The 57,671-nt window shown below is 39.4% G+C and carries 50 protein-coding genes, 1 pseudogene and 1 riboswitch (2 of these 52 running past the window's edge); of the genes and pseudogenes, 13 read left to right on the top strand and 38 right to left on the bottom strand.

What is annotated here, in order from left to right; all coding sequences use genetic code 11:
• On the top strand, positions 1-586 hold the 3' portion of the coding sequence (locus tag RYX56_RS15710; RefSeq protein ID WP_317123000.1) for an IscS subfamily cysteine desulfurase. 560 nt of this gene lie to the left of the window's left edge; the window shows 586 of its 1,146 coding nt (coding positions 561-1,146); the start codon falls outside the window, past its left edge; it ends in the stop codon at positions 584-586.
• A gap of 29 nt (positions 587-615) precedes the next feature.
• On the opposite strand, the gene RYX56_RS15705 is transcribed toward RYX56_RS15710, so the two are convergent.
• The 4 genes from RYX56_RS15705 to RYX56_RS15690 form a co-directional block, all read right to left on the bottom strand.
• Positions 616-1,476 carry a polysaccharide deacetylase family protein gene (locus RYX56_RS15705; protein WP_317122999.1) on the bottom strand — a complete coding sequence of 287 codons (861 nt, stop codon included), beginning with the start codon at positions 1,474-1,476 and terminating at the stop codon, positions 616-618.
• 57 nt (positions 1,477-1,533) lie between these two features.
• Positions 1,534-1,872, bottom strand: coding sequence for a hypothetical protein (locus RYX56_RS15700; protein ID WP_317122998.1), 339 nt, complete (start codon positions 1,870-1,872; stop codon positions 1,534-1,536).
• 149 nt (positions 1,873-2,021) lie between these two features.
• Positions 2,022-3,401: a sodium-dependent transporter gene (locus RYX56_RS15695; protein ID WP_439108500.1), complete on the bottom strand. Its 1,380-nt coding sequence runs from the start codon at positions 3,399-3,401 to the stop codon at positions 2,022-2,024.
• 129 nt (positions 3,402-3,530) lie between these two features.
• On the bottom strand, positions 3,531-3,938 hold the full coding sequence (locus tag RYX56_RS15690) for a thiol-disulfide oxidoreductase DCC family protein (RefSeq protein WP_317122996.1): 408 nt from the start codon (positions 3,936-3,938) through the stop codon (positions 3,531-3,533).
• A gap of 163 nt (positions 3,939-4,101) precedes the next feature.
• On the opposite strand from RYX56_RS15690, the gene glcT reads away from it, so the two are divergent.
• The 3 genes from glcT to mreBH all read left to right on the top strand — a co-directional run bounded on the left by glcT (position 4,102) and on the right by mreBH (position 8,616).
• The gene (gene glcT / locus RYX56_RS15685; RefSeq protein ID WP_317122995.1) at positions 4,102-4,932 is read left to right on the top strand and encodes a glucose PTS transporter transcription antiterminator GlcT; all 831 of its coding nucleotides are present in this window, start codon (positions 4,102-4,104) and stop codon (positions 4,930-4,932) included.
• A 196-nt stretch (positions 4,933-5,128) separates the two neighbouring features.
• Positions 5,129-7,159, top strand: coding sequence for a glucose-specific PTS transporter subunit IIBC (gene ptsG / locus RYX56_RS15680; protein WP_317122994.1), 2,031 nt, complete (start codon positions 5,129-5,131; stop codon positions 7,157-7,159).
• A 449-nt stretch (positions 7,160-7,608) separates the two neighbouring features.
• Positions 7,609-8,616: a rod-share determining protein MreBH gene (mreBH, locus tag RYX56_RS15675; protein ID WP_317122993.1), complete on the top strand. Its 1,008-nt coding sequence runs from the start codon at positions 7,609-7,611 to the stop codon at positions 8,614-8,616.
• Between the two features lie 60 nt (positions 8,617-8,676).
• On the opposite strand, the gene rbsK is transcribed toward mreBH, so the two are convergent.
• Together rbsK and RYX56_RS15665 are read right to left on the bottom strand one after the other, a co-directional pair.
• A complete protein-coding gene (gene rbsK, locus RYX56_RS15670; protein ID WP_317122992.1) occupies positions 8,677-9,588 on the bottom strand; it encodes a ribokinase in 912 nt (303 codons plus the stop codon).
• A 19-nt stretch (positions 9,589-9,607) separates the two neighbouring features.
• Positions 9,608-9,850 carry a protein YuzH gene (locus RYX56_RS15665; protein ID WP_317122991.1) on the bottom strand — a complete coding sequence of 81 codons (243 nt, stop codon included), beginning with the start codon at positions 9,848-9,850 and terminating at the stop codon, positions 9,608-9,610.
• Positions 9,851-10,072: 222 nt separating this feature from the next.
• Here RYX56_RS15665 and RYX56_RS15660 point away from each other — a divergent pair, with 222 nt between their 5' ends.
• A complete protein-coding gene (locus RYX56_RS15660; RefSeq protein ID WP_317122990.1) occupies positions 10,073-10,372 on the top strand; it encodes an AarF/UbiB family protein in 300 nt (99 codons plus the stop codon).
• A gap of 219 nt (positions 10,373-10,591) precedes the next feature.
• On the opposite strand, the gene RYX56_RS15655 is transcribed toward RYX56_RS15660, so the two are convergent.
• Complete coding sequence (locus tag RYX56_RS15655) at positions 10,592-11,347, bottom strand: DUF3658 domain-containing protein (RefSeq protein ID WP_317122989.1); 756 nt, start codon at positions 11,345-11,347, stop codon at positions 10,592-10,594.
• A gap of 455 nt (positions 11,348-11,802) precedes the next feature.
• On the opposite strand from RYX56_RS15655, the gene RYX56_RS15650 reads away from it, so the two are divergent.
• Positions 11,803-14,217: a S8 family peptidase gene (locus RYX56_RS15650; protein WP_317122988.1), complete on the top strand. Its 2,415-nt coding sequence runs from the start codon at positions 11,803-11,805 to the stop codon at positions 14,215-14,217.
• Between the two features lie 42 nt (positions 14,218-14,259).
• On the opposite strand, the gene RYX56_RS15645 is transcribed toward RYX56_RS15650, so the two are convergent.
• The 16 genes and pseudogenes from RYX56_RS15645 to RYX56_RS15570 form a co-directional block, all read right to left on the bottom strand.
• Complete coding sequence (locus RYX56_RS15645) at positions 14,260-15,657, bottom strand: Glu/Leu/Phe/Val family dehydrogenase (RefSeq protein ID WP_317122987.1); 1,398 nt, start codon at positions 15,655-15,657, stop codon at positions 14,260-14,262.
• A gap of 122 nt (positions 15,658-15,779) precedes the next feature.
• Entirely contained in the window at positions 15,780-16,334 is a 555-nt protein-coding gene (gene thiT, locus RYX56_RS15640; protein ID WP_047973100.1) for an energy-coupled thiamine transporter ThiT, read from the bottom strand.
• A 63-nt stretch (positions 16,335-16,397) separates the two neighbouring features.
• Positions 16,398-16,501, bottom strand: a riboswitch (TPP riboswitch).
• Positions 16,502-16,531: 30 nt separating this feature from the next.
• Positions 16,532-17,170, bottom strand: coding sequence for an amidase family protein (locus tag RYX56_RS15635; protein ID WP_317122986.1), 639 nt, complete (start codon positions 17,168-17,170; stop codon positions 16,532-16,534).
• A gap of 34 nt (positions 17,171-17,204) precedes the next feature.
• Complete coding sequence (locus RYX56_RS15630; RefSeq protein ID WP_317122985.1) at positions 17,205-17,786, bottom strand: amidase family protein; 582 nt, start codon at positions 17,784-17,786, stop codon at positions 17,205-17,207.
• A gap of 117 nt (positions 17,787-17,903) precedes the next feature.
• On the bottom strand, positions 17,904-19,757 hold the full coding sequence (locus tag RYX56_RS15625; RefSeq protein ID WP_317122984.1) for a PTS fructose transporter subunit IIABC: 1,854 nt from the start codon (positions 19,755-19,757) through the stop codon (positions 17,904-17,906).
• A complete protein-coding gene (gene pfkB / locus RYX56_RS15620; protein ID WP_317122983.1) occupies positions 19,744-20,682 on the bottom strand; it encodes a 1-phosphofructokinase in 939 nt (312 codons plus the stop codon). Before pfkB ends, RYX56_RS15625 begins: the two co-directional genes overlap by 14 nt.
• A complete protein-coding gene (locus RYX56_RS15615) occupies positions 20,679-21,434 on the bottom strand; it encodes a DeoR/GlpR family DNA-binding transcription regulator (protein ID WP_317122982.1) in 756 nt (251 codons plus the stop codon). Before RYX56_RS15615 ends, pfkB begins: the two co-directional genes overlap by 4 nt.
• Before the next feature lie 107 nt (positions 21,435-21,541).
• Positions 21,542-21,901, bottom strand: a pseudogene (locus RYX56_RS15610) (diguanylate cyclase); the annotation flags it as partial.
• A 111-nt stretch (positions 21,902-22,012) separates the two neighbouring features.
• Positions 22,013-23,896: an ABC-F family ATP-binding cassette domain-containing protein gene (locus RYX56_RS15605; RefSeq protein WP_317122981.1), complete on the bottom strand. Its 1,884-nt coding sequence runs from the start codon at positions 23,894-23,896 to the stop codon at positions 22,013-22,015.
• Between the two features lie 127 nt (positions 23,897-24,023).
• Complete coding sequence (locus RYX56_RS15600; protein WP_317123074.1) at positions 24,024-25,106, bottom strand: nitric oxide synthase oxygenase; 1,083 nt, start codon at positions 25,104-25,106, stop codon at positions 24,024-24,026.
• A gap of 111 nt (positions 25,107-25,217) precedes the next feature.
• Positions 25,218-25,700 carry a glutathione peroxidase gene (locus RYX56_RS15595; RefSeq protein WP_317122980.1) on the bottom strand — a complete coding sequence of 161 codons (483 nt, stop codon included), beginning with the start codon at positions 25,698-25,700 and terminating at the stop codon, positions 25,218-25,220.
• A gap of 115 nt (positions 25,701-25,815) precedes the next feature.
• A complete protein-coding gene (gene treR, locus RYX56_RS15590; RefSeq protein ID WP_317122979.1) occupies positions 25,816-26,532 on the bottom strand; it encodes a trehalose operon repressor in 717 nt (238 codons plus the stop codon).
• Positions 26,533-26,555: 23 nt separating this feature from the next.
• On the bottom strand, positions 26,556-28,235 hold the full coding sequence (gene treC, locus RYX56_RS15585; protein WP_317122978.1) for an alpha,alpha-phosphotrehalase: 1,680 nt from the start codon (positions 28,233-28,235) through the stop codon (positions 26,556-26,558).
• 162 nt (positions 28,236-28,397) lie between these two features.
• Complete coding sequence (gene treP, locus RYX56_RS15580) at positions 28,398-29,810, bottom strand: PTS system trehalose-specific EIIBC component (protein ID WP_317122977.1); 1,413 nt, start codon at positions 29,808-29,810, stop codon at positions 28,398-28,400.
• 264 nt (positions 29,811-30,074) lie between these two features.
• A complete protein-coding gene (locus RYX56_RS15575; RefSeq protein WP_317122976.1) occupies positions 30,075-31,394 on the bottom strand; it encodes a polysaccharide biosynthesis protein in 1,320 nt (439 codons plus the stop codon).
• Positions 31,395-31,502: 108 nt separating this feature from the next.
• Entirely contained in the window at positions 31,503-32,927 is a 1,425-nt protein-coding gene (locus RYX56_RS15570) for an alanine/glycine:cation symporter family protein (protein ID WP_317122975.1), read from the bottom strand.
• A gap of 279 nt (positions 32,928-33,206) precedes the next feature.
• Between RYX56_RS15570 and RYX56_RS15565 the strand changes: the two genes are divergently transcribed.
• Positions 33,207-34,106, top strand: a complete 900-nt coding sequence (locus RYX56_RS15565) for an EamA family transporter (RefSeq protein WP_317122974.1) — start codon at positions 33,207-33,209, stop codon at positions 34,104-34,106.
• Between the two features lie 15 nt (positions 34,107-34,121).
• Here RYX56_RS15565 and RYX56_RS15560 read toward each other — a convergent pair whose 3' ends face one another.
• The 4 genes from RYX56_RS15560 to RYX56_RS15545 form a co-directional block, all read right to left on the bottom strand.
• Complete coding sequence (locus RYX56_RS15560; protein WP_317122973.1) at positions 34,122-34,682, bottom strand: glycerol-3-phosphate responsive antiterminator; 561 nt, start codon at positions 34,680-34,682, stop codon at positions 34,122-34,124.
• A gap of 191 nt (positions 34,683-34,873) precedes the next feature.
• Positions 34,874-36,382 carry a glycerol kinase GlpK gene (gene glpK, locus RYX56_RS15555; protein WP_317122972.1) on the bottom strand — a complete coding sequence of 503 codons (1,509 nt, stop codon included), beginning with the start codon at positions 36,380-36,382 and terminating at the stop codon, positions 34,874-34,876.
• Positions 36,383-36,403: 21 nt separating this feature from the next.
• Positions 36,404-37,237: an MIP/aquaporin family protein gene (locus RYX56_RS15550; protein WP_317122971.1), complete on the bottom strand. Its 834-nt coding sequence runs from the start codon at positions 37,235-37,237 to the stop codon at positions 36,404-36,406.
• Between the two features lie 288 nt (positions 37,238-37,525).
• Positions 37,526-38,215 (bottom strand): pseudouridine synthase, encoded by a 690-nt coding sequence (locus RYX56_RS15545; protein ID WP_317122970.1) that lies wholly within the window; start codon positions 38,213-38,215, stop codon positions 37,526-37,528.
• Positions 38,216-38,375: 160 nt separating this feature from the next.
• Here RYX56_RS15545 and adh point away from each other — a divergent pair, with 160 nt between their 5' ends.
• Positions 38,376-39,896, top strand: a complete 1,521-nt coding sequence (gene adh, locus RYX56_RS15540; RefSeq protein ID WP_317122969.1) for an aldehyde dehydrogenase — start codon at positions 38,376-38,378, stop codon at positions 39,894-39,896.
• 20 nt (positions 39,897-39,916) lie between these two features.
• Positions 39,917-40,273: a DUF779 domain-containing protein gene (locus RYX56_RS15535; protein ID WP_317122968.1), complete on the top strand. Its 357-nt coding sequence runs from the start codon at positions 39,917-39,919 to the stop codon at positions 40,271-40,273.
• 47 nt (positions 40,274-40,320) lie between these two features.
• On the opposite strand, the gene RYX56_RS15530 is transcribed toward RYX56_RS15535, so the two are convergent.
• The 5 genes from RYX56_RS15530 to RYX56_RS15510 form a co-directional block, all read right to left on the bottom strand.
• Entirely contained in the window at positions 40,321-41,628 is a 1,308-nt protein-coding gene (locus RYX56_RS15530) for an ATP-binding protein (RefSeq protein WP_317122967.1), read from the bottom strand.
• Between the two features lie 154 nt (positions 41,629-41,782).
• The gene (locus tag RYX56_RS15525) at positions 41,783-43,600 is read right to left on the bottom strand and encodes an ABC transporter ATP-binding protein (RefSeq protein ID WP_317122966.1); all 1,818 of its coding nucleotides are present in this window, start codon (positions 43,598-43,600) and stop codon (positions 41,783-41,785) included.
• Positions 43,593-45,320 carry an ABC transporter ATP-binding protein gene (locus RYX56_RS15520; protein WP_317122965.1) on the bottom strand — a complete coding sequence of 576 codons (1,728 nt, stop codon included), beginning with the start codon at positions 45,318-45,320 and terminating at the stop codon, positions 43,593-43,595. The genes RYX56_RS15525 and RYX56_RS15520 overlap by 8 nt, the downstream gene beginning before the upstream one ends.
• 140 nt (positions 45,321-45,460) lie before the next feature.
• Positions 45,461-46,651 carry a M14 family metallopeptidase gene (locus tag RYX56_RS15515; RefSeq protein WP_317122964.1) on the bottom strand — a complete coding sequence of 397 codons (1,191 nt, stop codon included), beginning with the start codon at positions 46,649-46,651 and terminating at the stop codon, positions 45,461-45,463.
• Positions 46,652-46,734: 83 nt separating this feature from the next.
• Complete coding sequence (locus tag RYX56_RS15510; RefSeq protein WP_317122963.1) at positions 46,735-47,343, bottom strand: TetR/AcrR family transcriptional regulator; 609 nt, start codon at positions 47,341-47,343, stop codon at positions 46,735-46,737.
• Between the two features lie 154 nt (positions 47,344-47,497).
• On the opposite strand from RYX56_RS15510, the gene kynU reads away from it, so the two are divergent.
• From kynU to RYX56_RS15490, 4 genes are read left to right on the top strand one after another with little or no spacing between them, the layout of a single operon-like run.
• Positions 47,498-48,775 carry a kynureninase gene (gene kynU, locus RYX56_RS15505; protein WP_317122962.1) on the top strand — a complete coding sequence of 426 codons (1,278 nt, stop codon included), beginning with the start codon at positions 47,498-47,500 and terminating at the stop codon, positions 48,773-48,775.
• Positions 48,775-49,425, top strand: a complete 651-nt coding sequence (gene kynB / locus RYX56_RS15500; RefSeq protein WP_317122961.1) for an arylformamidase — start codon at positions 48,775-48,777, stop codon at positions 49,423-49,425. The genes kynU and kynB overlap by 1 nt, the downstream gene beginning before the upstream one ends.
• Before the next feature lie 2 nt (positions 49,426-49,427).
• A complete protein-coding gene (gene kynA, locus RYX56_RS15495; protein ID WP_317122960.1) occupies positions 49,428-50,279 on the top strand; it encodes a tryptophan 2,3-dioxygenase in 852 nt (283 codons plus the stop codon).
• A gap of 29 nt (positions 50,280-50,308) precedes the next feature.
• Complete coding sequence (locus RYX56_RS15490; protein WP_317122959.1) at positions 50,309-51,652, top strand: sodium-dependent transporter; 1,344 nt, start codon at positions 50,309-50,311, stop codon at positions 51,650-51,652.
• 24 nt (positions 51,653-51,676) lie between these two features.
• Here the strand turns inward: RYX56_RS15490 and RYX56_RS15485 are convergent, their stop codons facing one another.
• From RYX56_RS15485 to RYX56_RS15460, 6 genes are all read right to left on the bottom strand, one after another.
• Complete coding sequence (locus RYX56_RS15485; protein WP_317122958.1) at positions 51,677-52,837, bottom strand: M20 family metallopeptidase; 1,161 nt, start codon at positions 52,835-52,837, stop codon at positions 51,677-51,679.
• 24 nt (positions 52,838-52,861) lie between these two features.
• Positions 52,862-54,382, bottom strand: coding sequence for a sodium:solute symporter family protein (locus tag RYX56_RS15480; protein WP_317122957.1), 1,521 nt, complete (start codon positions 54,380-54,382; stop codon positions 52,862-52,864).
• A 12-nt stretch (positions 54,383-54,394) separates the two neighbouring features.
• The gene (locus tag RYX56_RS15475) at positions 54,395-54,637 is read right to left on the bottom strand and encodes a DUF3311 domain-containing protein (RefSeq protein ID WP_047973703.1); all 243 of its coding nucleotides are present in this window, start codon (positions 54,635-54,637) and stop codon (positions 54,395-54,397) included.
• 38 nt (positions 54,638-54,675) lie between these two features.
• Positions 54,676-55,941, bottom strand: a complete 1,266-nt coding sequence (locus tag RYX56_RS15470) for a M20 family metallo-hydrolase (RefSeq protein ID WP_317122956.1) — start codon at positions 55,939-55,941, stop codon at positions 54,676-54,678.
• 276 nt (positions 55,942-56,217) lie between these two features.
• Positions 56,218-57,438 carry an MFS transporter gene (locus RYX56_RS15465; protein ID WP_317122955.1) on the bottom strand — a complete coding sequence of 407 codons (1,221 nt, stop codon included), beginning with the start codon at positions 57,436-57,438 and terminating at the stop codon, positions 56,218-56,220.
• Positions 57,439-57,452: 14 nt separating this feature from the next.
• Positions 57,453-57,671 carry the end of an HAD family hydrolase gene (locus RYX56_RS15460; protein ID WP_317122954.1) on the bottom strand. 669 nt of this gene lie beyond the right edge of the window, so 219 of the gene's 888 nt are visible here — the last part of the coding sequence; the start codon falls outside the window, past its right edge; the stop codon is at positions 57,453-57,455.

The raw sequence follows: 57,671 nt of genomic DNA, 5'->3' as shown, positions 1-57,671 counted from the left end.
CCTTGAGAATTTACCTGTTGATACGATCACCGTCTCTAGCCATAAAATCTACGGACCTAAAGGAATCGGTGCGGTCATTATGAATAAAGATACGCCATGGAAACCTGTCCATCCGCTCACTTCGCATCAAGAAGGTTTCCGTCATGGGACGATTGACTTACCAGGAATTGCTGCTTTTACTACGGCAGCTGTCCACATCCATGAGCGGATGGATAAACAATTAGATTCGTTTTGGACGTTACGAAAATATTTATTGAAGAAACTTAAGGATAGTGGTATTCACTTTACCGTCGATGGAGGGGAGGATGTTGAGACACAATTGCCGTCCATTTTAGCCGTTTCCATTGCGGGAATCGAAGGTCAGCTTATGATGCAAAGACTCGATCGTTATCATATCGCTATTTCAACAGGTTCAGCCTGCCAATCTGGGAAACAAGATCCCTCGCGGACAATGGTCGCTTTACAAAAAACCAAACAAGAGATTCATCGCTACTTCAGACTATCGTTTGGAAAAGATACAACCAAAGCACAACTTGATGAATTAGCGAAACGATTAGTAGAAATTGTCCAAACCGTGGCCGTTTAAAAATAAGGTGGGGGAATAATTCCCCCACCTTACTCAAGCTTTTCTCCATCTAACCGTACAAATTGATACCCCTGTTCCCGAAGCTTCGGCACCGCTGCTTTGACCCCAGCAGCTGTACCGCTTTCTGGCTGATTCATATGCAACAACGCGATCGACCCATTCTCTGAACCAAGTAACGCACTTTCTACTTGCTTAGCAGTATAGGTCGCACCCGCATCACCTAGGATATTAAAGTTGACCACTTCATAGCCTAGGGCATTGACCAACTCAACTGCTACTTCATCATAAAAAGCCGTACCAGAACGGAATAACGACATCTCTCTTCCTGTTAATTCCAATACTCGGTTATGATTGCCTAACACTTCTTCCTCTACTTCCTCAGGACTTTGGGTCGCCTCTATTCCCCAAGCTGTTCCTCCGTTCACCGAAAGAGGAACATGCTCTGTTCCATGATTTTCAATTTGAAACAATGGATTTTCGGCAAGCTCTAAAAATAGCTCATGGTATTCTACAATCCACCTTTGATTGATAAATAAAGTAGCAGGTATTTGCTCTTCCTCCAGAAACGAAATAAGCTCTTGATCATAGCCATTTCCATACGGCCCACCGCATGCATCAAACGTGAGGGCCAGCTTTTTCTCTTCTGTATCAATACGAGTCTTAACCCCATCGACATTCTCGCCCCACTGCTGAGCTTCACGATTGAACTCTTCTAGATCCGTACTTTCATCCACAGAAGGCATCTCACCTCCTGCAACATCCCCTTCTGAGGTTTCTCCATCTTCGGTCATGAGGTCTTCTTCTACCATTGGTTGTTCTTCACTTGTACATGCTTGAGTGAGTCCAACAAATACCATAGCTACAAGGATATACACCAGTCTTCTCAACATTCTTCAACTCCATCGCATAAGTAACCCCCTAAGCCATCAAACTTAGGGGGGACCGTGTTATTCATTTTGAGCAGATTGTTCGGGCTCTTTCTCTTCTTGAACTTCATACCAATCATCAAGTACTTTCGCGTCTAAGATTCGTGCTTCAACATAACTTAATTGTTTATCTGTAAACATTGGCTTCCAGTCCATTTCATTGTCATCCAATATACTAACAACCGTTAATAACTCTTGCCATGCTACGTATCGTTTATACCAAAAGAACTGAGGTTGTTCGGTCATATAAGGGTAAAGATCGTCAAATTCCGTGTGTTTACAATCAATTGTTCTCTCAAATTGTTGCTTTGCTTTTTCTAATCGTTCACTTAGATAAGCTTGAAATTTGTTATTCTCCATTCTGTCCCCTCCTCATGATGCCACCTAATGCATCTATCTATTTTTTTATTTTAACATGTTATACGCATTTGAAAAACATAAATGAATCAGAAAATTTAGCCATTTTAGAAAAAACAAAAAGAAACGGTCATAATAACCGTTCCTATGCTTTATTTAAATATACCAATCGCATCAATAAATATTATAATAATTGCAATCGGTGTAACGTATTTTAAAAGTACATACCACACGATGAATACTTTTGAGCCAACGGAAGATCCTTGCTTTAATTCTTCAAATAATGCCGTCTTAGATAATTTTAGCGGAATAAAGATAGAAATAAGGAACGCTCCAAAAGGCATCAGAATATTACTAGCTAAATAATCAGCCGCATCAAAGAACGTTCGGCCTAAAATGTTCACATCAGCCATCGCACCATAAGATAAGCAAGCTGGAATCCCTAGCACAAAGATAAGAAGACCTACTGCCCAGCTGACACGAGGGCGTTTTTTTATATCTTTTTTCACTCGAGTTGCCACAATAATCTCAAGCATTGAAAAGGCTGAAGTTAAAGCCGCAAATACAAACAAGATGAAAAAGGCAATCAAGAATAGTTCTCCAAAGACCATCTGTTCAAAAATGGCTGGCAAAACAACGAAGATAAGTGGTGGTCCTTCACTTGGCTCGAGACCAAACGTAAACACACCTGGAAAAATAATGAGACCTGACAAAAGAGCTACCAACACGTTCATAACCGCAATTGAAACTGCTGATACTGGAAGGCTCTGCGTTTTAGGAACATAAGAGCTATAGGTTACCATAACCGAAACCCCTAATGATAATGCAAAGAATGCCTGTCCTAATGCAAAGAGAACAGTATCAGAGCTTACATTTGCCATGTCAGGGAGTAATAAAAAGCGTATGCCATCCATCGCCCCTTCTAAAGTAAGAGAACGTATCGCAATAACAATTAACAAAATAAAGAGAGCTGGCATCATAATTTTACTTGCTCGCTCAATTCCTTTTTGAATCCCTTTTGAGACTACAACGATAGTTAGAACAATAAAGAGAAGTTGGGCTCCTAGTGTAGGAATTGGATTTGAAATAATTTCTCCAAACCGCTCTCCATATTGATCAACCGTTAATCCTGATAATTGCCCGGTTATCGCATGAAACAGATAAAGTAAACTCCAACCACCGACTACACTGTAGAAAGACAAAATAATAAAGCAAGTGATGACCCCAATCCAGCCGGTAATTTTCCAAGCTGACTTAGGTGCTAATTCCTTGTATGTCGATATCGCATCTTTTCCAGTGTGACGCCCAAGTATGAATTCACCGATCAGCAAAGGTAAGCCAATTAATACAGTAAATAACATAAATAATAAAAAGAATGCACCCCCACCACTTGTTCCTGCAACATAAGGGAACTTCCAAATTGCCCCAAGGCCGATTGCGGTCCCTGCAGTCGCATAGATAAATCCTAATTTCGACGACCATTGTTCTTGTTGTTTCAACCTTTTCAACTCCAATCTTTGCTGACTATTCATAGGTGGCTTGATCCTTCTTTATCACTTCAACGCGGCCACCTTTTAAATGAGTTAATAAATAATAACTTCCCTATAGTAGCAAAGCGTCGCTGCCAGAACAACCGGAAATTTCTTACCATTCGAACTATATTAAGAAAGAAAACGCTCTCTCTCATTCTTAGTAGGAATTCTACACACTTCTCGTTTCCCAAAAAGGCGATACCTTTGTTTGGCAAATTGACGATATAATCCATCACGCACAGGTTTAGGAAGCCATTTAATTACCTTTAGAAAATGCCATCTCTGTTGCAGATGGGGCACAATCTTTAAGGCAGCATCACTATATGTATAAGCATGCCCATCTTCTATTACAATAATAGAATCAACCGAATCCGCAATTTCATACTTTCGTTTCATTTGAGCTCCTACCTGGGACTGAAGAGATGCAAATTGATAATACTCTTCTTTTTCATTTCTTAATATAAAATTAACTGCTACATTGCATACATTACACACGCCATCGAACAAGACAACAGCTTTTTTATCTGTATCTTTCAAGACATAAACCTCCTATAGTGGTCAGTGATCTTCTATTCTTTTCTAATTTTTCACCTATTGCGAATCTCTCAATTCCTGTAAAGAAAGATTTCTTTTTATTGACCTTAACAATCAAAAAAAGCTATTATGATACCGTCTTACTCTTGACGAAAGGAGGACCCTCATGCTTACCGTTAAAAAAGTACTAAATAACAATGTGCTTATTGCAGAGCATCCAGACTATGCTGAAGTCATTTTGATTGGAAAAGGTCTTGGATTTGGTAAAAAGCCTGGTGAACCCGTTGCGGGCGATGTAGCTGAAAAGTTTTTTGTGTTAAAAGAAGAAAAAGAGCAAGAGCAGTACAAGCAATTACTTGACTATGTTGATGAAGCATTTATTGGTCTGATGGATGATGTTATTTCAATGATCGAAGAACGCTTTAAAGTACGCTTACATGAACACATTCATATTGCTTTGACGGACCATTTATTTTATGCACTCAAGCGTCTACATCAAGGTTTTGATATAAAGAACCCCTTCCTTCCTGAAACGGAGCTAGCATATCCAGATGAATTTGAAATGGCCTCTGATATTATAAAATACATGAACAAAGAACTTAACCTTGCAATCCCACAAGGAGAGATTGGTTTTGTAGCTCTTCACATCCATAGTGCGCTAACAAGGCGCCCACTTCAAGAGGTAAACCGCCATACACGCCTTATCGGAGAACTTGTACAGGTAATTGAAGGCTCCCTTGCGATTGAGATTGACCGTAAAGATGTTGATTACTTGCGCCTTGTCCGTCACCTTCATCATGCCATAGAACGTATTAACAATGAACAATATGATGACAATCAAGAAGCTTTAAAAAGTGTCTTGCAATCTGAATACCCTGTATGCTACAATCTGTCTTGGAAGCTGATTAAGATTATGCAACAATCACTTAAGAAAACGGTTCCAGATGCTGAGGCAGTTTATTTGACTCTTCATCTCCAACGTTTATCAAAACAATAATAATTTCATTAATGACGTTTCTTTTTAACGTGTTACTGGTTATGCAGGCATGAGAGGAAAAGAAAACGATCACATGAATTGAACGAGAAGTACGTCTTCTATCAATTGATGTGTTCGTTTTTTCCACTCATGTCTTTTTTGTTGTATAAATCACCTATTTCAGCTTTGAAACTATGAAAAATTGGAGGAATGTCACATGTTTAAACAGTCTTTTAGTGTCCTACAACGTGTAGGTAAAGCGTTAATGCTTCCGGTTGCATTACTTCCTGCTGCAGGTATTCTACTTGCATTAGGTAATGCCATACAAAACCCGGATCTAGTAGCAAGACTCCCTTTCTTAACAGCGGATTGGATTGTCTTACTAGCTAGTGTGATGGAAAGCGCTGGAGACATCGTCTTTGCTAACTTGGCATTATTATTTGCAGTCGGTGTAGCCATCGGTCTGTCAAATGGAGATGGGGTTGCAGGCCTAGCCGCTCTAATTGGTTACTTGATTATGAATGTAACGATGAGCGTCCTTGGTGGTTACGGAGAATGGACGCCAGAAATGATCGGAGCAGATCCTGGTATTTCTTCCGTATTAGGTATCCCAACTTTACAAACAGGTGTCTTCGGCGGAATTATAGCCGGGTTGCTCGCCACATACACCTATAAGAAATTCTTTAACATTGAGTTACCATCTTACCTAGGCTTCTTTGCAGGTAAGCGTTTTGTTCCAATTGCAACAGCATTTTTCGCACTATTTATCGGTGTTATTCTATATTGGATTTGGCCAACCATTCAAGTAGGGTTGAATAATCTATCGTACTTGATGGTAGAGTCCAATCAAACGTTATCGGCCTTTATTTTCGGGGTAATAGAACGTGCGTTAATTCCATTTGGTCTTCATCACATTTTCTATTCACCTTTCTGGTTTGAATTTGGACAATACACTAACGCAGCTGGTCAAGTTGTTCGTGGTGACCAAACGATCTTCTTTGCACAAATTCGTGACGGTGTAGAGCTTACAGCAGGTACATTTATGACGGGTAAATTCCCATTCATGATGTTCGGTCTTCCTGCAGCAGCATTGGCAATCTATCATTGTGCACGCCCTGAACAAAAGAAAGTTGTCGCAGGAATTATGGGTTCAGCGGCCCTAACATCATTCTTAACAGGGATTACTGAACCAATCGAGTTTAGTTTCTTGTTCGTAGCACCAGTACTTTTTGCTATTCATACAGTATTTGCCGGTCTATCCTTTATGACCATGCAAATTCTAGATGTTAAAATTGGAATGACCTTCTCTGGTGGGATTATTGACTTCTTCTTATTTGGAGTACTTCCCAACCGTACAGACTGGTGGCTCGTTATTCCTGTAGGTCTTGCTTTCTCACTTATCTATTACTTTGGATTCCGCTTTGCGATTAAGAAGTTCAATCTTATGACTCCTGGTCGTGAAGAAGTAACAGAAGATGAAAGTACAACAAGCGTTTCAGCTGGAGACCTTCCTTACAACGTTCTGAAGGCACTTGGCGGAAAAGAAAACTTAGTCAACTTAGATGCATGTATTACACGTCTTCGTGTCAGTGTAAAAGATGTGGCACATGTTGAAAAAGATACATTAAAGAAACTCGGCGCATCCGGTGTCATGCAGATGGGTAACAACGTTCAAGCGATCTTTGGTCCTCGTTCAGATCAAATCAAAACACAGATGCAAGACATCATTAGTGGACGTACACCGATCATCGAAGATACACCTGAGGAAGTAGAAGCTATCGCAGGAGATGTTGATTTTGCAATGCCAATCTCAGGTAAAGTTGTTCCTATCGCAGAAGTACCTGATCAAGTATTCTCACAAAAAATGATGGGTGATGGTTTTGCTATCGAGCCTACAGAGGGCATTGTCTACTCACCAATCACTGGTAAAGTCGTTACATTATTCCCAACCAAGCACGCTCTTGGACTTGTTACAAATGAAGGAAAAGAAGTGTTGATTCACGTTGGGCTAGATACAGTAAACTTAAAAGGTGAAGGATTTGAGGCTCTTGTAACTGAAGGAGATCAAATCAAACAAGGCCAAGAATTGCTTCGCTTTGACTTACGTTTTATTGAAAAAAATGCAACGTCTATTATCACACCAGTCGTATTTACAAATTTAACTGATCATGAATTCGTACAAGTTAAAGAGACTTCCACAATGACTCACGGTGATAAAAACATTGTAACGATTAAACAATCCAATTAATTTTAAAAAAAGATTTATTTTTAGGTTTTAATTGAAATAGTGCGGGGTAATTATTAAGTAGACAGGCGCTAAGACGTACGGATTGAGCACCGTACAACTCCCCCGCCTAGCCTAACAAGCAATGAGCATCACCCTCCCCCACCTTATGTGGAAAGACCTAGCCCAGGCTAGGTCTTTCTTGATTTTAATGACCTCTTAAAAATACAAAGCTAGGCTTTCAACCATACTTACCCTTTTCATCTCGATAAGCAGATAAACCTACATCCAAAGACCCTTCAAACCCCTTATATTAGCAAGGTTTGGAAGAATTAGCGCAAAATCTAAAACAAGTCCCATACATCTCTCATATTCTTACATAGAAGATAAGCGTTATGCCCCTTTGATTCTATTTAAATGCCTGTTACACTAGCTAACTATGAAGACTTTTAAATGAAAAGTTGGTGAATACTATGTGGTCGAATGCAGAAATTGGAATTGACTTAGGAACAGCAAACATACTTGTTTATAGCAAAGATAAAGGTATTGTATTGAACGAGCCTTCTGTAGTGGCATTAAACACCGAAACAGGTGATGTGCTTGCAGTAGGTGCTGAAGCAAAAAGCATGGTAGGTAAAACCCCTGCTAATGTTGTGGCGGTACGTCCGTTACGTGATGGTGTTATTGCAGACTTTGATGTGACAGCTAGTTTGTTAAAGGAAATTATGAAAAAGGCAAGTAAGCAACTGGGACTTTCTCTTAGAAAACCTAATGTAGTTGTTTGTGCCCCGTCTGGTTCAACTTCAGTTGAACGCAGAGCAATTTTAGACGCAGTGAGAAGCTGTGGAGCAAAAAATGTTCACATCATAGAAGAGCCTGTAGCAGCAGCAATTGGCGCCGACCTTCCCGTTAGTGAGCCTGTAGCAAACGTGGTAGTAGACATTGGTGGAGGTACAACTGAAGTTGCGATCATCTCATTTGGTGGCGTTGTTTCCTGTAATTCAGTTCGAATTGGTGGAGATAAACTTGATGAGGCGATCATTCAGCATGTACGTAAAAATTACAATGTCTTAATTGGTGAGCGGACTTCTGAACAAATTAAGATGGAAATTGGGTATGCTCCGATCGAACATGAAGAATTAACTATGGAAGTTCGTGGACGTGACTTAGTAAATGGTCTCCCTAAAACAATCACCCTACGTTCTCCTGAAATTCAACAAGCATTGAGCGAATCACTTCTACAAGTGTTAGAAGCGGTTCGTGCAACGCTTGAAGATTGTCCTCCTGAATTAAGTGGGGACATCGTTGATCGTGGCGTTATGATTACGGGTGGTGGTGCCTTACTCAACGGCATCCAAGAGTGGTTCTCAGAAGAGATCTCAGTACCTGTTCACTTAGCTCCAAATCCATTAGAATCTGTTGCTGTTGGGACTGGTCGTTCACTTAAATTTATCGACAAGTTACAAAAAGCAACAGTATAAGTTAATACCTTAAACGTAGCAAAAAAACGACTCATCCATGGATGAGTCGTTTTTCGTTATTTATCTGATTGGATTTCTCTTTATGAACTTCTCTACTTCTTCTTTTGTTGGAATCGATGACTGAGCTCCTTTACGAGTTATAGCGATCGCTGAAGCTGCTGTAGCAAAATGAAGTGCCTCATTTATTGTTTTAGCCTCCATTCTAGCAGCAACAAAAGCTCCAATAAATGTATCACCAGCAGCTGTTGTATCGACCACGTTAGTTACTAAGTATGCTGGGATATGAATGATTTCTTCTTTTGAGGCGTACATACATCCTCTCGTCCCTAAAGTCAAAAGAACATTGCTTACCCCTTTTGATAATAAATGGACAACTAAGTCTTCATCTGTCACATTGTCGGAATCCACTTCCGCTACAATTTTAGCCTCATGTTCGTTTACAACCAATACATCTATTAAAGGTAAAAGAGCACTAGGAATTTTTCTTGCCGGTGCTGGATTTAGTAGCACCTTCATCCCTTCGGCTGCTGCTAACTTAATCGCCGATTCTGTTATGCCCCATGGGATTTCATTTTGGACAATTAGCCATTCCCCTGACTGAAACACATCCTTGCTTTTCCATGTTACATATTGATTAGCACCTGTCGCTAATATGATGCGATTCTCACCATTTTCTTCTACTGTGATCATCGCAGTCCCTGATGTCCCCTGGACCACTTTTACATAGTTGACTCCAACTAGATTGACTCTCAATGAATTTATTAAGGCCTCTCCATATGGATCATTACCAACCGCTCCGACCATTTCTACAGTCGCGCCTAAGCGTGCTGCTGCAACAGCCTGATTCGCCCCCTTACCACCAGGATACCAAGAGAAGTCTGTTCCCCTAAGTGTTTCGCCAGCTTTCGGATAACGTTCAACCGTTACGACTAGGTCACTATTTATGCTACCTACTACAATTATATTAGCCATATGACCTCACTAACTCCTTTTATATTTCTGTATTTGAACGCCTATTTTGATATTCCTCATGTAGACCGAGTTCCTTATTGATCAGCCATTCCATCTCTTCTAAATCTTCTCTCAGCACGATTGGGTCATACTCTGACCACTGAATGACATAAACAAAATAATAAGATCCTATCTTGCTAAAAATAACTGGAGAATCAGGAAAATGATCAAAAAAAGCTTTTAACCGATTTCTCTTCATATACGAATAGCGTTCAAGCTTCAAATTATCACCTACTATCTCCAATAGAAGTTCTTTTACATGCACATTTATTATACAACTTGTATAATAAAATAAAAACGAAGGTGAGTTATCCATTATGAAGAATTTTTCCATCTATCGTATTTTCACCATCGTCTTTATGAGTAGTAAATTTTTTTCTTTCAAATTATGAACTTTCAACGTAAACATCGTAATAAGTGGGATCATGAAAAATGGAATAACCTGTTGCTCGCACAAGCACAGGAGTACAAACGAAAAGCATTAAGACTTGAAGGTCTTCTAATTAAACTAGGCCAGTTCTTAGCCACACGTGCCGATCTATTGCCGGAGATTTTTTTACAAGAATTAGCTGATTTAGTTGATCATGTCCCCCCCGTACCATGGAATGAAACCAAAAAGGTACTTGAACAAGAGTGGGGGCAACCTTATAAAAATATTTTAACAAGCTGTACCGAAGAGCCAATTGCACAAGCGTCATTGATAAGATCCAGATTGAATCACTCCCTTCTTCAAAAGATCAACTAGCCAAAAACTTACTCTCATTATTTTTAGAGCAGCTATTACGAGGAAGAAGAACTCCGCAAGCAACGCAGGATTGGAGGAGCTTTCATTAACTTACTTCGCCAATTTGAAAAAGCAGGCTATAAACTCCCTTTCCCGTTATCTTGGATTTTGAACTTCTGGAATCGCTATAGCAAGCGTCCGAATTAAAAGTAAAGAGAAGCGCCAACAAAGCGCTTCTCTTTATTTTCGTATCATGACTTTACTCATCATAGCATCTTCCATTTCCTCTACCCATTCAATGGTGTTCATCTCAACTAGCACCATTATTCTCCAAAGAAAAAATGGAAAAGGAAGGTGAGGCTCTCTCCCATATATCTCTCCTACTAATTTCGCTACAAGAGTTCCTCCATTTTCATCCATAAGCATTAAAAGTTTACTATCGTAATAAGAGTAATCAAGATGATCGTAAATAAAGTCAGCCCTTCGAATCCTAAGATCACTCTCTTCTTTTTTTAATTCGTTCCATGTTAGCTGAAGCTGCCTAATTGCATCACTAGATAATTCAATCGGCAGAAAATGCGCTTCAAGCCTTTCAGGAGGTAACTCTCGAACTAATAAAGGTCCTCTGACACGATTTAAAGAGAGGGATGTAGCTTGATTAACTGAATCGAGTTCATCTATCAAATACATCATCGCGATCTCATCAGCCGCTTCTTCGCCAACCCAAAAAGTTATTTCATGGCCTCTATTTACAGATTCTTGTATTTTTACAACTTGTTGTTGAAATTGCTTTAAAAGTGCTCCTCTTTCCTTTTTACCTGCTTTTATTCCAAATATCACCGATAACTCTTTCATTCGGTTTCTCTCATCTACTAAAGACCCTAGTTGGAGATAAGGCTCGAATACTAACACCTCACCAGAGAAGGGAATGATTGTCTCTTGGAACGCTTGCGTAAATGTAGCCTTAGCGGCATGTGAAAATAGAATATGTAGCATCTCTCTCTCCTTTCCCATGAATAAAAGCCTCTAATTACGACCAGAATATCATGCTCTTATCCCACTGCCAAATCTCTTTTCTTGAGCTTTCTTTTTAAATTTATTTCGATTTTTAAAATTTTTTCATTACGAAATAGATTTCATTCTTCTGAATAGTGAATATAGAACCCGGACTAAATACCCATTTACGATATTAGTATATTAATAATTATTGTAGAAAAAGAATGATCAGTAAGAAATTTACTGTTTTTTTCTTGCATGACTATTGACGCAGATGTCTTTGTTATCCTCTTATTCTTCATAAACAGGCACTAATACTCAATTTTGGTAAAGTATGAAGGAATATGTAACATTTAATAGAATATTGCCATTATAACGAAAATAGTCGTGTTTTTAGTGCGGATCCCACTAGAGCTCCATTATTTTCAACTTACTTAAAGGAGATGAGCTATTTTATGAAACGAACCTTCCAAACGTTCGTCATCTATACAATGGTGCTAGCACTTGCTCTTACCAGCTTTGGGACTGCGTCATTTGCGAATAATCAAAGAGACCTGTCTTTAGCAGAAGTAATGGGAGAAATTGATACAAAATCTTCTGCTCCTACTACTGTTATTGTTGAGTTAGAAGAAGAATCGATTGTTGAAGCAAAACAAAAAGGCAAGAATCAATCTAAGCAAAATTTAAAAGCTAAACGTGACCAAGTAAAAAACAACGTCTTGAAAGAAACATCTTCTAGCAAAATCGGACAAGAGTATGAGTACATATTCTCGGGGTTTGCTGTTGAGCTAAAAGGTAATGAAATTCCAAACCTCCTTACGATTCCGGGAGTAAAAGCCATTTATCCTGATGTTGAGTATACGACTACAACAGTTGATGAAGGGTTTATGATTGAAGAGGATGCTTACAGCCCTTCTATGCTCGATAGTGCACCTTTCATCGGTTCAGATGATGCATGGGATGCAGGCTTTACAGGCGAAGGCGTAACTGTTGCCGTTATTGATACAGGTGTGGATTATACTCACCCTGATCTAGCCCACGCATTTGGTGACTACAAAGGATGGGACTTTGTTGATAACAATAATGACCCTCAAGAAACACCACCAAATGACCCACGCGGTCGTCAAACGAACCACGGAACTCACGTAGCTGGTACTGTAGCAGCAAATGGTTTAATTAAGGGTGTCGCACCAGATGCCACACTTCTTGGTTACCGTGTACTAGGTCCTGGCGGAAGTGGTACAACTGAAAATGTCGTAGCTGGTATTGAACGTGCTGTTCAAGACGGCGCTGATGTTATGAATCTATCTTTAGGAAACACATTAAACAGTCCCGACTGGGCTACAAGCATTGCACTTGATTGGGCAATGGCTGAAGGTGTTGTTGCTGTTACATCAAACGGAAACAGCGGTCCAAACAATTGGACAGTTGGTTCACCTGGTACTTCTCGTGAAGCGATCTCTGTAGGAGCAACTCGCTTACCTTACGAAGTATATAGCGCAGATATTTCAACTGACTCTGATAAGACATATGAAAGTGCACAAGTGATGGGCTTTTCAACTACGGAAGAATTATTAGCACTAGATGGCGAAGAGTTTGAGTTTGTATATGCTGGACTTGGTGCTGCATCTGATTTTGAAGGTAAAGACCTCACTGGAAAAATCGCCCTAATGATCCGTGGTGAATATGCCTTTGTTGATAAAGCAGCAAATGCAAAAGCAGCTGGAGCTGTTGGAGCGATCATCTTTAATAATGTTGAAGGTGTACAACCAGAAGTTCCGGGCATGGCAGTTCCTACAATCATGTTAACAAACGCAGACGGGGAAGCTTTAAAAGCAGACCTTGAAGCTGGCTATAACACAGTAAGCTTTTCAATCGAATTTGATAAAATGGTTGATGAAACAGTAGCAGACTTCTCATCTCGTGGGCCTGTAATGGATACATGGATGATCAAGCCAGATGTATCTGCACCTGGGGTAAACATTACAAGCACAGTACCGACTCATCAAGCTGATAATCCGCATGGTTATGCTGCTCTTCAAGGTACAAGTATGGCCGCTCCTCACGTGGCAGGTGCAGCAGCACTTATTCTTGAAGCGAACCCTAACTGGGATGTAGATGCAGTCAAAGCTTCACTAATGAACACAGCTGAAAATCTATATGATGCAAATGGCGACCGCTACCCTCATAACACGCAAGGTGCGGGAAGTATCCGTGTACTTGATGCTATTGAAACTCAAACTCTTGTAACACCTGGAAGTCACTCTTTTGGGGTCTTCAACAAGACAAAAGGGAAACAAACAGAGCGTCAACATTTCACACTTAACAACCTATCTTCTGAACGTAAATCGTACTCATTCGATGTTCAATTTGATAAAGGTGTTGAAGGAATTAAGGTGAATACAAGCAATAATTTACGTGTACAGCCAGGTAAATCACAAAAAGTAAACTTCAATGTACAAGTAGACGCTAGTAAGCTAGCTCCTGGTTATTACCCAGGAACGATTATTATAAGTGAAGGTTCGAATTCATTTGAGGTTCCGACAATCTTATTCGTACAAGAACCGGATTACCCTCGTATTACATCTCTTGGTTACAATCTGAACCCTGCAACTGGTGATCTTGTAGGTTCTGCTTATGTACCAGGCGGTGCTGAAGAATTGGAATTCGAAGTGTACAATGAGAATTTAACAGCCTTTATTGGTCATGCTTTTACTGATACGAATATTGGTGCGGGCTACTATGATTTTACTTGGGACTTAACGATTGACGGGGGAACATTAGCTCCTGGCAATTATCGTCTCGTTGCTTGGTCAACAAAAGCTGGAAAAACAAATTATTCTTTCGGTGATGTATTCACAGTCCAATAAAACCAAAAGGCTCACTCCATCCTTAGGAGTGAGCCTTTCTATTTAAAACAACTTCCCGTGACGGTACAATAGCCCCGTAAGTCGTTCTAATGATAAGGTAAAACACGTATTTCTCATCGTTTGATCTACTGATGAAAAGTACGTATCATACACATTTTTGAGCGTTTCAATCATTTGTTTCGACATGTCTGCGATAATTTCTTCCTCTGTGAACAGCTCAGTCACTCGACTTTGCTTCCACTCTAAGTAGGAAACAATAACTCCACCAGCATTAGCTAATATATCTGGAATCACAACCGTTCCTTTACGCTCAAAATAATCATCCGCCTCAAGAGAGATTGGCGCATTGGCACCTTCTACTAACACACCCGCTTTAACCTCTTCCATATTGTCCTGGTGAATTTGATCTTCAATCGCTGCTAGAATTAAGACATCCGTATCAACCGTCAATACATCGGTAACAGGCTTTATTTCCGCTTCTACACCTGCTTGCTTTAATTGTTCACTATTTGAAGGGAGATCGCGTCCCTTCTTTGTATAGTCAACCAATTTCTCTATATCAAGACCCTCACTGTGGTACAAAGTTGTAAACCGATCTGATACAGCTACTACTTTGTGTTGGTATTTGGAATATGTGTAAGCCTCTAGTGCTGCTACACCACCCACATTACCAAAGCCTTGAACGGCCACTCGGATTGGCTTCCCATTCTCTGTTTGCTCTCTTAATGACTTCAATGTCTCCCATTGTTTATGGCGGTTAATATCGTTCCCATTCGCATGCAAACCTGCCCATTCATCAAGTAACCAAGAGTAGCTTAGAAAGGTTCCTCTACCTGTTGCTTCTCTTCTTCCACGCGCTCCACCATTTTCTACACTTTTTCCTGTAAATGAACCTAGATACTGCTCACCTGGATGAATCGTTTTAAATTCTCCGACCATCCAGTCAACAATCTTTTCATTCGTCCCTAAGTCAGGAGCTGGAATATCATGATTTGGACCGATATCACGTGAGAAGCGTTGCACATATTTCTTACTAATGAGGTTTAACTCTTTTTCTGTAAACTTTCTAGGATCAACATGCACCCCACCTTTAGCTCCTCCATAAGGAAGACGGTGTAAGGCATTTTTTAGGGTCATTAGAATCGCTAAATTCTCCACTTCTGCCTCATTTACAAACTCGCTAAACCGGATCCCACCTTTATAGAATCCGCTAATATTATTATGCTGTACCCGGTAAGCTGGAATCCGTACAATCCCATCTTTTTCAGTAGAGACACGTATGTAGCTTTTGATCACTTTATCAGTGGTCTTTAAGATCTCTTTTGCTGAGCCACACACAAACCTCCTTTTCTCATCATCCTCAATTCCTAAAAAGTCACTTCTTTCAGCTAAGCCACTCATTACCGATTCAATTAAAGCTTGTGTTTCTGTACGTTTCAATTGATCCCCTCCTAATGAACATTCTCCATTACTTATTCCCTATTTTACCGTTTGAAAACCCTTACTTATCAAACAAAGCCCCCTAACAACCTAGGAGGCTTTTGCATCTGCATATAGAATATTTAGGTTAAAGATCTTGTTTTAAAAAACTGTGGATACGATTTAGCCAAGAACAAAAGTAAAGCCATTGTAATCAGCATTTCAGGCACTAAATAAGATAAGTTATAAAAGAGTGAATAAATAGCTGGGTTCATACCCTCAGGAGCGTATTGGCCAAACCAGATTACCCCTGATGAAAAATGACTTAAAAATCTCAAAGAAGTTGCAAGCAATAAACCGACAACAATAACACTTGCTTTTGGAGCCAGTTGACCTTTTTTAGCAGCAAAGATTCCAGCCACTCCAAGGACCATATAAGCAAGTGGGTAATCAAGGACTAGCTGCACAATGTGAACGATCGTAGGACCTGTTACTAACCCTAGCAACCCAACTAATAGACCCGTCAAGATTCCCACCTTAAAACCACGGCGAAACGCAATTAAAAAGATTGGTACCATAACTAAAGAGATGGATCCTCCCATCGCCCATAACGCCCCAAATTTCACAAAACTTAAGACAAGTGCAAGACCTGCCATCACTGCTACTTCAATCATAATCGTTAAACGTTCACGATCCATCAAAAAATCCCCTTTCGTTCCACGAAGGGGATGTCATGTACACATAAGAGATCAAACGAGTTTTGATGTGCCACACCACTTCCCTACGCTAGTTCAAGCTAGATCAGGTTATAAGAGTTGAGGTTATCCTCTCTCAGTCAGCTACACTGACACCCCTAGTGGAAATCATTCATTTATACGTATAGTTTACCATAAACCTATTCTTTAATCGATAGTCGGGCTAAAAGAAAAGGTGGTCTCCTTGCTTTTGTCGCTTGTTCATATGCCTCAGCTATTTCTATAAGGAGAGGTTCACCCCAAGCTTTTGCTGTGAATGTGATCCCAACAGGCTCTCCTGCTTCTGTATAACCTGCAGGCACCGTTAGTGAAGGATAACCAGCTTTAGCTGGAATAGCAGCGCCAAGATTATTAGGGAAAACAAGAGCATCAAGCTCGTGATCTGTTAGCACGACATCAATTCCTGCTCTTTTCGAATAATAGTCATCCTCATATAAGGCGTTAAGATAATCCGTTTCAGTTAAGGAACCCGAGGTTAGCTCCGATAGCTCAAGCAAAGATTGCCCATAAGCTAAAGCCGTTTCTTTGTTTTCACGATTCCACATAATAATTTCTTTTAACGTCCTGTTAGCTACAGAAGCCTCAAGTCTAGCTAAGTATGCGTTTAAATTAGCTTTAAATTCATGAGTGAGAACATCATAGCTCCACTCACGAGAGGATGAAGGTATGCTTACATGATCAATAACCTTTGCCCCTGCCTCCTCTAGTTGTTTTAATGCCTTCTCATACAGTACTTTTTTATCTTGATCTAACGCATCCATTATTTTAGAGTCACGCACAACCCCTATTCGTTTCCCGACTAAACTATTCTGGCTAGCCGCTCAAAATAGATCCAGAGGTTTCTGTGCCTACAGCCACCACAGCAAGGTTGCTTGCAATAGCTGCTCCTGAACCCGAACTCGATCCACCTACATCAAATTTACCTGGACCATATGGGTTGTTGGTTTGGCCTCCCCTTGCGCTATACCCACTAGGCATTCCTTCACTAGACATGAAAAAAGCCCATTCTGACATATTGGTTTTTCCTAAGATAACCACACCTGCATCTCGTAATTTTTGTACAAGAAAAGCATCCTTCTTCGCATAAGAATACTTAAGGACGAGTGTTCCAGCACTTGTATGCATCTTATCACCTGTATCAATATTGTCCTTTAGAAGAATAGGTATTCCATGCAGGATACTTCTAGCCCCAACTCGTTCACGCTCTACATCTAGGGAAGCTGCAATATGAACAGCCTCGGGATTTATTTCAAGAACAGATGATAACGACTGATCATAAGTGGCAATTCGTTTTAAATAATGCAGCGTAAGTTCTCTGGATGTTACTTCTTTTTTATTCATTTTTTCTTGAAGATCTTCTATCGTCGCTTCCAAACAGTCTGTTATGCCCTTCATTTACTAATCCCCTTATTATCTTGACCTGTATAGATAAGTATATAGAAAAGTCAGACATATCAACAACTGTTTTAAAATAAAACAAAGACCAAAGCTTTTCACTTTGGTCTTGCTTTTTTATAGTACTTTTTTCTTTAACATCCCTAACATTAGCGCGGTTATCACAGAACCGATCAAGATTGCTAAACCGTAAAGTAAGAACCCACCTTCTACTAATGGAATAACAAAAACTCCGCCGTGTGGTGCTCTAAGTCCAATGCCAAATAATGCGGTAAGAGCACCTGCTACTGCTGATCCTGTTATAACAGCCGGAATCACTCGACCCGGATCTGAAGCTGCAAATGGAATCGCTCCTTCTGTAATGAAAGAAGCTCCTAACACATAATTGGTTTTTCCTGCTTCTCGTTCTTGTTTTGTAAATTTTTGCTTAAAGAAAGTCGTTGCTAACGCAATCCCTAATGGAGGAACCATCCCCCCTGCCATAACAGTTGCATGAGGTCCAAAATTACCAGCATCAATCATCGCAATACCAAACGTGAAGGCAGCTTTGTTGATCGGACCACCCATGTCAATCGCCATCATTCCGCCAAGGATCAATCCTAATATCACCATATTCGTCGTGCCCATTCCACCAAGCCAATTTTCAAGACCGTTATTAAAAGCAGAGAGTGGCGTGACAAGGATAAGCATAATCATACCTGTTAAGAAAATGTTTAATACAGGATAGAACAAAATAGTTTTTATTCCTTCCAAGAAAGCCGGTAAACCTTCTAGTACACGTTTCACTAAAAGAGCAATATAACCTGCTAGGAAACCGGCAATTAACCCTCCCAGGAACCCAGCTTCACCATTCAAAGCAATCAATCCACCAACCATACCCGCTGCAAAGCCTGGACGATCAGCAATACTCATCGCAATAAAGGCAGAAAGCACTGGTACCATAAGGAAGAAAGCATTTCCTCCTCCAATTTCACTTAACATTTGGGCAAATTGGTTATCGGAATCAATACCAAACATAAATGAAATCGCAATTAAGATACCACCCCCAACAACAAACGGGAGCATGTTTGATACACCATTCATTAAATGCTTATAAAATCCACTTCTCTTTTGGGCTTCACCACTACTCTTTTGTGTAGAAGAGCCTCCACTAGATTGATAGATTGGAGCATTGCCAGCTAAGCCTTCTTCAATTAATTGTTTAGGTCTTCTAATTCCATCTGTGACCCCAACTTGTATGACTGGCTTACCATCAAATCGATCCATCTCAATTTTTGTATCTGCTGCAATAATAATTGTTTTTGCCTGTGTAATTTCTTGATCTGTTAAGCGATTTTTCACTCCACTAGATCCGTTCGTTTCAACCTTAATCGAAACACCTTGCTTACGAGCTTCTTCTTTAAGGGCATCTGCAGCCATGTACGTATGTGCAATACCGGTAGGACACCCTGTAACAGCCAGTAGGTCAATCTCATGATTACTAGATGTATCTTGTACCTCTTCTTCCCCTTCTTCTTCAATTTCCTTATCGTCAATCGCTTTTAAGATTTCTTCTTCTGTAGACGCTTGCAGAAGCGACTGACGAAAACTTTCGTCCATTAAATAAGTTGAGAGCCTTGATAATGTCTCTAAGTGCTCATTATTTGCCCCTTCCGAAGCTGCTATCATAAAGAATAGATAACTCGGTTGGCCATCTAACGCTTCATAATCCACACCTTTTTTCGAACGACCAAAAGCGATAGCAGGCGTAAGTACTGCAGACGTTTTCGCATGAGGAATCGCTATCCCTTCCCCAATCCCTGTTGTGCTCTGATCTTCACGAGCTTGAATCGCTTTTTTGTATTCGCTAGCATCTTTTAATCTACCAGCAACATCTAAACAACGAACCAACTCATCAATAGCCGATTCCTTCTCAGTCGCGCTCATATCAAGCACGATTGTCTCTCTCTTTAATAAATCAGAGATTCTCATCTACATTCACCTCTTCCCATTTTTTCACATCAATCGTTTGACTAAATTCCTCTACTTCTTTTCGTTCACAAAAACTCTTTGAAAAGGCTGTTGCACTCCCTGCCGCTACCGAAAAAGAAAGTGCTTCTCGATCCGTCTTACCCTCTTGCATAGCAGCGATAAAACCAGCTACCGTCGAGTCACCGGCCCCAACTGAATTTTGAACGATGCCACGAGGAGGTGTCGCAAAATACATCTCTTCTTTTGTCGCAAGAAAAGCTCCTTCGCCTGCAAATGATACAAGTACATAGTCAATCCCTTTTCCCACCAAGTCCTTTGCATATGGAATAGCTTGTTGTACTTCTTTTATGTCAACACCGTACATCTCCCCTAGTTCATGATGATTCGGTTTGATGAAAGATGGCCTTGCTTGAATCGCTTTATCCAATGGCTCTCCACTTGTGTCCAAACAAACAAATGCACCTTGCTTTCTAGCGATTGAAATCATATCTTGATATAGGCATACAGAAAGAGTGGTCGGGACACTCCCTGCTAATACCAAAACATCTCCTTCAGTTAACTTCTTCAATTGAGACTCTAATTGTTGAAGTTGTTCCTTGCTGATTTCTGGAGACGTTCCATTTAATTCGGTTTCCTCTTCGCTGTGCACTTTTACATTGATTCGTGAATCTCCGTTTACTTTAATAAAGTTTGTTTGGATTGCTTCATCATGTAGCGCATCTTCAATAAATCTTCCTGTAAATCCGCCTACAAACCCTAAAGCTTCGCTTGAATATCCTAGCCTTTTTAATACCCTCGAAACATTAATCCCTTTTCCACCAGGTGCTTTGCGTTCTCCTATAGAACGGTTAACTTGCCCTAGCGTTAGTTCGTCAATTTCGAGAAAATAGTCTACAGCGGGGTTTAGTGTTACCGTATAGATCATGCAGGTGTCACCTCGACTTTCGTAGTACGAAGAAGCTGCTCGATCATATCTTCTTCTACTTGATTACTCGTAATAATGGTTACTTCGTTTAAATCTGCAAATTTGGAAAACGAAACTTCTCCAAACTTTGTATGATCTGCTAATACATAGCTTTGTGAAGATCGTTTGATAGCTAGCTCCTTAATAAATGCTTCTTCAGGATCTGGCGTCGTACACCCATCTTGAATACTAATTCCATTTGCACCAATAATCGCTTTATCGAAACGGTATCCCTCTAAAGATTGAATAGCTCCTCTTCCTACGAAGGCCCTGGTTCCTTTTTTTACATAACCCCCGACAACATGGGTCTCAATTTCAGCCTCGAGTAACTCGCTAATATTCGTTAACCCATTTGTAACAACAACGATATTCTTTCCTTTAAGGAATGGAATCAATTCAACAGTACTCGTACCTGCATCTAAAAACAGACAATCTCCTTCTTCAATAAGTTCAGCCGCTTTTTGAGCGATTAAACGTTTTTCATGACGGTTTTTGACGGTTTTTTCTGCAATGGTTGGTTCTACTAATTTTTTTTGGAATAAAGTCGCCCCACCATGTATGCGCTTTAATTTATTTGATTGCTCTAACTCCTTTAAATCTCTTCTAATCGTTGACTCCGAAGCACCTGTTTCATCAACTATTTCTTGCATCTTTATGGTTTGCTGCTCCTTAAGCATGGATAAGATCAGCTCTTGACGTTCAAATGTCAGCATCTTTAAACACCTCTAGCTTTCTTTATTACTATGAGTATACATTCAAAAACATTCATATTCAATCAAAAACATTCAATAATATCAAAAAAAGTAACGTCTATACCTCCTTAGACGTTACTTTGATACATCAATACTTGGTTTCTTCCATTTCTTTTCGCTTGATACATCGCTTTATCTGCCCAATAAAAAAATACTTCATTGCTCAGAGAAGTGTGATCTTCCTTTACCGCTACTCCTACACTGACCGTAACAACATGATCTACCGGTGAGTTTTCATGAGGTATGTTTAATTTGTAGACCGTCTCTTTTATTTTCTCAGCCAATCTAATGCTTTCCTCTTTAGTCGCATCGCTCTTTAGGACTGCAAATTCTTCACCACCATAACGCGCAAGAAATGCATCATCTTTTATGACTACTTCTTGGACGGCGGTTGCTACTTGTCTCAAGCAGTCATCTCCTTGTTGATGGCCGTAGGTATCTCACTAAAAATCCTACTCTATTATCGGTAACTTATTACTATATTGTATCGTACTTATACAATTTAGCGAGGGTTTTGTACAATATTTATCTAACTTTTTTTAACCTTTCATTTCTTCAATCATAATCGATAACTCTTCCCAACGTTCCATTAACGCCTCAAGCTCGCTCTCTAACTTCACTTTCTCCGCCATCAAATCACTAATCTTTCCGTAATCACTTCCAGCGCCGCTTATCGATTTTTCTAATTCTTCTTTTTTCATTTCTAGCTTTTCAATTTTTTCTTCAATCCCGTCCCATTCCTTTTGTTCATGGTAAGATAGCTTTCGTTTAGTTTTTTCAGCTTTTCGATCGTCTACCTTTTCAACGTTCTTCTCACTAGAATTGACTTGAAGCATGGATTGTAAATAATCACTGTAATGTCCTTGAAAACGTTCAATCGCTCCATCACCTCTGAACACTAATAAGTGATCAACAACTCGATCAAGAAAATACCGGTCATGGGATACCGTTACCACCACTCCAGGAAATTGATCTAAATAATCTTCAAGCACAGATAACGTTTGAGTATCTAAGTCATTGGTAGGCTCATCTAGAAATAATACATTTGGTTCGCCCATCAGCACCTTAAGTAAATACAACCGACGCTTTTCTCCTCCTGATAAGCGTCTTACATAGGTATACTGCATCGACCTAGGAAATAAAAACCGCTCAAGCATTTGTTCAGCGGTAATGACCTCTTTATCAACCGTATGAACAATCTCTGCTATTTCCTTAATGTAATCGATCACCCGTAAGTTCCCATCAATTTCTTCATCTTCTTGAGTATAATAACCAATTTTGACGGTTTCACCGACAATGACCTCTCCATTGCTAGGAGTTTCTCTACCAGCAAGAAGCTCTAATAAAGTCGTTTTACCACTTCCATTTGGACCAACAATTCCAAGGCGTTCTCCTTTAACAATCAAATAATCGAGGTTTGTTATTAATTGTTTATTCCCAAACTGTTTTGTTAAACCTTTAACTTCAAGTACTTGCTTTCCTAACCTAGTAGAACCAATCGCAAAGTCAAATTCTCGGTTAATAAATTCTGGGTTATCTTCTTTTAATTCGTCCACACGCTGTATTCTCGCTTTTTGCTTTGTTGTACGCGCTTTTGCTCCACGATGAAGCCAAGCTAACTCTCTTCTCAATAAATTTTGACGCTTACGTTCTTGTGATAATTCCTGTTCTTCGCGTTCTGCTTTTAACGAGAGGTATTGCTCATAATTCCCTTCATATTGATTGAGGGTTCCTCGATCAAGTTCAATCATTTTATTCGTCACCCTTGTAAGAAAATAACGATCATGCGTAATCACGACAAAGGCTCCACGATATTGAGCCAAAAATCCTTCAAGCCATTCAATCGTATTATGATCAAGATGGTTTGTAGGCTCATCTAGCAATAAGAGATCAGCTGGCTGAATCAGTGCCTTTGCAATGGCTACACGCTTCTTCTGTCCACCTGATAGAGTGTCGACTGAGGCTGTATAGTCACTTACTCCTAGCTTCATTAAAATGGTTTTTGCTGTTGTATTGGCTTCCCACGCATCTAATTCATCCATTTTTTGTTGAAGCTTCATAAGAGAATCAAGTTTTTTCGCATTCGCAGGGTCCTTCTCTAGCGCTAATACCATTTCCTCATAAGCTCGCATCGTTTTCATAATCAAGGAGTCACCATAATAAATTTGTTCTAAAACGGTTAGCCCCGCTTCAAGCTCTGGCTGTTGTGGGAGGTACTCTACCTGAAAGTCATTAGCATGAATTAATTCTCCTTGATCCATACCCTCAATCCCTGCAAGAACTTTTAACAGAGTAGATTTCCCAGTTCCGTTAATCCCAATTAATCCTATTCTCTCTTTCTCTCCAATAGTAAATGAAAGATCATTGAAAAGCGTTTTTTCACCGTACGTTTTCGTTAAATGTTCTACTTGTAAAATACTCATATTCGTCCGCCCTTTACTGTTCGTCTTCTCTACCAATTCATTGTATCGCAACGTTCTTCAACATGCACCTTCACCCTCCATAAAAAAACATACACTCTTATTGTTCTTTCAATAAGAGTGTATGTTTTTAATCATACGGTAGGTCTTGATAGAAGTAGTTTGGAGTCAAAACTTTATCTTCATAATCTTTATGAAAAATATGAGTGGTCGCTGGTGAAACTGGCGGGATCAACCAAGACCATGTCCCTGTTACAGATCTTCCTGCTTCATGCTCCTTCTCTTCAAAATGCTTAAACTGTTTAGCCGCTGTGTGATGATCAACGATGCTCACACCTGCATCTTTGAAGGAGTAAAGCACCGCACGATTTAATTCAACTAAAGCCTCATCACGCCACAGATAGGCTTCCTTCCGACAATCAAGTCCTAAAAGTTCTGCCACTTTAGGAAGCATATGGTACCTACTCTCATCGGCAAAATTTCTTGCTCCAATCTCTGTCCCCATATACCATCCATTAAATGGTGCGGCAACATAATCAATGCCCCCAACTTCAAGCCTCATGTCAGCAATAAACGGAACCCCGTACCACTTAAGCTTTAAGTCACTAAACGAATTAATTGTAGGATGAGTAATCGCAACTTCTACAATACACTCTTTTGGAATGTCAAACCATTTTGGCTCTTTATGATCACATTGGATAACAAGAGGCAATATATCAAAAGGGGTCTCCTTACCCTGCCAACCAAGCTCCTGACATTTTTTCGTAAAAGCAATCGAAGCGGGATCTCCAATGATACCCTTTTCATTTTCATAGCCTGCATAGCGAATTAATTGATGATTCCAAATTCTTACGGGCACCTTCTTGTTATATACAGGCTTAAATACGGTGATCGTAGGGATAATCTTCCCTGCGTTTGTCGCATATTTCAAATGATAATATAGCGCCTCTGCTACTTGATCCTCCGTTGTAGCTTCGCGTTCATCAAGTACATGCATCGACTCCCAAAACAAGCGACCAATGCAGCGATTACTATTTCGCCAAGCCATTTTTGCTCCGTGTCGTAATTCTTCTGTTGTATGTGTATAGGTGCCTGTTTCTTTCATTTCCCGACTAACTTCTTGAAGTCTACTTTCTAGCTCCATAGGCGAATAACCGAGCTCTTTGTAACATTCGCTTAAAAATATTGAAGCTTTACTTAGTATTGCGTTCATCTCACTCACCACTCCACCACCTACCTACACCGTTCTACTTATCATGTCTATTTTACCGACAAAAAAGCTACCTGGAACAAAAAAATGTTTCCAAATAGCTACTTTTTGTAATTATTTATCAAGCAATTGCTTAATATCTTCTTCCATTTTTTCTGGAGGCGTATTAGGACCAAATCGCTTCACAACATTCCCTTTTTGATCAACAAGAAACTTCGTGAAATTCCATTTGATCTCTGAGCTTAGAAGTCCTTTTTGTTCTTTTTTTAAATGCTTGTATAGGGGATGTGCATTTGACCCATTTACATTTATTTTTGCAAACAAAGGAAAGGTCACACCAAAATTCACATTGCACGCTTCAGTCATTTGGTCATCATTGACTGGTTCTTGATTCATGAATTGATTACAAGGAAAACCGAGAACCGATAAGCCTCTATCTTTGTATTCTTGATGAAGTTTCTCAAGACCTTCGAATTGCGGAGCTAATCCGCACTTTGTGGCCGTATTAACAATGACCATTACATCGCCTTCATACTTCGATAAAGCTACTTCTTCACCTTTTGAGGTTTGCACAGAAAAGTCATGAACACTTGTCATTTCTACTTCCTCCTTTAGATCCTGCTATTTACATTCATTATACAAAACCCAAACGTAACATCCTAACAAAACAACTTAAAGAGAGCCCAATCATAATTGATTAGGCTCTCTTCTCTTACCTCACTCGTCTGGCAAAGTCTACAAAACGAAATTTATCTGGTCTATGTCTTGATTCAGTATATTGAAAAAGTCGTGCATCATCTAAATAAACATGACTTTTAACGACCACAATTGTTGAATAGCCTTCTAAATCTAATAATTTCAGGTCTTCTTCTGTCGGCTCTTCTACAGTAATTTCCTTTTTCGCAAAACTCACAACCAGCCCGAGCTCTTTCTCCAAGTACGCATAAATGGACTGTTCACACACTTCTTTTGTTAAAGAAGGGACAATCTCAGCACGTAAGAAGTCTTTATCAAGAATGATTTTTTCTTGATCGATCTCGCGCACACGTACTACAGACCATACTTCTTCACTTTCTTGCGTTTGAAGATGTTCTTTTAAGAATTCATTAATGCGTTGACGCTCTATGGATACTACCGTCGTTCTTGCGCGTTTCCCCATTTTATCCGCTAGTTCCTTAAAGCTAACTAGCCCCGAGATCGGAAAATCAATTTTACTTATATCAAGCACAATCGACCCTTTCCCTTGAACTTTTTGAATGTACCCATGTTCTGAGAGTAGCTTTAACGCTTTACGGATTGTTTCACGAGAAGCTTGATACGTCTCTGCAAGTTCATTCTCAGAAGGAAGAAGGTCATTGGCTTTTCTATTTCCTTTTTGGATCTCTTGGGCTAATTCATCATAAATTAATCGGAATTTACTTTTCGTCATTATTTACCACCCATCGTAGTTTATCATGAATTTTTAATTTGATAAACGAGTGATTCATAAGGGCGTAGCGTTTTAAGTTCGGGTAATTCAGCTGAATCTGTGTAGTTCGATACTAAAAGCTTCGACTGTGCAAATTCACCTAGAACTTGCTCAAGATCAATTGACGCTTCTTGTCCATAGAAGTTATTAACAACGACTAATTGTTCATCTTGATAAGTACGTACATAAGCAAAGATTTGATCATCATTCTCTAAAATTAAGTTGTAATCACCATAAGTGAGCACCTCGTATTCTTTACGTAACTCAATTAACTTTTTGTAATGATAGAAGATGGAGGTTGGATCGGCTACGGCATTCTCGGCGTTAATTTGCTTGTAATTCTCACTTACATCAATCCACGGTGTTCCCGCTGTAAAGCCAGCATGCTCACTAGTATTCCATTGAACAGGTGTTCTTGAGTTATCACGAGATTTACGCTCGATGATCGCCATAATTTCACTTTCAGCTATCCCTTTTTCTTTCATGATCTCGTAATAGTTAAGGGTCTCGACATCACGGTACTGATCGATAGACTTAAACTTCGGGTCAGTCATTCCAAACTCTTCACCTTGATAAATATAAGGAGTCCCTTGCATCATGTGCACAGTTGTCGCAAGCATTTTTGCAGATTCTTTATGAAATTCTTGATCATTTCCATAACGAGTAACGACACGGGGCTGGTCATGGTTGCACCAAAATAACGCGTTCCAACCTCCACCTTTATTCATTTCAACTTGCCACTTTGTAAGGATTTGCTTTAAGGCTTTGAAGTCAAAATCAGCGAGTGCCCACTTTTCTCCGTTCGGATAATCAACTTTTAAGTGATGGAAATTAAACGTCATACTGAGTTCGTTACGCTTTGGATTTGAATATTTAATACAGTGATCAATTGAAGTTGATGACATTTCTCCAACCGTCATACTATCGTATTTTGATAAAACTTCACGATTCATTTCCTGTAAATATTCATGAACAAGCGGTCCGTCTGTGTAAAATTTCCGTCCGTCTCCCGGTGCAACAGAACCGTCATCATTAGGGAATGATTGATTTTTGGAAATCAAGTTGATTACGTCTAACCTAAAGCCATCAATTCCTTTATCAAACCAAAAATGCATCATCTCGTAGACATGTTGACGTAGCTCTTCGTTTTCCCAATTCAGATCAGCTTGGCTCACATCAAATAAGTGTAAGTAGTATTGCTCGGTTTTCTCATCCCACTTCCAAGCATTCCCTCCAAACTTAGATTGCCAGTTAGTCGGCTCACCCCCGTCTACTGCATCTTTCCAAATATAAAAATCACGATACTTATTGTCTTTTGATTGCTTAGATTCCTTAAACCAACCATGCTCAGTCGAAGTGTGATTCACGACTAGATCCATAATTAGTTTCATTCCACGCTTATGCGTTTCTGCTAGTAAACGGTCAAAGTCTTCCATTGTACCGTATTCATGGTGAATCGAATAATAATCACTAATATCATACCCGTTATCCTTTTGAGGGGATGCATACACCGGCGTTAACCAAAGTACATCTACTCCTAGATGCTTTAAGTAATCGAGCTTTTCAATGATCCCTTGTAGATCACCTACTCCATTTCCTGTTGTATCATTAAAGCTCTTTGGATAAATTTGATATACGACTGACTTTCTCCACCATTCATTCATGTGTTGTCACCTTCCTTATCACATTTAAAACTTGACTTGTATATACAAGTTAAGTTTACCTTTTTTCCTATTAAAAAACAAGAAAGCCATTCATACTCAGCCTTTATTCACTTATGAATAAGCTGACCTACAAATGGCTTCAATCATTACTTCCAATTATCCTTAAAGATTAGGCTTACGTACTTTCGCATATAGATACGTTAGGACGATTGGTACTACAAATGCAATAACCATACCGATAGAGAACACTAACCATTTTCCGCCTTCAATCGAGAAGACCGCTGGCAAGCCACCTACACCAATTGCAGGAGCTGTTACAGCATTAATGGTAATCCACACAGCTGCAATCGCTGAACCGATAATCGCACAAATAAATGGGAAACGATAGCGTAGGTTAACCCCGAACATAGCCGGTTCAGTAATCCCAAGATAAGCTGAAACAGCAGATGTAAACGATAAACCTTTTACTTTGTCATCTCGTAAAACGAAGTACATAGCAAGAGCTGCAGAACCTTGAGCAATATTTGATAGCGCAACAATCGGCCACAAGAATGTTCCACCGGTGCTTCCAATTAATTGTAAATCAACTGCAAGGAATGTGTGGTGCATACCTGTAATAACAAGAGGCGCATAAATAGCCCCGTATAATAAACCACCAACAGCAGCAAAGTTATCAAAAATACCTACAAATACATCTGTAATTCCATTACCAATAGCAAATGTGATAGGACCGATAACGATGAAAGATAAGAAACCAGTTACAAGCAACGCGATAGGAGCAACGACTAATAATTGGAATCCATCTGGAATACGTTTTTTAAGAAATACTTCAATTTTAGCAAGTACAAACGATGCAAATAAAATCGGAAGAACTTGTCCTTGATAACCTACTTGAGCGATATCAAATCCAAATAAGTTCCAATAAGGTATTTCTCCAGCTTCTAAGGCCTCTCCGTATGCCCAAGCATTTAGCAAGTCTGGATGAACGAGCATTAAACCAAGTACTACCCCGAGTAATTCATTTCCACCAAACCGCTTCACTGCGGACCAACCAATTAATGCTGGCAAGAAGACAAAGGCGGTGTTCGCAATTAAATGAATGATATTAGCAAAATCTGCCCATTGTGGAAACATCTCAACAAGTGATTCACTTCCAAAAATACCAGGGGCCGTTAAAATATTATTAACCCCCATTAATAAACCAGCTGTTACAATCGCAGGTAAAATCGGGATAAAGACATCCGCTAATACTTTAATTGCACGTTGTAAGGGATTTAAGTTTTTCGATGCTGCATTTTTAGTATCTTCTTTAGAAGACTGTGAAATACCAGCTAAATCACTCAATTCCTTAAAGATCTTATCAACCAGTCCTTGTCCGATAATCACCTGGAACTGGCCGTTCGTTGCAAATGAACCTTTAACAACATCAATATTTTCAAGCTTTTCTTTATCTACTTTCCCCTCGTCATGTAGGGCAAAACGTAGACGTGTTACACAATGAGTAGCTGATGCAATATTTTCTTCGCCACCAATGGCTTCGAGTATTTGCTTAGCAGCTTCTTTATTAGCACTCATTTCTCTTCCCCCTCTGTTAGCGTTTTCATTTCGAATATAAAAGATGAGGCTGATTGATATTATTCATATAGTTTCCCAATATCTTCGGGTAAATATGTGTCATTCTCACACCTTGTATATACATGTCGTGATTACGTTTTCATTTTATCTTGTATATACAAATTCGTCAATTGTTTTTTCGACAATTTTTTTACCTTTTTTCATTTCTCTTTACCCTAAAAATAAAAAAGATGAACACGGTTGCTCATCTTTTTCAATCAATCATCATGGTCTTTCTTTACGCAAACCAATGGTTAACCCAATTTTTTTAGTAATTGTCATATAATGCATGAGAGTAAGCAATACTGCACCGAGATTCATCCCAATAATAATTCCCCCCATGCCAAATTCCGGTCTTGAACCTAGCACAAACATGAGAATGAAGGATAATGTGGTCGCCCATACCGCATGCCAAAATGCATCTTTCACAAGGCCAAGGCCTATTAAATAAGCCTGCATTGGCATCACGAAATAGTGAAATAAGAAATAAGGCACTAACAATTGTAAATAACCTGCTGCAGGAGATTCCTCAAAAAACAAATTTGTAAGGGGTTCAGCATAAAAATAAAAAACATAAACAGCTGGAATCCCATATGCAAAGGTTGTGAGCATCACTCTTCTTAATAATTTTTGAAGGCGCTCTAGATCTCCTTTAGCGTAAGCTTCAGAAACAGCTGGAATTAAGACAATTAATAAAGAATGGGCAATAAAAGCAGGAAAGAAGCCAATCGTAAAAGCAACCCCTGCTAGTTTTCCGTATTGAATCATCGCCATCGTATCGATCATTCCAGCTCTGACTAGCGCCTCTTTAATTAGAAACGGCTTGATTGCAAATGATGCTGCATGAAAGATTCTAAGACCGGTTGTCGGTAAAGATATTTTCAGTAAGGCTTTTCTCACTTTTGGCCCATCAAGCTTTGCTTGTGGGTGTTTTTTCAATTCATTCATTTGTAAATAAAAAGCAATCATTAAGTACGTTAGCACGATCATTTCTGTTGCTATTAAGGTACATAATGAAATAAAAATAGCTGTAGGAGTGTCAAAAGAGAAAAATGAAAAAACAAGTACTAGGAGTATAAGCTGACCTGCACGTCGCAAAAAATTTGCAATCGCAATTTTTCGCATAACTTGAGCTCCCATAAAGTATCCTCTCGCAACAGAAGAGAAGGCTATTATCGGAATTAAAATGATAAATAGAAATGGAGTAGCAGGATGATAGCGATCAAATACCGGAATAACTGGTAAAATAACGAACGAAATGGCACTAAAGATGATTGTGCACCCCGCTGCAAATCGTAAGGCGTGAATAATCATACTTCGATGAAAAATAGCTTCCTTTTCCGCTACAAATTTAGAAATCGATATTGGCAACTCCAAACTTGCAATCACTACGACAAATAACACAGTAGGCAAGATGGACATATATAAACCAAGTCCTTCTTCACCTAATTCTCTTGCTAAGACGATGTTTATTAAAAATTCAAGACATTCACCTACAAATGCGACGATAATGAGTAAGATCGCACCTTTTACAAACGTATTCATACAAGCCCCACTCCCTCACCTTTTATATATGAGACAAGTTGAGAGATTATGGGTGGTTTTTAAAATGAAAAACACCTATCAAAAATTGATAGGTGTCATCCATGTGATTTATTGACGTTCCTTTTCTGCTTGCTCATCCCAACATTCTGTATTTTTTAATCCAGTTATGTTTTTAGCATAGAAGACAGGATTTTTGCCGGCTTTTCGTTGAGCTGTATAATCTTTTAGAACATCAAGTGCAATCTTACCGATTAGGAAGATTACCACTAAGTTTAATACAGCCATTAAGCCCATAAATAAATCAGCCATATTCCATACTAAAATAATTTCAGCAACTGAACCAAATAACACCATTAATAATACTGCTACTCGGTACACCATTTTCCATGAAGAGCTTTCACGAATGAATTCAATATTTGTTTCACCATAATAATAGTTCCCGATGATCGAGCTAAAGGCAAATAGTAAGATAGCAATGGCTACAAAACTTGGTGCCCATGAACCAATATGTTGGCTTAATGCATTTTGAGTTAACACAATCCCGTTTGATTCGCCAGTTTGGTAAACATCTGTTAAAAGAATCATAAAAGCAGTGGCAGAACAGATAATCATTGTATCGACGAATACACCTAATGATTGTACTAACCCCTGTTTTGCTGGGTGACTTACATTGGCAGTCGCTGCAGCATTCGGGACACTACCCATACCAGCTTCATTCGAGAATAATCCGCGACGTACACCTTGCATAATCGCAGCCCCAATTCCCCCACCAATGACTTCATTTAACCCAAAAGCATTAGAGACGATTAAACTAAACACAGCTGGAATTTGCGTGAAGTTCGTTAACACAATAAAGAAAGCAATAACTAAATAGATAATGGCCATCACTGGTACGACAATCTGTGTAACGCTTGCAATTCGCTTAACGCCACCAAAGATAACTACCCCCGCAATAGCCGCTACAATAACTCCAATGATAAGACGATCAACATTAAATGCGTTTTCAAAAGCTAATGTGATGGTATTTGCTTGAACCGCGTTAAAGATTAATCCAAAACAAAGTGTAATTAAAATAGCAAAAGCAATGCCTAAACCTCGCTTATTTAAAGCCTTCTCCATATAATAGGCAGGTCCACCACGGAACTGATCACCATCACGCACTTTATATACTTGAGCTAAAGTACTTTCAATAAATGCTGTTGCCATACCGATGAGAGCTATCACCCACATCCAAAATACAGCCCCTGGACCTCCAAGAGCGATCGCAATGGCAACCCCTGCCAAGTTCCCTGTTCCAACACGGGAAGCTGTACTGATGGTGAAAGCTTGGAATGCAGATATTCCTTTCTCTCCATCCTTTTTCTCACCGATAACACGGAACATTTCTCCAAATAATCGTACTTGTACAAAATTCGTACGAACCGTGAAGTAGACGCCCAATCCTAGCAATAAAGCGATTAACACATACGTCCACAGTAGGTTATTCCCACTGTCAACGACCCAATTTAATCCATTCAAAATGCTTTCAGTCAATCTGCTCACCTCAATTTTTTAATATCTACTTAATTATAACAAGCTAATAGAAAAACATTATTTTTCTGAAAATTTCAAATATAATTACATGATCTTGACAACAGCTTGTCCCCCCTTCTAAAATAAAGGTATCATATATTCAAATCAAAACCTATGCCTATAGGAGTGGATTTTTCTAAGAGGTTTTTCTCTTATTTTCGCCACACAGCTACTTGTTGTAGCTGTGTGGTTTTTTGTTTGTTTAGGCTACTCATTGTAATAAGAAAGGAGCTTTCCTCGATGAAATTATGGATCTATCCATTACTTGTTTTTATCGGTGGTTGTTGTCTTGGCATTTTATCTACCTTTGTAAAGCTTGCTTATAGTGCTGGTTATACCCTCAGTGTTGTGACATTGAGTCAATTTATATTTGGTATCGTTTTCCTTTGGATTATTTTCCTCTTTTCACCTAAAACCAAACTACCTTTCAAAAAAATAATGTTGATGTTCATAGCCGGTGTACCGATGGCCCTTACAGGCTTATTTTATTATCAGGCACTACAAACATTAGACGCATCTCTTGCTATTATCTTTCTTTTCCAATTTGTTTGGGTTGGTTCATTACTTGAATGGGTGCTAGAGGGAAAACGACCAAGCAGACTAAAGCTACTATCCATCGCTATTTTATTGTTTGGGTCGTTACTCGCAGCAGGAATGTTTACACATGGAGATACTTCTTTTACCTGGAATGGCGCTTTCTGGGGGTTTCTTTCTTCGATTACGTTTTCTTTATTTGTTTATTTAAGCGGAACGGTTGGCGTATCTCTTCCGCCTATTCAACGGAGTACGTTATTTGCAACAGGCAGTTTAATCTTGGTCCTGTTTGTATTTCCACCATCAACTTTGCTTCACGCAACTTTATCAGCTGATATTTTATTTTTCGGGTTTATGTTAGGTTTATTTGGAGTTGCCTTGCCACCTTTATTATTTTCAATTGGCATGCCCCATATCGGATCAGGCCTGGGGACGATCTTAACCTCTGCCGAACTCCCAGTAGCTGTATTCATGTCCTTTATCGTTCTTGGTGAAGCAGTCACTTTTATTCAATGGGTGGGAGTAATAATTATCTTAGCAGGCATTTTAGTAGGAAATAAAGAAAAATCAATAAGCCACCAATCTGAAAAGAAGGCTGCAAGTTAAAACTTGCAGCCTTCTTTAGTTCATCGAGTTGAATTTCCATAAGTCTTCTCTAGATGTTGTAATTGCCCGAGCTCCTGCATCAAATGCACGCATCACATCTTCTTCCGTCTCAATTAAGCCTCCTGTAATCACTTCAGTCTTCGTATCTTTACGAACTTTCTCAATGTATTGAGGGATGACTCCAGGTAATACCTCAATAAAATCCGGCTCAATTTGTTCGACTAATTTATAGCTAGTTTCAAGTGCAATCGTATCTAAGAGAAATAAACGTTGAATAGCCATTACATTATTCTTCTTCGCTGTTCTTAGCACATCTCCTCGTGTTGAGATGAGACCAGCAGGCTTGACTTGTTGACATAGAAACTCTGTTGAATATTTGTCATTTCGTAAACCTTGGATCATGTCTGCATGAAGAATCACTTTCTTTCCAGCTTTCCGTACATGACTCATAACCGCTCCAAGTTGGGCGATATGAAGATCTAGCATAACCATATATTCATCGTTATTTGAAATCACCTTCTCAAAATCCTTCATCCTCTTAATAGCAGGTAAAACCTTTTGCCCATTAAAATCCATCTTAATCACCCTCACTATGACATGTTTGATAATTGTAGCACGAAACTCCTAAGATAAAAAAAAGAGACTACAACTAGACTTGACTGACTCATCAATCAAAAAAGTTGTAGCCCTCTCCTCATAGACTATTTATTAACTTACACCAAGTATAGCAAGTCTCTTTGTGAACGTAAATGATTGCAAGTGGGTAATTAAGACTTAGAGTTTGGTTTAAAACCCATCGTTGACTTAACAGCCTGCTTCCAACCCTCATATAATGGCGTGCGTGTCGCCTCATCCATCTGCACTTCAAAAGAACGATCCATTCTCCAATTTGTTGCAATCTCTTGTTTATCTCCCCAAAACCCTACAGCAAGCCCCGCAAGGTAAGCTGCGCCAAGAGCAGTCGTTTCATTTACAACAGGACGCTCAACAGGAACGTTTAAAATATCACTTTGGAACTGCATTAAGAAATTATTCTTAACAGCTCCACCATCTGTGCGAAGTTTTCTTAGTCGAATCTCAGAATCAGCCTCCATCGCTTGCAAGACATCCTTTGTCTGATAAGCTAGCGATTCAAGAGTCGCACGAATAAAGTGCTCTTTTGTTGTACCTCTTGATAAACCAAATACCGCTCCACGGGCTTCACTATCCCAATAAGGAGTGCCAAGTCCAACAAATGCCGGCACCATGTACACACCCTCTGTAGAATCGACTTTAGCCGCATAGCCTTCAGTATCAGCTGCTTGATTGACCATACGCATTCCATCTCGTAGCCATTGAATCGCTGAACCAGCAACAAAAATACTTCCTTCAAGCGCATATTCTACTTTCCCATCAATTCCCCAAGCAATCGTTGTTAATAGGCCACTCTCTGATTTGACTGCTTTTTCTCCCGTATTCATTAACATGAAACAGCCTGTACCATACGTATTTTTTGCCATTCCTTTTTCAAAGCATGCTTGCCCAAATAAAGCAGCTTGTTGATCACCAGCAGCACCAGCAATCGGTACTTGTTCACCAAAGAAATGGTACCCTTTCGTTTCTGCATACACTTCAGAAGAAGAACGAACCTCAGGTAACATGGATTTTGGAATATCTAAGATTTCAAGTAATTCATCATCCCACTTTAAATCATAAATGTTATACATCAATGTTCTAGAAGCATTTGTATAATCCGTAACATGAGCTGCTCCACCACTTAATTTCCAAATGAGCCATGTATCAATCGTCCCGAATAATAAATCTCCCGCTTCAGCTCGCTCACGTGCTCCTTCTACGTGATCAAGTAACCATTTCACCTTAGTCCCGGAGAAATAAGCATCAATGAGTAAGCCTGTTTTATTTCGGAATAAGTCATTATAACCATTTCCCTTTAACTCAGTACATATATCAGCTGTTTGACGAGACTGCCATACGACTGCTTTGTGGATTGGCTTACCTGTATGCTTATCCCAAACCACAGTCGTTTCACGTTGATTCGTAATACCAATCGCAGCAATTTGACTGGGTTTTATATCTGACTCTGATAAGACACTAGCAATAACAGATAAAACAGACCCCCATATTTCATTTGCATCATGTTCTACCCAACCAGGCTTTGGGAAATATTGTGTAAATTCTTTTTGAGCAGAATGAACAATCTCTCCGTTACCATCAAATAAAATAGCACGCGAGCTTGTTGTTCCTTGATCAAGTGATAGAATGTATGTTTTTTCCATTTATTTTCTCTCCTCTTTTGTTTATGAGATTTCTTTTACGTTATTTTGATAGTGTGTGGTTACCTCTGATGTAGCCGGCATCATTTTTGAAGCAGCACTAATGATCAACAGGATAGTAATTAAGACAAAGAGCGGGATGATTGATCCGCCATTAAAGATAATATGATAAAATTGTGCACCTAGCACGCCACCCATTACTGGTCCAACAATGGGTACCCATGCATACTTCCAGTTCGACGTGCCTTTTCCTGCAATCGGTAGAAGAAAGTGTGCAAGTCTCGGGCCTAAATCACGAGCTGGATTAATCGCATAACCAGTCGTTCCTCCTAATGAAAGACCAATAGCAACAATTAAGAACCCAACAATTAATGGATTAAGTCCTTCTGTGAATTGATTTGCACCGATAGCTAGTAACCCAAATAATAAAACAGCTGTTCCAATGGCTTCACTAAGCAAATTTGAAGGTGTGTGAGCGATCGCTGGATCTGTAGAGAATACAGCCAATTTAGCTCCTTGATCTTGTGTTTCCTTCCAATGAGGCAAGTAGTGAACGAAGACAATAACTGCACCTATAAAGGCTCCAATCACCTGAAAGAGAATATAGCCTGGAACTAAGCTCCATGAGAATTCCCCTACTGATGCTAAACCGAGTGTAACAGCAGGATTAAGATGGGCTCCACTAATACCACCTACCGCGTAAACCGCAAAAGCTACTGCAAATCCCCATCCAAACGTAATAACAATCCATCCAGAGTTCTCTGCTTTTGATTTCTTTAAAACGACACCTGCTACAACTCCTCCTCCAAAAATAATTAAAATCATTGTACCAATTAATTCCGCTAAATAGACACTCATGTACCTTACCCCTTTCATGGAAGCGTTTACCGATAAGAATAAAAAAAGAGACAGCTTTCTGCGAGGAACGATCTTTAATGATCACTTCTCGCAAAAAGCTGCCTCTCAATTGAACTCATCAGCTTCATTATAAACTTGCTTTCTAATATACATGACTCTATCAATCTTGTAAAGGGAATCTATATCCTATTAAAGGTAATTTTCAGAAAAATAAAATAACAATCGACAAGTTCTAGTTTATTTAGTACACTAGTTCTAGGAGGTGGTACGAACAACTTCTATGCCCTTTCACCTTAGACTCTCCATCAGGACGTTTCTTTCTTCGCCAGTTAATTCACGCCATTTTCCATATGGCAATCCACTTAAAGTAAGATTCATAATTCGAACTCTTTCAAGCCTTGTCACATAGTAACCAAATGCTTTTGTCATTCTCCTAATTTGACGATTAAGACCTTGGGTTAAAACGATTTTAAATGTTTGATCGTCGACTCTAGTCACCTTACATGGTTTGGTCACCTGGTCTAATATTTCAACACCAGATGCCATACTCTCCATAAAGGAATCTGGAAAGGCACGATCAACTGTTACAACGTATTCTTTCTCATGGCCATTTTCTACACGCATTAGCTTATTAACAATATCTCCATCATTCGTTAATAACAGCAGACCTTGAGACTCTTTATCCAGCCTACCCACTGCAAAAATACGTTCTGGGTAGTTCATGTAATCAATTAAGTTATTTTTCACTTGCCGTTGGGCCGTACATATAATGCCCGTTGGTTTATTTAACAAAAGGTAAATATTACGCTCTTTCATCGGAATAGGTTGACCATCTAACAAGATACAATCGGATAGTTCAACAAAGGAATCTTTCGTAGCAACTTTGCCATTAACTGTTAGACGACCAGCAGCTAATAATCTTTCTGTCTCTCTTCTTGAGCAGTATCCTGTTTTACTTATATACAATTGAATTCTCACATGGGTAATTCCTTTCTAGACAGTTCTACTACTTCTATATTAGCATGTGTTTGTTTAACTTTATTTAGATAGTTGTTTTTGTAATCGCTTTCACCATCTGTTATTTAGGTCCTGTTCTCATGGGCCATTCTCTATCAATCTACTTTTAGGAGGAATTTACATGGTTTATAAAAATCCAAACACAGACGGAGCACTAATTAACTTTAAGGATCGCTATGAAAATTATATAAATGGTGAGTGGACAGCTCCTGTAGGCGGCAACTACTTTGAAAATATCACACCTGTAACAGGTAACGTTTTTTGTGAAGTAGCTAGATCGTCTGCTGAAGATATTGAATTGGCACTTGATGCTGCTCATGCCGCAAAAGACAGCTGGGGTAAAACCTCTCCTGCAGAACGTGCCAACATCTTAAATAAAATTGCCGATCGAATGGAAGAAAATCTTGAAATGCTTGCAGTAACCGAGACATGGGAAAATGGGAAAGCTGTGCGTGAGACATTGAATGCTGATATTCCTCTAGCGATCGACCATTTCCGGTATTTTGCAGGCGTAATACGTGCTGAAGAAGGAAGTCTATCTCAAATCGATGAAAACACCGTTGCTTATCACTTCCAAGAGCCACTTGGGGTAGTCGGACAAATTATTCCTTGGAATTTCCCGATTCTCATGGCTACATGGAAATTGGCTCCAGCACTTGCAGCAGGTAACTGCGTTGTTCTTAAGCCAGCTGAACAAACACCTGTTTCGATCTTTGTATTATTAGAATTAATTGAAGACCTCCTGCCAAAAGGCGTATTAAATGTCGTCAATGGTTTTGGCGTAGAAGCTGGGAAGCCACTCGCACAAAGCAACCGAATTGCTAAAGTTGCCTTCACAGGAGAAACGACTACTGGTCGCCTCATTATGCAATATGCTTCAGAAAACATCATCCCAGTCACGTTAGAGCTTGGGGGAAAATCACCTAATATCTTCTTCTCTGACATTATGGATAAAGATGATGCATTCTTAAATAAAGCTGTAGAAGGCTTTGTCATGTTCGCACTAAACCAAGGGGAAGTTTGTACATGCCCATCTCGTGCGCTAATTCATGAGTCTATCTATGATGAATTTATGGAACGTGCGATTGCTAGAGTAAAAGAAATTAAGACTGGTAATCCACTTGACCCAGATACGATGATGGGTGCACAAGCTTCACAAGAACAATTAGAAAAGATCCTATCTTATTTAGATATCGGCAAACAAGAAGGTGCAACTTGTTTAACAGGCGGTGCTCGTAATCAGCTGGAGGGCGACCTTGAAAATGGCTACTACGTCCAACCAACAGTCTTTGCTGGTAAAAATGATATGCGCATTTTCCAAGAAGAAATTTTTGGTCCAGTTGTGTCTGTGACGACCTTTAAAGATGATGCTGAAGCATTAGCTATTGCCAATGATACGCTTTATGGATTAGGAGCTGGTGTGTGGTCTAGAAATATTAACACTGCTTACCGTTTCGGTCGTGAAATTCAAGCAGGACGTGTTTGGACAAACTGCTACCATGCTTACCCTGCTCATGCTGCGTTTGGCGGCTACAAAAAATCAGGAATTGGAAGAGAGAATCACAAGATGATGCTCAGTCACTACCAACAAACGAAGAATATGCTTGTAAGTTATAGTGAGGATGCACTTGGATTCTTTTAAACAAGAATGGAGGGATACAGATGGTTGAACGAGTCGTCGCAACCGATGCAACTCTAGAATTTATTAACCATCTAAAGAAAATTCATGGTCCTTTAATGTTTCACCAGTCTGGTGGGTGCTGTGATGGAAGCTCTCCGATGTGCTACCAAGAAGGGGAACTCCGTGTTGGAGAGCAAGATGTTCTTCTTGGCCATATAGGCGAATCCCCCTTTTATATTGCAAAGGATCAATATGCCTATTGGAAGCATACACAGCTTATTATTGATGTCGTCGCAGGCCGCGGAGGAATGTTTTCTCTTGAAGGTCCAGAAGGAAAACGATTTTTAACCCGTTCACGAGTGTTCACCTCAGAGGAAAGAAACGAATTAGGACTATAAACTAACTAAAGAAGAGGGGCTGGACATGTTGCCCAACCCCTTTTCTATTAGATTACTTGTTTATTCTTATCTTTAAAAGTATGGATCGATGAGGTTTCGTCTCTTCTAATAGGTAAAGAAATAGACACTGTTGTACCAACGAACTCTTTACTTTGATAAGAGACCGTCCCTCTCATCGCTTCAATAATACGAATCGAAACCATCGTTCCAAGTCCAGTTCCCTTGTCCTTTGTCGTATAAAAAAGTGTTCCTATTCTACTCAATTCTTCTTTATTCATCCCTTTTCCAGTATCAGAAATATGAATCGTAACCAGATCTGATGACTTCTGAACGACTAAGGTAACATTGCCTCCATTAGGAGTGGCTTCTATAGCGTTTTTAACAAAGTTAACTAATGCTTGTTTTAATTGATTTCGGTCAACTCTAACCAAGAGATGATCACTAATTTCGATTAATTCATTTAAATGAACGCCATCCTTAATAGCATATGGATGTAAGAGCGCGAGAATTTCATGAATGTTTTCGAGTAGTTTTACATCTTCTACACTCTTTAATTCCGGCTTAGCAAAGCTCAAGTAATCATTAATAATATTTTCCGCTCGTCCTAGTTCACTTAACACTAAAGAATAGTATTGTTGATTTGAATCCTTCTTTTCCTCTTTCATTAACTGCAAAAATCCCTTCACAACTGTAAGAGGGTTTCGAACCTCGTGAGCAATAGAAGCAGCAAGCCCAGCTAACGTATTGAACTTTTCCGCTCGAATAATTTCTTCTTGCATCCGTTTTTTTTCATTAATTGCTTCATGCAACAGCGTAATAAAACCAGCTGCAATCATAATAACGGTTACATAATAAAATAAATAACGAGCTAAAACGGATTGGTCTAATATGAGTAAAATGTCATCTCGTATCAGAACACTTACAATCGAAACTTGAACCACTACAGGTACTAGTGACAGAACAATCGTAAAGAGGGTTTTTCCCCATTTTGATAATACGGTTTGATATTTAACTCGGAAAAAATAGACGGTGATCGCAGCGGAAGCGATGCATACATAAGCAAATACTAGGTGGTCTCCTCCCATTATTGTTCGTGTAATCATTACTGTTGCAAAGACCAGCCAGCCCGTTTTCATTCCTCCATATAAAAAGGCACATACAACAATAACATAACGAAGGTCCCAATACAGCCCAAACGTTTGATAGGAAAAAACGATACATAGTACACCTGCAATAGCATAAAACACCATCAAAAACGGGAATTTCAGTTCTTTCTTCCCATTTGAAATAACGCTATATACAAGTACCGGAGATAACACAATAAGCACTTGAAGTAATAATTTTTCGATTATCATCTCTCAAATCTCCTAATTTTTTCTCTTTTCGTACATTCGACAAAGACTGATTGATTCCTCTCATTTTTATTACACATCTTTCGACAAAGTTCGTAAATGATCATCTTCCATGCTAAAAAAGCTATGCGAGGAAGGACCTACATAGCTTTTCGTTTTATTGTTCTACTCCATCATATAATTTTTGGTAGAATCCTTTTTTCACCGATAATTGATGATGAGTCCCTCGTTCGATAATCTTTCCATCAACAAGAACTAGAATTTGGTCGGCATTCTCAATCGTATTCAATCTATGAGCAATGACGAAGCTTGTTCTACCTTTCATTAAGCGTCTGAGGGCTTCTTGGATTTTCAATTCTGTAACCGTGTCTATGCTACTAGTTGCTTCATCTAAAATCAAAAGTGATGGGTCAGCTAATAGTGCTCTGGCAATAGATAATAATTGCTTTTGACCTTGACTGATTCCACTTCCATCTTGAGAGAGGCTTGTCTCATAATGGTCTTTAAGCCGCATAATAAAGGAATGCGCATTTGCCTCTTTAGCAGCTGCCTCTACTTCTTCATCTGTGGCGTCTAATTTACCGTATCGGATGTTCTCCCGAATCGTCCCTTCAAACAAAAAAGGATCTTGAAGTACATAGCCCATCTGACTTCGCAATTCTTCTCTTTTAAAGGTGTTAACATTTTCTCCGTCAAAAAGAACCTCACCATCATTTGCATCATAAAATCGTGAAATCATATTAATGATCGTTGTTTTTCCAGCCCCAGTAGGACCGACAAAAGCAACCGTTTCACCAGCACTTGCCCTAAAACTGATATCATCAATGATTTTTTCACTAGAATCATATGAAAATGAAACATGTTTAAATTCCACATTTCCTTTTAATACCGGAGCTCTCCTATTGTCTTGATGATCCTTCTCAATTGGTTCATCAATCATTTGAAAAACGCGCTCTGCCCCTGCAACAGCAGATAAAAGCGTGTTAAATTGGTTGGCTAAATCATTTAGCGGACGAGTAAATTGTCTCGCATACTCAGCAAATATAACAATCACACCAATTGTAATCGCATCTTGAAGCACCAATATGCCCCCAACCCCTGCAATCACGGCAAAACTCATATTGTTCAATAAGTTCATCAGTTTTGGAATGAACCCAGAGTATGTCTGAGCCCAAAAGCCAGATTGTTTCAGCTTTTGATTTTTTCTTTCAAACTCATTAACTACTCTTTCTTCTTGAGAGAACACCTTGACTATCGATTGACCCGAAACGGTTTCTTCGATAAAACCATTTACTTCACCAATGTTTCGTTGTTGCTCCTTAAAGAAGATACTTGTTCGTTTTGTTATCCATTTTAGACCAAATACCATGACTGGAATGATTGTTAAAGTAAGAATAGTCATTAATGGACTCAAGTAAATCATCACAACTAAGATACCAACAAACGTTAATATGCTCGAGAGTATTTGAATAACAGAACTATTTAACGTAGAACTAACGTTTTCCATATCATTCGTTACTCTACTCATGAGTTCCCCATGTTGACGTTGATCAAAAAAAGATATCGGCAGCTTCTGAAGGTGCGTAAAAAGATGCGAACGAATTTCGTAGACGGACTTTTGAGCGATGTCTACCATCCAATAATTTTGCAACCATATGCTAACAGAATACCCTATATAAATGAGGACTAAAAAAAGGAGCATTCCGACTAGGCCGTTCATTTCATTCGTGACGATAAATTGATCAATCGAGATTCCCACAAGAAAAGGTCCAAGGAGACTTAAAGCTGAACTTACAATGACCATAAGGACGACAAGAATCAATTTTATTTTATAAATCGATAAGTATGTCCACAATCTCTTTAACGTTCCAGACCAATTTCTCGCTCGTTCCTTTTTCTTGCTTTTTGATTTTGGTTCACTCTTTTTCCAGTCAATTGGTTTATACCGAAAAGGACGTGTGAGGGGATCAAGCATGATTGATCGTCTCCTTTCCAAGCTGTGACTGGGCAATTTGCTGATAAAGGGAAGACTGTTTGACTAATTCTTCATGTGTGCCGACAGCAAGCAATTCCCCCTCATCTAGTATGATGATCCGGTCAGCTTCCATCGCTGTTTTTAACTTTTGCGTAATAACAAGGGTCGTACATGAGTAAGCCTCTAATGCTCGTAAAAACTTCTTCTCTGTTCGCATATCTAAGGCACTCGTACTATCATCAAGCAACAAGATACGCGGATAGCGAATAAGCGCTCGGGCAATCGATAATCTTTGCTTTTGACCGCCAGATAAATTTACACCCTTTTGACCGATCTTCGTTTCATATTGTTTAGGGAGTGCTTCAATTGTGTCATGAATCTGAGCAGCTTTTGCGGCTACTATCATCTCTTCTTCCGTAACGTCCTCCCGCCCCCAACTCAAATTCTCTTTAATTGATCCAGAGAATAGAAGCGACTCCTGTGGTACATATCCAATCATTTGACGCAGCTTTTTCATATTCCATTCCCTCACATCTTCCCCGCCCACTAATACAGAACCAGTGCCAACATCATAAAGCCTTGGAATTAATTGAAATAAGGTGGACTTCCCTGACCCAGTTGCACCAAGTATCGCAATCGTTTCACCCTTATTAACAGAGAACGTAAGATTTTGTAAGACATTCTGATGAGCATTTGGGTAACGGAACGACACATTTTCAAAATGAAGATGAACGTCATTCTCAGTATCAGCCTCCGCCACCTCTCCATCTTCCATCCCAATATCGGTTTCAAGCACTTCTGCAATACGGCTTGCAGAGGCTCTAGCTCTTGAGAAGACAATGATAATCATTGAAAAGACAGTAAGAGCCGACGTGATTCTTGTTGCATAGTTAATAATTGCCACAACTTCTCCTACCTGTGCTTGATTTGCTCCAACATCAATTGCTCCGAACCAGAGTACACCAATGATCGCTCCGTTCATTAATAGTAAAAGAATCGGTATTGTGATCTCCATCCATCGTAACGCTTGAATGGTTCCATCCTTTAATCCTTCATTTTCTTTTTTAAAACGTCCTCCTTCATGCTTTCTTCTAACAAATGCCTTTATAATTCGAATTCCTTTTAAATTTTCACGCATGACATGATTTACTTGATCAAGCTTAGCTTGAACATCTCTGAACATTTTTCCACCCTTTTTCATCATCCAGACTAAAAAGAAGATAAGAACAGGAATCGTTACCACTAGAAATAACGCGAGCTTCACATTGACCAGCAACGCCATAATCGTTCCACCAATGACTAAAAGCGGCGCTCTCATCATGATGCGCAAACTCATAAAAATAGTGTTCTGAACCTGTGTGACATCATTGGTCATCCTCGTTATTAAAGACGATGTTTCAAACTTTTGCAGTTTCGAAAAAGCAAAAGATTGCACCCGACTATACATACTGTGACGCAGATCGTATCCTGTACTTTGAGATACATGAGCTGCATAAAATGAATTAATTACCCCTGATAAAAAAGCAAGGAACGACATTCCTACCATGATCAATCCCCAACGTACAACCATATCAAAATCACCTGTCATAACTCCTTCATCAATGATTCTCGCTAAAAGTAATGGATGAAAAAGTTCAACGGTGAGTTCTACTAGCATTAATATGATGGCTATCCACATCGGAAAACGATATGGTTTTAAAAAGGAAAATACCTTTCTCATTAATCGACACCCCAACTAAGTTTGTTAGCTAAACGAAATAATCTATTATCAATGATAGCGCAAAAATAAGATTTTCACTAATATGAATAATAAAATAATAAAAAATGATCAGAACAATACAGGTCTGATCATTTTGGTGTCTACATATACATGGAGGCAAGCATAATCCCTACTGCATCCTCATAAATTTGAGGGTAATCAGAAAAAGGTAAAGGATTCGTTCCGAGACCAAGCTCTACAGTAAATCCTGGCCTTCTCCATTGTTTAATAAACCAATCTTTGTACCCTGCATAGCTGTCTGTATATTGAATCGGCCTAAATCCACTAACTCGGGCAAACTTATTAACGATCACCTCCGATTCTGGAGGCTCTAACCCTTCAAATCCCCAAAAAATAACTTGCCCCTGTGTATGAAAGGCTAGAACACGGCTAAAATCACTATCGAGTGTAAGACACGCGATCGCGATCGCCTCAGGTTCTGTTAAAGGGGCTCTCCCTGGGTAGTCTCTCGGTGATGGTTGGCTGGGCTTTAAGCTTGCTTCTTGTTCCCACTTAGCAGGGTATTGATTGTTTAGATCAACCCCTCTAATATTTGCTCTCCAACCAGAGAAATCGGTGCTACCATCATTGATCTCAAGTACTTCGCTTCGGTAAGGCTCTGAAGTTGGTAAACCATTAATCACTAAATCCACACCATCAGGGTTCACCATCGGTACAATCGATAACTCTACATCATTGTAATATGGCAACATAGACAAGCCACGGATGGGCGTCTGATTTGTTAAGGCTAATGCATAATCATTGATAAATTCGACTAAAACTGGCGTAGTAATCCATTCATGAGCATGAAAAGAGCCATTAAAATGAACTCTTTTTGACCCATTCCCAATACGTATTTCTTCAATTGGCTTTCCCATGACACTCGTTCCAATCACACGTCTTCTGATGAAAGGATAGGCTTCCGTTAATTGGTCAAGATCTGTTGTTAGTACCGTCGAGTCGTATCCGCCCGTTTGAACAAATCGTTTATTTGTGATCCTACTTGGCATGAACAACGCTTGCCCCACCTGCAAAAAGTTAGGGTTAACTTGCTGGTTTACTAAAAAGAGCTGATCAATGGGGATGGATAACTTTCTAGATATACTCCAAAATGTATCTCCTGTCTGCACGGTGTAACGATTTAGCACGTAACCTGGAATACGAATAACTGCCCCAACCATTAAAGCTGTAGGGTTGCTACCTCGATTTGAATCCAGTAATAGTTGAAGCGGGATTTGGAAAAGTTGACTATAATACCATACATTATCCCCTTGTCTTACACGAACCTCCATGTGCCTCCCCCATTTCTATAATTGAGAAAGTCGATGTAACAGAATATGAGGAGGTTTCCTTTTTCATGAATCTTAAAGCTAACTTATTTAATATATAGTCCATTCATGTAGATGTCCGTCAGCTGTTCTCTTAATTGGGCAATCGAATAACGACACTCCCCAGTCACACACTCCCACATAAACATTTCATTGGCGTAGAACCAGCCTCTTGCAATTAACTCCGGATCTAAATGCCTAGAAGCTAATCCGTTTGATTGAGCATATGAAATATCAACAGAAATTCGATGAATAAACTGCTCACGTATCTCACTCCACCGTTGATCAATCACTATCGATGCCCCTCTAGCCTCTTTTAATACACGCATGAGTTGATGTTCTTTTTGGGCTAAAGTTAAAAACATCCCAACTTGTTCTTTAATACACTCCGCTGCCTCTATAACTGACTTTGGAACAAAAGACCTTTCTGCCACATCATAAAACTGCCCCATCAACTCATCTAGTAATTCAACAAACAATTCATCTTTATTTTTAAAATATACATAAGCTGTTCCATACCCAAGTCCAGCTCTCTTTATAATTTGGGAGATCGTCGTCTTAACAAACCCTTGTTCAATAAATAATTCTTCTGCACATTGTAGGAGACGTGCTCTTGTTTGAGTCGCTTTCTCTTCTCTCGTTAACTTTTTTTCCACTCCTAACAACCTCCTTACTTTGTCATTTCAAATAGCTATTCCTTAATTGACATAATGTCATTGACGTTATGTCAGTTTCTTTTATACAATAGTAACAAAAGTATTCATAATTTTCACTTGTTTAACAAAGTAAAGGATTAAAAGGAGGTCCATTATGGCTGAACAACTTACTTATACATCAGCAATTGAATTAGATAAAAAAGATTCTCTTGCTCCTTTTCGAAATGAATTTTATTTAAATAACTCGAACATCTATTTAGATGGAAACTCTCTAGGTTTATTATCAAAACGTGCTGAGAAGACCCTTCTCACTCTTCTTGAATCATGGAAAACATTCGGGATTGATGGTTGGACTGAGGGGGATCATCCTTGGTTTTATCTATCTGAATCATTAGGAGAGCAAATCGCACCACTCGTAGGAGCTAAAGCTGAAGAAGTGATTGTAACCGGTTCCACGACAACAAATCTTCATCAACTTGTCGCGACCTTCTATAATCCTTCGGAAGGACGCACAAAAATTCTTGCCGATGAATTAAATTTCCCAAGTGATATCTATGCTCTACAAAGCCAAATCAAGCAAAAAGGATTAGATTTTCACGAACACCTAATTGAAGTGAAAAGTCGCGATGGTCATACGTTGGATGAAAAAGACATTATCGCTGCGATGACTGAAGATATAGCACTGATCCTACTGCCAAGCATTCTTTATCGCAGTGGTCAAATAGTAGATATGAAACGCCTTACCCAAGAAGCACATAAACGGAACATCATTATTGGCTTTGACCTTTGTCATTCGATTGGTTCCATTCCCCATGAGTTGAGTGAATGGGGTGTTGATTTTGCTTTTTGGTGTAATTACAAACACTTAAATGGTGGACCGGGTGCTGTAGGTGGGCTCTATGTTAACGAAAAGCACTTTGGCATTTCTCCAGGATTAGCTGGATGGTTCAGTTCAAGTAAAGAAAAGCAATTTGATATGGAACACATCCTTTCTCCAGCTCATGATGCAGGTGCATTTCAAATAGGCACACCACATGTATTAAGTGTTGCTCCTTTAATTGGATCACTTGAACTATTCTCTGAGGCAGGGATTGAAAATATTCGCAATAAATCTCTTCAGCTCACCCGTTTTATGAAAGATTTAATCGAGCAAGAGATCGGGGATGCACATTTTATATTCAGGAATCCAGATGAAGATCACCGCCGTGGTGGGCATTTATATATTGAGCACCCAGAAGCTGCTCGTATTTGTAAAGCACTAAAAGATAAAGGTGTTATTCCTGATTTCCGTTCACCAAATGGCATTCGACTTGCTCCGGTAGCATTGTACAATTCCTTTGAAGATGTATGGAACAGTGTACAAATCCTAAAAGAGATTATGGAAAATCAAACATATAAAAACTACGAAAATAAGCGAGGTGTGATTGCTTAATGACAAAGTCTAAATGGATTGATATTTCACAACCGTTAGATGATAAGCTCGCACATTGGCCTGGTGATACACCTTTTGAATATGTAACAGAATATACAAAAGAGCAAACAGGTTCCGTTAATATTGGAAAGATGACGACAAGCCTTCATTCAGGCACTCACATCGATGCTCCTTTTCATTTTGATAATGAAGGCGCCCGAGTGCTTGATTTGGACATTAATCGCTATATTGGAGCTGCTCGTATCATTGATGCTTCTTCTTTTAAACAATTAGACGAACACACCTTCAGTCAATTTGATCTAAACGGTGTCACACGTCTACTCGTCAAAACATCTGTTTCAAATAATCCCACTCACTTCCCTCAAGACTTTCCATCGGTCTCTGCATGTGGGGCAAATTATTTAGGGAAGAATGGAATTAAGTTAATCGGAGTCGATGTTCCCTCCGTTGATCATCCTGATAGTAAAGAGCTAAGTGGACATCACGCACTTCTTCAAAACGATGTTGCCATTCTAGAGAATGTGATGCTTGATCTTGTACCAGATGGTGATTATGACTTAATTGCGCTCCCTCTTCCGATTCGAGATGGAGATGGTAGTCCTGTTCGCGCTGTCATTCGTCCACTAATACAGATCCAAAAAGGAGAATAACCATGACAAAAGAACCTTATTCTACAAAAACAACTGCTAATGAAAAAGGCATCCATACTGATTTCCAAAACAACATGACCTATGGTGAATACCTCAAACTTGATCTCATTCTAGCAGGGCAAGAACGTTTATCTGATCATCATGATGAGATGCTATTCATTATTATTCATCAAGTAAGTGAGCTTTGGATGAAGTTAATTCTCCACGAAACAACAGCAGCTATTGAGTCTATTCAATCAGGTGACTTACAAACGTCTTTCAAGCGACTAGCGCGTGTATCAAAGATTCAATCACAGATCATTCAAGCATGGGATGTGTTATCGACGCTAACACCAGCAGAATATATGGAATTCCGTGATTCTCTTGGACAAGCATCTGGATTTCAATCTCATCAATATCGCCTAATCGAATTTGCTCTTGGTTATAAAACACCACATATCTTAAAGATTTATGAGAAGGATGAAGTTCTTCATAAAGAATTAACGGAGGCTTATCACAGCCCTGGTCTGTATGACGTAGCAATCAAAGCCTTGGCTAAAGCTGGTTTTAAGATTAATCCTGATATTCTTAATCGTGATTATTCCAAGCCTTACGAGGAAGATGAAAGTGTTAAAGATGCATGGCTTACCGTTTATCGAGATGTCGAGCAGTATTGGGATCTCTATCAATTAGCTGAAAAATTAGTAGATATTGAAGATTGGCTTCAACAATGGCGTTTCCGTCACATGAAGACGGTAGAACGAATCATTGGCTTTAAAGTTGGTACAGGCGGTTCTTCTGGTGTAAATTATTTAAAGAAAGTACTTGATCAACGTTTCTTCCCAGAATTATGGAATTTACGTACTGAAATTTAAAATCTAATCATTATAAGGGGGAGAAACAGATGGGAGAACAAAGAGAACAGTGGTCTTCTAAGATTGGATTTATCCTTGCTTCAGCAGGTGCTGCCATAGGCTTAGGTGCTATCTGGAAATTCCCTTATGTAACGGGCACGAATGGTGGAGGAGCTTTCTTCCTCCTCTTCATTGCCTTTACGTTGCTTATCGGACTTCCGATGTTAATTTCAGAATTTGTGATTGGACGAGGGTCAAAAAAAGAGGCCGTATCTGCTTATCAAAAGCTTGCACCTAAGAGCGGTTGGACGTGGATTGGAAAATTCGGCTTAGTAGGATGCTTTTTGCTTCTTTCTTTTTATAGTGTAGTCGGCGGATGGGTACTAACCTATGCAATCCTGGCAACATCAGGACAAATTATAGGGCCAACTGCTGATTACGGTGCATTATTTGGGTCAATTACTGGCACACCTTGGATCGGTTTAGTTGGGCTTGCCATTTTCTTAGTTATTAATGTGCTCGTTTTATCACTCGGAATTCGAAATGGGATTGAGAAAGCTAATAAGTTTCTTATGCCACTTCTATTTGTCTTCTTCCTTATTTTAGTCGCTCGATCACTAACTTTAGAGGGCGCTAGCGAGGGGATTCGATTCTTTCTACAGCCAGATTTCTATTCCATTACTAGTGAAGGAGTACTTTATGCATTAGGGCAATCCTTCTTTGCATTAGCAGTTGGCTTTTCGTGTTTAGTTACATATAGCTCTTATTTAGACAAAAAAGAAAGCATTCCTACAGCTGCTGTTTCCGTCGTTGGGATGAACCTTTTTGTCTCTTTATTAGCAGGACTCGCTATTTTTCCAGCCATCTTCGCCTTAGGGTTTGAGCCGACTGAAGGCCCTGGATTATTATTCATTGTCCTTCCAGCTGTTTTTGCAGAGATGGTTTTGGGAGAACTCTTCTTGGCCTTATTTCTCTTATTGTTTCTTTTTGCTACGTTGACCTCTTCTTTTAGTTTATTAGAAATAATTGTGTCAGCCTTCACAGAAAGTAAGAAAAGAACAAGAAAAAGAGTGGCTGCTTATTCTGGGCTAGTAATTTTTTTAGCTGGAATCCCTGCAGCTCTAAGCTTTGGCGCCCTATCAAACGTTCAATTCTTTAACTTATCCATTTTTGATGCTACTGATTTTCTTGTTAGTAATATCATGCTGCCACTAGGTTGCCTATTGATCTCTTTATTTATCTCGCTTCGAATGGAGAAAAGATTGATGGAGCAAGAAATTTTAAGTGGAAATCGACTTACTAACCGATTCTTTACGGTTTGGTTATTCTTAATGAAGTATGTCGTGCCACTTGTCATTATTATTGTCTTCATTAACACTTTAGGAATTTTATAAGCCACCGATAGGAAAAAAGCTCGATCACCCATGTGATCGAGCTAATTCAAATAAGACATCTGTACACACATCAAGTTGATGGATGTCGACAAATTCATCAACTGCATGAGCTTGGTCAAGGTCACCAGGCCCAAACACAATAATATCTTTATTTCCAGTCCGCAAACTAATCATACTCACATCCGTATAAGCCGGAAACCCTGATTCTTTTATTTCCTCTCCGACAACCTTTTCATACGTAGATCCCATCATCTTTACTAATGGACTAGCAATATCCGTTTCAATTGGTGGACGTTGCCAACCATAATGTTTGATCACTGCTTTAGTCCCTGATACTTGTTCACAACCTTCTTTGACACATTGATTAATGATGGTATTAGCTTCTTCTTTTGTCATCGGAGGGACTAGACGAAAATCTAGCTCTACCCGACATGACCCTGCCACCATATTTGTTTTGTTCCCACCTGAAATCGTGCCTACAGACAAAGCTGGTTTGCCAAACACCTCATGATTATATGAAAGGTCGGCCACTTTCTTTTTTAACCGATTAATAATTTCAGAAGCTGCATGAACAGCATCTGCCCCTAAATGTGCTCGACCTCCATGAGAGCTTTTCCCTTCGATATTCAGCTCATACCAGATGGTCCCTTTATGCGAAGTGGACATGGTAAGACTTGTAGGCTCCATTGCAACTAATAACGCATCTTCCGGAATGAATTTCTCTTTCTCTAGAGCTACTGCTCCTTTCATAAAAGGACCTTCCTCATCAATGCTAGCTATGACAATAAGATCTCTTTCAAGCTCTATTCCTTTTTCAGATAACCTTTTTAAAGCAATTAGGGCACAAGCCAACCCACTCTTCATATCACAAGCTCCCCGGCCGTAAAGTTTACCATCTACTATTTGTCCTCCAAATGGATGGTAACTCCAATCACCTTCTACTGGAACTGTATCCATATGACCGATATATACTAACGGGCGCTTAATCGGTTTTTTCGCTTCATAGGTTGCAATAATATTTTGTCTGCCCTCTTCTACTTCTTGGACTTCAATGTTAATCTTATCTACTTTTTTTAACCAAGATTCAATATAAGTGGCACAAGCTTTCTCAGAACCGATCGGGTTTTCTGATGGAATTTGAATGAGTTCTCTAGTTAATGTCACCACTTCTGTAAGATCTTCCAATACCATCACTCCACTTCGTTCAGCTTATAATGCTTCGCGTTTTTTATTTGAATGATTCTCTTCTACTAATTCTGGGTGATAAGCTTTGTTGTAATCATTTCTTGCCACATCAAAGCGCTTGACCACTTCCTCATCTGTACGCTTAAGCGCAAGACTAATGGTCACAAACAAAATCGCATTAATGAGAAGCCCCCATACCCCTGCGTGGAACCCTAGAGGATTTTTCAACGCTGGGATAAAGGTAAATAACAAGACAACTGCAATACTCACTACTAAGCCCCAGATAGCAGCCGTTGGGTGTGCACGACGCCAACTAATCGCACCTATGGTAGGTATTAATAATTGAGCGGTTCCTGCAAGTGCTGCAATCCCGATTGTGACGAGTACACCCGGCACAACTAATGCCATAATATAAGCAATTAAAGAAAAGACAATTAATGACCATCTACCAACTTTGATAATACTCTCTTGACTTGCTTTAGGATTTTGATAGCGCTTATAAATGTCCATCGTCACAATCGTTGAAATCGCATGAATTTGAGAATTGGCAGTCGACATAGCGGCTGCAGCACCTGCTGCTAATATAAGCGATGCTAATGCAAATGGCGCATATTCCATTAACATGACGGGTAATATTTGATCTGGATTTGCTAAGCCCGGTTCAAGTAACACACCTGTGAAACCGGCTAATAAAGAGCCCATGTAGGCGATTGCCGCAAACCCTAGTAAGAAAGGCATTAAATTAAATAACTTCCCACTCTTAACCGAGTACATTCGAAGCCATATCTGTGGCCCCATAAAGGCTCCAATAGCTGTTACGGCAAATAATGAGAACCACATTGGGTAGCCCATCGCCCCTAATGGACCTGGCAACGTCAAGTGTTCTGGACTTGTTTCTAATAATCCATTAAATAACCCCGTTGGTCCACCTACATGTTGGGAGATATAATAACCTGCATACATCATTCCAAAGAATAAGAGAGCCCCGTAAATGATATCCGTCCATGCAACAGCTCGAATCCCTCCGACCCATACATAAGTAACAATGATGAAATAAAACATTAAAGCTGAAAGCCAAAATGGAATTACTCCACCAGATGCAACCTCAATCAGATAGGCTCCACCAGTTAATTGAATTTGCAAGTATGGAATCGTAAAGACTAGCAAAATTCCGGCCACGATGATCCTAAGTTTTTCATTGTTATAAAAATCCCCGATTAGATCTGAGGCAGTAATATAGTTAAAGCGTTTCCCTAAAAACCAAACACGCTTACCTACCCAGTAATACATGAAGCCAAATAATAAATTCCAAGCTAGAGCAGTTAAATAAACTGGCCCATTCGTATAGAACGTTGCATTGGAGCCTAGAAAAGCAAACGAGCTCCACCACGTTGCAGCTACTGTGAAGAAAACGGCAATCGCTCCCATTCCTCTTCCTTGAATAAAGAAATCTTCACTAGTCTTTGTTGATTTTGTTGCGGCAAAAAAGCCAACAACAAGTGGAATGATCATAAATGCTGCAATGATTAATACACCAATAGTCAATTGACTCTCCCCCTACGATTCGTCTGTTACCGTCTCAGAACTTTCTTTACTTCCCCAGTTGATTAAATATCCAATCAAAAACAAAGCAGTTAACACAAACCACCATAAGAGATTCCAAAAAAGGAAAAATGGCATACCGAGCACAAAAGGCTCGGTCGTATTTGCTAATAAAATGAGCGGTGTCTCCATGACAATAAAGCTGAGAATGATTAAGCTATATAAGACCTTCTTTTTTGTAGGATATCGCTGAAACATGTCCCGTCCCCCTCGTCTAATAATCAATCTCCTTCTTCTTATTCCACCACTCGTTTCACTACTGTTTGGTACAATAACTCCGCCCCTTTAGAGATATCTTCAAACTCTGCACTCTCTTTAGGATTATGGCTAATTCCGTCTTTGCAACGGACAAAGATCATTCCATAATCGCATACTGTAGACATCGCAATCGCATCATGAAAAGGTCCACTCATTAATTCAGGAACAGCTTGCCCGAATATCTCTTGTGCCGACTTTCTCATATCATCCATAATCGCTTCTGCACAATATCTAGGTTCACTTTCTGTATCCACGCGAATCGTACTAGTGACTTGATGCTTTTCACAAATATGATCGATTGCCGGATAAAGAGTGGCCTCGATATCCTTTCTTCTTTCAAGATCAATATCACGAAGATCAATCGTAAAACGAACCCGTTCTGGTATGATATTTCTAGAATTCGGGAATACCTCCATTTTTCCAACCGTTGCTACAGTCGGAGCTTCAGGGTCCATGGAGGCAAGCTCGTTTAATGTAAGAGTAATTTCTGCTGCAGCCACAAGTGCGTCCTGACGATAAGACATTGGTACTGAACCCGCGTGACCTGCAAATCCTTGTAGTTCCACTGTTAGCCAAAGAGGTCCTGAAATCCCTGTTACAATCCCTACAGGAACATTTCCTCGATCTAGAATGGGTCCTTGTTCGATATGCATTTCAATAAACTCACCAATGCGTCCTTCTGGATAAACCGATGCCTCTAGCTGATCAGGATTGCAGCCAAATTCAATCAATGCATTTCGTCGGGAGACCCCATCACTATCTACTCGCTCAAGTTCGCCTTCTTCAAGTTGATTTAAGATTCCTCTAACACCGAATAACCCTTTATCAAATCGACATCCTTCTTCATCTGAAAAAGCGATAACCTCGATTGTACGTTTAGGCGTTAATCCTTTTTCTTTCATCGTTTGTACTACTTCTAATGCCCCGAGTACTCCTACCGTGCCATCAAAACGACCTCCATATGGCTGACTATCTATATGAGAGCCGACCACCAAAATAGGTAGAGTATCTTCTTCACCCTCCCATTGACCAATCAAATTGCCAAAGTCGTCAATCCTTGTATCAAGGCCAGCTTCCTCCATCCAATCTTTCACTTTCAGAACGGCTTGTTTATCTTCTTTTGATAAGGTCAGTCTACAAACTCCCGTTTCACCAATCTTGCCAATTTCAGCTAATTGCTCAAGTCGTGATTGCAAGCGTTGATGATTTACCGTCAAGCTGGAAACAGAAAAAGCCGTTTTCATTATGAATCCCTCCAAATAGTTGTTTGACTCTATTTTAGTCTAAATATTCAAAATTTTAATTATACAACTTGTTTCTATTTAGTAGTGAGTCATTTTACACTTTGTAAAAAAAGCTGAAATAGTAAGGGCTCTAGCTGGCAGATCATTTGACAAAAAGGTTGATTTCCATATAGAAATAAATTCAAATAAAAAACCCTCACGCTCATTGAAGGTTCCACATTACCATTATACACCAAGAAAAAATCAATCTTTTGTTTCGTTTGCAGTCAAATTATCTCAATAGACAAAGTCTACCTTTCGATACGCTACCACCCAATACACGACTAATAGGAGAAATAGAGCAGCTGATAGCGAAAAAGCTTGTTGAAGACTAAGTCCTATTGAAAGACTTCCGTAGATAAATAATGGTCCTAGAGCAGCCCCCACATCTAGGAAAACAGTATATATTGTAAGAACTCTATTCGCATCACCAGACTTAGCCACATCTGCTGTTAACGCATCACCAATAGTTGTCAGCGCGGTGGATGCTGTCATTAGAATTAATGCAAGACCAACCCAAATAAAGATCGAGAATTGAATAGGAATCAATAAAAAGCCAATCATTGAAACAATTAACGAACCAATATATAAAGGTAGCCGACCTCGATCACCATCAGACCATTCTCCAAATTTCTTAGCTAAATATGGTTCCCACAGCCACCTCACCCCCTGAAGAATTCCTGCCAACGCAGTGACACCGACTGTAAGGCCAATTAAAAATAACTCATCGCCAAAATGGTCTGCCATGACTAAGCTTATAGAAGAACTAAACACCCCTTGAATTAAAAAGGCTATAACCATGCCACTTAATATAACAGCCACCGTTTTGTGGGCTGGCTTCATTTTTATATTTGGTTGTTTGATCATTGGTTCGTCAGTAGATGTGGTTAATACATTTTTAGGAATGGCATGCAATACTATAGGGATACCAGCCAACATACTGATTCCAAATAGAATAGCAGTCCACTCAAAGCCTATAACAGCAGCCAAAATCCCCCCTCCAAGCATACCTCCTAAACTACCAAGACGATAAAGACCATTGTAGCGTCCAATATTTTCTCCACGGTTTGAATCATTTGAAATTCCTACAACTAATAGAAAGCCACCAAGTCGTAAAAATGACCATGCTATACCCCATAAAATCCTTAGTACTAACCAAATGACTAAGCCGTAACCAACACCATAACCAATCGTTGTAATCACTGCTAATATCACTGAAATAACAAGCCCAACTCGCAAGGAAAGCTTCCGGTAAGCCCATCCAACTATAGGGTTAACCGGGATGCGAATAAAACGATTAATAGACAAGATCAAGCCTACTTCCCATAAGGATGCGAGCCCTACTTGTTGATAATAAATAGGTAGAGCAACATACAACATCGAATCACCAAGTAAACATAAAGCTGTTATAAGTGAAACAACGGTTACAGCTTTCTTTTGCTCCTTTGTCGGACTCATTTCTCGTATCCTCTCTAATTTGTATTCGGCTTTATTAATTGCTGAAGGCTTGCACTCTCCCTGCCCCATTTACATTCCTCTAAAAATGTAGCCACTCCATCTTCTTCATTCGATTTCGCAACGACATCAGCTACTTTTTTAACCCGTGTTGGAGCATTGCCCATAGCTACTCCTATTCCTGCATACTTTAACATGCTACAGTCATTATCATAGTTTCCAAATGTGATGGTGTC

It is taken from the genome of Alkalihalophilus lindianensis (genome assembly GCF_032843265.1).
Taxonomy (GTDB): Bacteria; Bacillota; Bacilli; order Bacillales; family Bacillaceae_D; genus Alkalihalophilus; species Alkalihalophilus lindianensis.
Note: the sequence above shows the minus strand (reverse complement) of the source record. Positions and strands in the feature narration are given on the sequence as shown.

What these genes read in the sequence shown, in the direction of transcription:
- RYX56_RS15515 (WP_317122964.1), bottom strand. Translation starts at nt 46,651, where the DNA reads ATGGAGGTTCGTGTAAGACAAGGGGATAATGTATGGTATTATAGTCAA.
- RYX56_RS15650 (WP_317122988.1), top strand. Translation starts at nt 11,803, where the DNA reads ATGAAACGAACCTTCCAAACGTTCGTCATCTATACAATGGTGCTAGCA.
- RYX56_RS15575 (WP_317122976.1), bottom strand. Translation starts at nt 31,394, where the DNA reads ATGAATACGTTTGTAAAAGGTGCGATCTTACTCATTATCGTCGCATTT.
- kynU (WP_317122962.1), top strand. Translation starts at nt 47,498, where the DNA reads ATGGCTGAACAACTTACTTATACATCAGCAATTGAATTAGATAAAAAA.
- RYX56_RS15615 (WP_317122982.1), bottom strand. Translation starts at nt 21,434, where the DNA reads ATGCTGACATTTGAACGTCAAGAGCTGATCTTATCCATGCTTAAGGAG.
- RYX56_RS15705 (WP_317122999.1), bottom strand. Translation starts at nt 1,476, where the DNA reads ATGTTGAGAAGACTGGTGTATATCCTTGTAGCTATGGTATTTGTTGGA.
- kynA (WP_317122960.1), top strand. Translation starts at nt 49,428, where the DNA reads ATGACAAAAGAACCTTATTCTACAAAAACAACTGCTAATGAAAAAGGC.
- treP (WP_317122977.1), bottom strand. Translation starts at nt 29,810, where the DNA reads ATGAGTGCTAATAAAGAAGCTGCTAAGCAAATACTCGAAGCCATTGGT.
- adh (WP_317122969.1), top strand. Translation starts at nt 38,376, where the DNA reads ATGGTTTATAAAAATCCAAACACAGACGGAGCACTAATTAACTTTAAG.
- RYX56_RS15695 (WP_439108500.1), bottom strand. Translation starts at nt 3,401, where the DNA reads ATGAATAGTCAGCAAAGATTGGAGTTGAAAAGGTTGAAACAACAAGAA.
- RYX56_RS15600 (WP_317123074.1), bottom strand. Translation starts at nt 25,106, where the DNA reads ATGAACGCAATACTAAGTAAAGCTTCAATATTTTTAAGCGAATGTTAC.
- RYX56_RS15490 (WP_317122959.1), top strand. Translation starts at nt 50,309, where the DNA reads ATGGGAGAACAAAGAGAACAGTGGTCTTCTAAGATTGGATTTATCCTT.
- RYX56_RS15700 (WP_317122998.1), bottom strand. Translation starts at nt 1,872, where the DNA reads ATGGAGAATAACAAATTTCAAGCTTATCTAAGTGAACGATTAGAAAAA.
- treC (WP_317122978.1), bottom strand. Translation starts at nt 28,235, where the DNA reads ATGAATGAATGGTGGAGAAAGTCAGTCGTATATCAAATTTATCCAAAG.
- treR (WP_317122979.1), bottom strand. Translation starts at nt 26,532, where the DNA reads ATGACGAAAAGTAAATTCCGATTAATTTATGATGAATTAGCCCAAGAG.
- RYX56_RS15565 (WP_317122974.1), top strand. Translation starts at nt 33,207, where the DNA reads ATGAAATTATGGATCTATCCATTACTTGTTTTTATCGGTGGTTGTTGT.
- RYX56_RS15465 (WP_317122955.1), bottom strand. Translation starts at nt 57,438, where the DNA reads ATGAGTCCGACAAAGGAGCAAAAGAAAGCTGTAACCGTTGTTTCACTT.
- RYX56_RS15630 (WP_317122985.1), bottom strand. Translation starts at nt 17,786, where the DNA reads ATGAAGGGCATAACAGACTGTTTGGAAGCGACGATAGAAGATCTTCAA.
- RYX56_RS15655 (WP_317122989.1), bottom strand. Translation starts at nt 11,347, where the DNA reads ATGCTACATATTCTATTTTCACATGCCGCTAAGGCTACATTTACGCAA.
- mreBH (WP_317122993.1), top strand. Translation starts at nt 7,609, where the DNA reads ATGTGGTCGAATGCAGAAATTGGAATTGACTTAGGAACAGCAAACATA.
- thiT (WP_047973100.1), bottom strand. Translation starts at nt 16,334, where the DNA reads ATGGATCGTGAACGTTTAACGATTATGATTGAAGTAGCAGTGATGGCA.
- RYX56_RS15470 (WP_317122956.1), bottom strand. Translation starts at nt 55,941, where the DNA reads ATGAAAACGGCTTTTTCTGTTTCCAGCTTGACGGTAAATCATCAACGC.
- glcT (WP_317122995.1), top strand. Translation starts at nt 4,102, where the DNA reads ATGCTTACCGTTAAAAAAGTACTAAATAACAATGTGCTTATTGCAGAG.
- RYX56_RS15625 (WP_317122984.1), bottom strand. Translation starts at nt 19,757, where the DNA reads ATGAGAATCTCTGATTTATTAAAGAGAGAGACAATCGTGCTTGATATG.
- RYX56_RS15475 (WP_047973703.1), bottom strand. Translation starts at nt 54,637, where the DNA reads ATGTTTCAGCGATATCCTACAAAAAAGAAGGTCTTATATAGCTTAATC.
- RYX56_RS15520 (WP_317122965.1), bottom strand. Translation starts at nt 45,320, where the DNA reads ATGAGAAAGGTATTTTCCTTTTTAAAACCATATCGTTTTCCGATGTGG.
- glpK (WP_317122972.1), bottom strand. Translation starts at nt 36,382, where the DNA reads ATGGAAAAAACATACATTCTATCACTTGATCAAGGAACAACAAGCTCG.
- RYX56_RS15530 (WP_317122967.1), bottom strand. Translation starts at nt 41,628, where the DNA reads ATGATAATCGAAAAATTATTACTTCAAGTGCTTATTGTGTTATCTCCG.
- RYX56_RS15525 (WP_317122966.1), bottom strand. Translation starts at nt 43,600, where the DNA reads ATGCTTGATCCCCTCACACGTCCTTTTCGGTATAAACCAATTGACTGG.
- RYX56_RS15605 (WP_317122981.1), bottom strand. Translation starts at nt 23,896, where the DNA reads ATGAGTATTTTACAAGTAGAACATTTAACGAAAACGTACGGTGAAAAA.
- RYX56_RS15535 (WP_317122968.1), top strand. Translation starts at nt 39,917, where the DNA reads ATGGTTGAACGAGTCGTCGCAACCGATGCAACTCTAGAATTTATTAAC.
- ptsG (WP_317122994.1), top strand. Translation starts at nt 5,129, where the DNA reads ATGTTTAAACAGTCTTTTAGTGTCCTACAACGTGTAGGTAAAGCGTTA.
- pfkB (WP_317122983.1), bottom strand. Translation starts at nt 20,682, where the DNA reads ATGATCTATACGGTAACACTAAACCCCGCTGTAGACTATTTTCTCGAA.
- kynB (WP_317122961.1), top strand. Translation starts at nt 48,775, where the DNA reads ATGACAAAGTCTAAATGGATTGATATTTCACAACCGTTAGATGATAAG.
- RYX56_RS15560 (WP_317122973.1), bottom strand. Translation starts at nt 34,682, where the DNA reads ATGGATTTTAATGGGCAAAAGGTTTTACCTGCTATTAAGAGGATGAAG.
- RYX56_RS15550 (WP_317122971.1), bottom strand. Translation starts at nt 37,237, where the DNA reads ATGAGTGTCTATTTAGCGGAATTAATTGGTACAATGATTTTAATTATT.
- RYX56_RS15595 (WP_317122980.1), bottom strand. Translation starts at nt 25,700, where the DNA reads ATGACAAGTGTTCATGACTTTTCTGTGCAAACCTCAAAAGGTGAAGAA.
- rbsK (WP_317122992.1), bottom strand. Translation starts at nt 9,588, where the DNA reads ATGGCTAATATAATTGTAGTAGGTAGCATAAATAGTGACCTAGTCGTA.